This window comes from Pseudomonas sp. UBA5568 (assembly GCF_002425525.1).
Taxonomy (GTDB): Bacteria; Pseudomonadota; Gammaproteobacteria; order Pseudomonadales; family Pseudomonadaceae; genus Aquipseudomonas; species Aquipseudomonas fulva.
Genome location: NZ_DIMK01000052.1, coordinates 1 through 56,955 on the forward strand (window position 1 = coordinate 1; position 56,955 = coordinate 56,955).

The window sequence follows — 56,955 nt, forward strand, 5'->3', positions numbered from 1 at the left end:
GTCGCGATCTGCGGCGCCTGAACTACCGCGCGCTTAGAAGCAAGAGCAAGAGCAAGAGCAAGAGCAAGAGCAAGAGCAAGAGCAACTGCAACTGCAACTGCAACTGCAACTGCAACTGCAACTGCAACTGCAACTGCAACTGCAACTGCAACTGCAAGCCGCGCGCCCTGCAAGATGTATTGCAACTGAAATTAGTCTTGTAGGGCCATAGAATATCACCCTAGCCAAGGCTCATCCCCAACAACCCTGGTGAATCATCGTGCTCGTTCGTTCATATAAAAAAGCGGCGGAATAACCCGCGATCACGCCTAGGACGAACGGACACGCCATGACACTTCGCACCCAATCACTTTCACGTACCCAGATATTGCGCCTAACCTTGCTAGCCGTTGCCCTCTCACCGCTTGACCACCTACCCGCCCTGGCAGCTGATCAGGTAAAGACCATCAGCCACGATATCGCCCCAGGCCCCCTCGACAGCGTACTGAACGCATACGCCCAGCGCGCCGCCCTTTCGGTGTCGTTCGATCGTAACGCCCTCGCCGACCTGCGCTCGAGCGGCCTGCAAGGACGCTACGGCGCATGGGAGGGGCTTAATCACCTGTTGCAAGGCACTGGCCTGCGCCTCAGTCGCGACACCAATGGTGGCTACCTAGTGCTCCCCCCCGCCCCGAGCAACAGCGGGGCGATGGAACTGACCGCCCTGAGCATTTCCGGCAAGGCCCCCGGCGCACTCACCGAAGGTTCAGGCGCCTACACGACCGAATCGTCCAGCAGCTCCACGCGCCTGAACCTGTCACTCAAGCAAACCCCACAATCGATCACGGTCCTGACGCGCCAGCGCCTGGACGACCAGAAGCTCGATACCCTCACCGACGCACTGGACGCAACCACCGGCATCACCGTCATTCGCGAAAGTCTGGGCGCCGACAGTACGGCGTACCTGTCACGGGGCTTTGCCATCCGCAACTTCGAGATCGACGGCGTCCCCACGTCGGCGAACATGGACAACTACACCCAGAACACGGCCATGTACGACCGCGTGGAAATCGTGCGCGGCGCCACGGGCCTGATCAGTGGCATGGGCAACCCATCGGCCACCATCAACCTGATTCGCAAACGCCCCACCGTTGATCCTCACGTGCAACTGAGCGCCGAGGCTGGTAGCTGGGATCGCTATGGCCTGGGTGTTGATGTGAGCGGCGCGCTCGATGAAAGCGGCAGGCTGCGCGGCCGCCTGGTGGCCGATCACAAGGACCAGCACGCCTGGATCGACCGCTTTAGCCAAGCAATCTCGACCCTATATGGCATCACCGAACTGGACCTGAGCGACACGACCCTGCTGACGTTGGGCCTCAGCCATCAGGTCACCCACAGTACCGCCCCCATTCGCACCGGCTTCCCGCTGTTCACCACGGACGGGGCACGCACACATTTCTCCCGCTCGTTCAATACCGCGCCAAACTGGAGCTACTATGATCGGCAGCAAAGTACCCTCTTCACCTCGCTTGAACATCAGTTCGCCAACGGGTGGAGCGGCAAGGTGGAGTACACCCACGCGCGCAACGACTACGACACCGTGATCGCCTACGTCGATGGCGAAATCGACCCAGCAACCGGTGCCGGTGCAACGATCAACCCGACACGCTGGAAGGCAGCGCCCATCCAGGACAGCCTGGACGCCTATCTCACCGGCACCTTCGACGCCCTGGGGCGCGAGCACGAATTGATCGGCGGCGTGACCCTGTCGCGGACCGAGGAAAGAGGCACCTCCAACTTCGGCGGCTGGCAGAGCGCTCGAACAGGCTACGACGACACCATCGACAACATCTTCAACTGGAACGGGTCGTCCCCCAAGCCAGTGTTCACCCAAATCGGTACCACCGACATGACCGAAACCCAGTACGCCGGCTACTTGACCTCGCGGCTGCACCTGAGCGACGCCGCCAGGCTGATCCTCGGGGCGCGCGTGGTCGACTGGAACAGGGTGAACAAGAGCGCGCTCTATAATGGCTCGCGTCAACGCACCGAGCGCACCGAAAATGGTGTGGTCATCCCCTATGCTGGGCTGGTCTATGACCTGAACGATACTTGGGCTGCCTACGCCAGCTATACCCAAATCTTCAACCCGCAAGGTAACCAGATCCGCGACGTCAAGGGCTCGCCCCTCGACCCACAGGAAGGCACAGGCTACGAAGTAGGATTGAAAGCCGACCTGCTCGACGAACGCCTGACCGCGAGCCTGGCCCTGTTCCGAGTAGAGCAGGACAACCTGGCAATCGCCGATGGGCGCCTGCTCCAGCCCAACGGGTTTCAGGCGTATCGCGCCGAGAGCGGCACCACGAGCGAAGGTGTGGAGCTTGAGGTCAACGGTGAGCTGGCTGAAGGCTGGCAGGTCATGGCGGGCTATTCCTATAACGTCAGCTTCGATACCAACGACGAGCGCATCGTCACCGAGATTCCGCGCAACAGCGTGAAGCTGTTCACCACTTACCGCCTGCCGGGTGAGCTGGATAAATGGACTGTCGGCGGCGGGGTCAACTGGCAAAGTGAAACGGGCTACGCCTTGAGCTACGCCACCACCCAGAGCAGTTATGCGCTGGTCAACCTGATGACTCGCTACCAGGTCACTCCACAGCTTTCAGCCAGTGTGAACGTCAGTAACCTGTTCGACAGGCACTACCTGACGACCACGGCGGGTGGCATCTACGGCGCACCACGCAACGTCATGACAACGCTGCGCTACAACTTCTGAGGCCCACACCCGCCGACGGATAAGCGGGCCCATCAATGACGGGCCCGGTAGTTACGCCAGTTCTCCCTCCCAGGGATGCTCCAGCAGCAGCCGCAAGGTCAATGACAGGGTCAGCTGGCGCTCGGCCGCGCTGCGCTCATCGGCAAGGTTACCCACGGCCTCGATGATCTGCTGCTCGGTCATACCTTCCTGGCCCTGCAAAAGTGCCTCGAGCTGGACGTGGTAGGGCTGGTTCAATGTCTCGTATTCGTTTGCATACGAAGTGCGCACAAAATCCATCCAAAACGTGCGCTGCAGTAGCGAATCGGCAATCCGCGCGTTGCTTTCAGTCAGCAGAATACTGCGTGCGGCTTCACGCAGACGCACATCGTCGACGTCGGAAAATACCCGGTGATACATGTAGCGTGATTGAGCCGGCAGTCCCAACGGCCGGACCAAACCTGCCCGATATGCCAGGTGTATCTCCACTTCATCGATCAGGCCGTAGGGGTTGCTGGCCCGCTCGCTGGCAATATGCTGGGCTGCGACGCGATCCACCTCGTCCAGGCGATACAGCTCGCGGCCAATGCGCACGAGAGCAGGCGCCGTGTCTGCGGCGGCAAGCCCTGCGGTGCGGGTCGCGACCAGGGCACGCACCTCGAACAGGCTAAGCATCAGCAGCATCTGATCAGCACAGGTGCGCGGGCCCGCTGCCTGCTGGAAGACAGCTTCACGGACCTGCGAATGCTCGACACACACCTCGATCAACGCCCAGATACGCCTGCGCAGATCGATGCCTTGAAAGTCATAGTCGTTCGAGCGCCCAAGGTCGTTGAAGAACCGCATCAGGTCATCGCTGCCAGGCTCGTCGGTCAGCGCCGCCCAATGCTCGGAGCGAATCCCACGCTCCTCAGGGCTGGAGTCCGCCAACCAGCGCTCAAGGGATTCTTGCCCGCCAGGGCCATGACGGCGCACAGGCAAGGCCGTTGCCCCGCCTTCGCCCAGAGTGCTGCGTAGCGCGGTCTGCGTGGGTTCGGGCACAGGGTTATCGTGCAGGCTTAGCCCAGCCAGACGCCGGTGGGAGTGAGCAAGGGTCGGGCTCATGCCCGCGATATGGTTGTCGCGAAGGTCGATGTCTTCCAACGCGGGGTGCATGTATACCTCTATCGGCAACTCGTTCAAGCCCGTGCCACGCAAGTGCAGCCGTTGTAGATCCAGCAACCGTCCCAGCGGTGGCAGCCGATCGATAGGGTTATGCGACAGGTCAAGGATGCGCAACCTGGTCAATGCACTGAGCCTGGCCAGGCCTGCGTCGTCGATCACGATCTGGTTGCGCGTCAGGCGCAGCTCGGTGAGCTGGGTCAGTGCCTGCAAGCCTTCTGGAACACTGCTTAGCAAGTTGTGGCTCAAGTCCAGGGTGCGTACATTGGGGAATCGCTGGAGAAACCCCTCGGTGACGCTCGACAAGTAGGCGCGGCGAATTGTCAGGTGGGTGACATGATCGAACGACGCTTGCTCAGGCAACAGCGGAAGACTTTCGATGCGCTCGCTGTCGATGACCAGGCGGTACTCGCCATCGGCATCGGGTCGCTTACGCCGCCAGCATTGGCGGATGCGACGAGCAATCTGTCGACGGCGCTCAGGCAAAGGCGCAGTGGTTGCTTCTCGGCGCCAGGCTGCCAGGTTTTCACCCAGATCGACAAGGCACTGCTGCAATTGGCGCAGGTGATCCCACGGTTGCTCGCCCTGCAACCGCACCCGCTCTAGATACACTTCGATTTCCATCTCGTTCAGCGTCGGGAAGATCTGCTGGTAGCCGCGAAGCATGGCTTGCCGCGACCCTTCCGGACGGCCACTCAGCCTATAGCCGATACGTCCATCGCCAAGGCGCATCGCAGGCCTTGGCTTGCCCACCGGCACCATGCCCAAGAGCCGCGCAGCCTGTGTCCGGTCAGCAAAAGCACGGTCTGCCAGCGCGCTGGCAAGATCGGCCGGGGCCCCCGAGGCCGCCCCCATGGCAACGCGCTGCTCGGGGTCAAGGGTGCGCAGCAATGCCTGGAAAAAATCATCACTGGCCACAGCACCGTGCAGGGGACGTCCTGCATGATCGGTTATCAGGTACCCCTGTGCCTTATGAATCAGGCAGCGGGTCTCGGGTGCCGTGTCAGCGCCTACGCTGGCTCGCATGTCGCCCCCGAATTGCGCCTCGTGCACTTCTATCTTGACTGCCGCAGCCCAAGGCCAGTCGCGGTACAGCAATGCCAAAGCCAACCGCTCGGTATCCCTGTTAACGGCGTTGGCCTGCTCGAAACCAGCACACGCACGATCCAGGCGTGCGTCATGCAACGCCCATCGTGCCCGCTCGGCCAGCGCAAGCGGCACTTTGCGTTGCTCCAGCAACTGCCTGAGCTCGGTATCGCCCGCGGCCGTGAGCAACTCCCGGCCAGCGCGCGTGGAAAGTGCTGGAAAATCGCGGTGCAGCGGCTCGGCCGCCAGCGCGGGCACTTCCTGTGCCTCATGCCAATGCGCTTCGAAGGCTTGTCCACGCAGGCGGGGGAACGCTCGATGCAGCTCGTATCTGTGCACGGCATCACACAACCGCGCAGGTGCAGGTGCGTTTTCAAGATGCAAGCGACGCAACGCGGCTTCGTCCAGCCCTACACTGCGCAGCACCGCGCGCACCGCTGCTGGACTAACCGAACTCAGGTTCGAGCCCAGACGCGCCACCAGCATGCCGACGTCGGACCACTCCTGAGGGCGCTCCAGTGCATGGCGCATCCCGCCCGCCTCATTGTCTTCCAGGCTAACTGCAGGGGCTTGGACACGCTGCGGATGCTCAATCGTCGCGCGATACTCACTAGGCCCCAACCTGTAGGCACTGCCCTCTACGGCCACGTGTAAACGCCCATTGAGCAAACCCCGCTGCCCGGCCATCAGGTGCGAGTCGGGAACCGCATAACCTGGCAGGTCGACCCGGGCCAGGCGCTGCTCGCCCGCAGGCGTCAGCACAGGTGCCAGTTCATCGATGACGCCCTCTCGCGCCAGCATCCGGCCCGTGGCTGCACCGACAGCGGCGCCTACCCCAATCATGACGACGTTTTGCGCCACCGACATCAGATGACCGAGCGCTGCCTCTCGATCGCCAAGCGCCCACTCGTGGTAGCCATCGATCACGTCATCGGTAACCTGGCGCGCCGCCAGTGCGAGCAAGGGCAACCCGAGCTCGGGTACGAAGAAACTGGCCAAGCCCAGCAGGTCCAGCCCGAGACCCTTGAGTAAGTGGTTACGCCGGTCGCGCGCTTGACTGTCCACCGCCGTGCTGGGCACAGCCAGGGACTGCGCGTCCTCGAGCAGGGTGTCGACCTGGACGCTGCGCAGGTGCGCGATCAGTGCACCGTGGATGACTTGGTGGCGACCGTCCAGTTCGATGGGGTCCTCAGCCGCTGCGCTGCCCAGCGCATGCTGGAAGCGCTGGCTGAAATGCAGGCGATCATGCTCCTTGATGAAGCGCTGGAAGAACTGCCGGTACGCAGGGTCGCGCAAACGCGTGCCAAGGCTGCGAAACAACTGCGACCACGAAGGGTAAGCGCCAATGGCGCCATGGGGATCGTCAGGTATCCACACGATCAGATTCTGTGGCGCGGATGAGCCGTGCTCAGACGCAGGTTCGAACACCGTAACACCGGTCACCACTCGGCCAAACAGCCGAATTTCGCTGAACGCGCCTGGCAGTGGCTCGACAGCGCCGGCTACAGCACTGACCAGGCGATCAAGCTCCGCACCCTTCACGACGCCCTGTAGCCGCGCGAGCTCTACAGCGGCCAGTAGGCTGCGGCGCCACCCCTCTTCAAGGTCCGCGTTGACTCCGCGTCGGCGCTTGTCGTCGGCAAACAGCACCTGCTTGAGGTGCTGCTGGTAAGCAGCGCCCAGGTCCAAGGACCGACAGACCCCCGCGAAAGCCCGCGGACGCAAGGGGAGCACCGTCCCATCCGCATCCAGCACGTTCGACTGTGGCAACCAGGCTACCTCGGCGGTCTCTCGCCGATCAAAATTGTGCAACGCACAGGCCAGCAAGGGTTGCTCCAGCGTCTTGGGAACCACGCGATCAGGAATGGCGGTTACACCGGACGGGTAACGTACATGCACCACGCGATGAAGCCTGGCAGCTCGGACGTCCACCGGCCGGTGCAAGAGCCTTTGCAATGCCGCCTCAAGTAATGTGCTGGCGAAGTCGTCCAGAGGCTGCACTTGGGCGAAAACGGCCTGAACCTGCTCACGCGCCCGTTGCTGGTCAAGCAGCGCCTGATGCAGGACTTGGAGCTGCTCGACCGTGGCATCAGTCAACCAGGGCGGCAGTCGGTCGGCGATGAATGCATCCACGGAATCATCGGAGAACGGCGAGTTTGTCATGAAGCACCTGTGAGTCGCAAAAGCGTCACTCAGCCAGCTTCGAGACCTGTCTTTGAGGTAGTTGTCTAACGCCACCCACATGCAGCGCGGTGCTTAGCCCGGCGTCACCGACCTCAGTCTCCCCACACGTGGCCAGTTGCGCTACAATCGCGCCCGGGTGCTAGCTGCTTGGGGCAGTGAAGCAGGTTAAACAAGCTACGCAGGTCGGGCCGCCATGCGGGAGTTATTGCGCCTATGCAAAACACGATAGTCCCCAAAGCACAGCAACTGGCCGAGCGCGCGCTGGCCAGCCTCGAACGTTTCCTGCACATCGAAGCCGTCAGTGGTGTGGTACTGCTGATCGCCGCCATCGCCGCCCTGATCTGGGCCAACTCCCCGGCCGCCGCCAGTTACGACGCCCTCTGGCATACGCCAATCACGCTGGGCATCGGCTCGCTGGTCTATTCCCAGTCCCTGCATTTCTGGATCAACGACGGCCTGATGACGATCTTCTTCCTCGTGGTCGGCATGGAGATTCGCCGCGAGATTCATGAAGGCGCCCTTTCCAGCCTGCGCCAGGCGTCCTTGCCCATGGTGGCAGCCATGGGCGGCGTCGCCGTGCCTGCCATGGTCTACCTGGGCTTCGGCCATGCGCCCAGCGAACAGCAAGGCTGGGCCGTGCCGACAGCCACCGATATCGCCTTTGCGGTCGGCGTATTGGCGTTGCTGGGCAAGTCGATCCCGTCGAATATTCGCGTCTTTCTGCTGGCCCTGGCGATCATCGACGACATCATCGCCGTGCTGATCATCGCCGTGTTCTATTCCGGTGGCCTGGACTACCTAGGCTTCGCTGTCGCGGCAGTGGGCGTGCTGCTGGTCCTGCTCATGCAGCGCATTGGCGTCGGCTCGGCCTTCGCCTACGTCATCCCAGGCGCGATCACATGGGTGGGTGTGCTGATGACCGGCGCCCACCCTACCCTGGCAGGCGTCGTACTCGGCCTGATGACCCCTGTCACCAGCCGACCCATGTGGGAGCGCCCCGTAGAAGCCGTGTCGCGCCTGAGCGATGAGGTAGTCGGCCGCGCCAAAGCCGCGGCCCAAGACGCAAGCGAACTGCTGACGCCCCTCAAGCAGCTGCGCGTGGCCCAACGTGAAGTGCTGCCGCCGGTGGTGCGTGTGCAAAGCGCGCTGCACCCTTGGGTGGCATTCGGGATCATGCCGCTGTTTGCCTTGGCGAATGCCGGGGTGAGCCTGTCGGGCGTCAACCTGGACAGCGAGACGCCGCGCTGGGTGATGGAGTCGGTGATGGCGGCGCTGGTCATCGGCAAACCAGTGGGCATCGTCGGCATCAGCTGGCTGATGGTGCGCCTGGGCGTGTGCTCGCTGCCGCCAGGGGTCAACTGGAGCGGCATCACCTTGATCGGGCTGCTGGCCGGCATTGGCTTCACCATGTCCATCTTCATCGCCAACCTGGCGTTCGCCAGCCCAGCGGCGCTGGGTGCGGCCAAGTTGGGCGTGCTGGCAGGCTCGGTGGTTGCGGCCACGCTGGGCCTGGCATGGGGCGCGTGGCGCGTGCGCGGTAAACACAGGTAGCGCCGACGCTGTTTCCCCATGCTCACGCGCATGGGGAAACACGCTTAAGGCTTGCCAAGAGCCGCTCGTCGTCCCAATCATCGATCCGAGTCAACCCAGGGCAACGGGACCTTTCGAACAGGTACGAGCATTCTCAACTGCAGGAGCTTTTACCATGCGCGACTACCCTACCCCGCCCTTCCCCTCCCAACCCCAGACAGTGCCCGGCTCCCAGCCGAAAATGGACCCGGTACCGGACTGCGGCGAGCAGACCTACGTCGGCCATGGCCGGCTCGAGGGCAAGAAAGCGCTGATTACTGGCGGCGACAGCGGCATTGGCCGCGCAGTGGCCATCGCCTATGCCCGTGAAGGCGCCGATGTCGCTATCTCCTACCTGGACGAACACGAAGACGCCAAGGAGACCGCGCGCTGGGTCGAGGCAGCCGGGCGCAAGTGCCTACTGCTGCCAGGCGATCTGGCGCAGAAGCAGCAATGCCATGCGATCGTGGAAAAAACCGTGTCCGAATTCGGCCGCATCGACATCCTGGTCAACAACGCCGCCTTCCAGATGGCCCACGAAACGTTCGAGGAAATCGAAGACGACGAATGGGTGAAGACCTTCGACACCAACATCACGGCGATCTTCCGCATCTGCAAGGCCGCCTTGCCGTCCATGCCCAAAGGCAGCTCGATCATCAACACAAGCTCGGTCAACTCCGATGATCCGTCTTCCTCGCTGTTGGCCTATGCGGCGACCAAAGGCGCCATCGCCAACTTCTCCGCAGGGCTTGCGCAACTGCTGGCCAAAAAAGGGGTACGCGTCAACAGCGTAGCGCCAGGCCCGATCTGGACGCCGTTGATCCCCGCGACCATGCCCGACGAAGCAGTCAAGAATTTCGGCTCCAGCTACCCCATGGGCCGCCCGGGCCAACCGGTGGAAGTAGCCCCGATCTACGTGCTGCTGGGTTCGGACGAAGCGAGCTACATCAGCGGCTCGCGCTATGCAGTGACAGGCGGCAAGCCCATTCTCTGACTGACGCAGGGCTCTGCACCCGCAGAGCCCTCCACCACCTCACGGCATCAGAATCGCCTGAGCGTGGTCAATGCAAGGCACCGGCATGCTGTCCCTGCTCACCATGAGCCACTGGCGCATGCGAGCAGTGTCGAATATCTGGCCTTCTTCCATCATCGTCAGAATCAATGCCTGGGACATTCGGTAACACCCACACTGGGCGCACTGGCGCTGCTCCCACCCGCCGGCACATTCGACGGACTCTGCTTGTCCTGCGCATATCAGACAGCTCATGTAAGCCCCCTTGTTGTTCTTGTTCACCAACGCGTGGTCGCATGACCCACCCGACCCGGGCATGGCCAACTTCCATGAGATATCCGTGCCAACGCTTAAATTCCGTGAAATACGCTGTCCGATTGTCGGTCAGGTCAGCAGTTGACTGAGCACCGCGCGCAGTTTCCCGGGTTTTACCGGCTTGTTCAGTACCGGCATGCCCAGCGCCTGGAACGCCCGCCTGCCTTCGTCGCTGCGGTCGGCGGTAATGATGACCGCAGGGATCGTGCACCCGAATTGCTCACGCAACCGCTCAACCACGTCGCACCCCAAAACGCCATGATCCAGGTGATAGTCGGCCAAAATCAATTCTGGCGGCCGACCCTGCAGCGCGATACAGGCCGCGTGCTGATCCAAAGCCGTGACGACCTCGCACCCCCATTGGCTCAACAAGGCGCCCATGCTGTGCAAGATACTCGACTCGTTATCCAGCACCAGCAGCCGCCGCCCCGGCAGTGGGTCCCCCATGCTCGGCTGCAGGAGGACCACTGGGGTAGCAGCCGGCAGGCAGCTTGCCATTGGCACCTCAATCGTGAACACCGACCCTCGTCCGGGCCGCGACCGCACCCGTACCGGATGCTCGAGTATCTTGGCGATGCGCTCGACGATCGCCAGGCCCAGGCCAACCCCCTTGCGCTCGGCTGCACGGCCCACATCCAACTGGTTGAACTCGAGGAAGATCGACTCCAGGCGATCTTCCGGGATACCGCGCCCGGTATCCCATACCTGCAGCGCCAGGTAATGGCCACGCCGCTGCGCCGCCAACAGCACGCCGCCCGTTGACGTGTAGCGGCAGGCATTGCTGAGAAAATTGCGCAGGATACGGGTCATCAGCCGCAGATCGGTGCCCACGGCAACGTCGGGAATGCGCGCCCTGAGCTTGAGCCCTGCGGCGTCGGCCACTGACTCGAACTCCGACACCAGCGGCGCGAACACGGTGCTCAGGTGGTACACGCCCATGTCCGGCTTCACGGCGGCCTGATCAAGTCGCGAGATGTCCAGCAGGTCGGTCAGCAGGTCTTCGGCCCCTTCCAAGGCCTGGTGAGTGCGCTCCACCAGCAGTTGTTCGGCCTGCGCAAGCGGCCGCTCGCGCAGGGTCGAGATCAGCAAGCGGGCGGCATTGAGCGGCTGCAGCAGGTCATGGCTGGCCGCCGCCAGGTACTTGTCTTTGCTGCGATTGGCCAGTTGTGCGGCGTCCCGGGCGTCGCGCAGGGCCCGGGCGATCTGCTTGCGTTCGGTGATCTGCTGGTGCAGGTTGCGATTGGCTTCGAGCAGTTGGTCGGTCCGGTCGGCCACCCGCTGCTCAAGCTCATCGTTGAGTTGCTGCAAGTGCTGCTGCGCCAGCTTGCGCTCGGTAATATCGGCCACGAACCCTTCCACCAAGCCCTCATGCCCGGGTTTGCGCAACAGGTTCATGAGCACGTCGATGTGGCTGCCATCACGGCGCCGCAGGCGGGTTTCGTAACCGTGCAGGCTATGCTCGCGCGCCAAGGTCGTGGTGATGGCGTGCAGTTCCTGAGCACCCCCGACGAAGAGGTTGGCGCCAAGGTCGGTCAACGAGAACAGTACGGCCTGAGGGTCGTCGTAGCCCAGCATCCGCGCCAGGGCCGGGTTGGCAGCACGCATGCCGTCCTGCAGGCTGGCCTGGAAGATGCCGTGAACGGCATTTTCGAACAACCACTTGTAGCGGTTGCGCTCAGCTTCCAGTTCCTCCAGCCGCGCGGCCAGCTCCGGGTAATGACTCTTGCGCGCGGACTGGTCGCCCAGCCCGAGCAGCCCGGCCAGTGCTCGCTGCTGCGCTTCAGAGGGCTTCGCCATAAACGACCTCGACGTCTCGCTGACTGGAGGCACGTGGGTTGGTCAGGATGCACGGATCGTCCATTGCGTGCTGCGACAGGAATGGAATATCGCTGGTGCGCACACCGTGCAGCCCGAGTGTTTCATGGAAGCCCATGGCGTATTTCAAGGCGATCAGGTGGTCGACCAGACGCGCGCAGATCTGCCGGTGGTTCAGGCCCCGGCAATCGATGCCCATCACCTCGGCAATCACCTTGAAACGCTCTGGCGCCGAGCTGTAGTTGAACGCCACCACATGCTCGACCAGCACCGCGTTGCACAGCCCGTGGGGCAGATCCAGGAAGCCGCCCAGGCTGTGGGACATCGCGTGCACGGCGCCGAGGATGGCATTGGAAAAGGCAAGCCCCGCCTGCATGCTGCCCAGCATGACTTTTTCGCGCAGGCCGATGTCGGTCGGATTGGCGATCATCTGCACCAGGTTGCCGTTGATCAGCCGCATGGCTTCAAGGGCATGGGGGTCGGTCAAGGGGCCGTGGCCGGTGGAGACGAACGCCTCGATCGCATGCACCAGGGCATCGATCCCGGTACAGGCCGACAGAAACGGGTCCATGCTCAGGGTGGTCTGCGGATCGATCAACGACACGTCGGGCACCACCGCCTTGCTGACGATGGAGAACTTCATGCGCTCCTGTTGGTTGGAGATGATCACGAACTGCGACACATCCGCCGAGGTGCCGGCCGTGGTCGGGATCAGGATCAGCGGGGGGCTGGGCACGCGGATCATGTCCACACCCTCGAATTCGAGGATGCTGCGTCCGTGCGCCACCACGATGCCGATGGCCTTGCCGCAGTCCATCGGGCTGCCCCCGCCGACTGCGACGATGACATCGCAATGGTTTTGCCGGTAGATCTCGGCGCCGAGCATCACCTCCTCAACCCGGGGGTTGGGCGACACTGCGCTGTAGAGGCAATAGTCGATGCCCTGGGCTTGCAGGCTGGCCTCGACGTCGGCCACCCACCCGGCAGCGATCACCCCGGGGTCGCTGACCACCAGCACCTTGCGGGCCCCGAAGGTCTTGGCGTAGTTGGCCACGTTATGCCGGCAGCCGGCACCGAAGATGATTTCAGGCGAAACGAATTTGCGTAGCGGGCTGAAACTCTGGCTCATGGGCAAGCCTGATCTTATTGTTCTGGAAGGTGAGTGCCAGCGTAATGCATCCATCCACGAAAGCAACCAGACCTAGGTGGCATCGTCGCTCACTCGACCCAGGCCCTGACCCTGGCGAGCTCGAGAAAGCCCAGCACATCCTCCTCAAGGCCTCGCACGTCCCCATAGCGCTGACGCAAGTGCTCGATCACAACGGCCACGCTGCGCTGCCCGTCCAGCAGTTCCAGCACCCAACCGGCACTGCCGGTCAGTTCGATGACCATGCCCGGGCATTGGAGCACATGCATGCCGGTACTCGGCTCCCAGCGCAAGCGTGCCCGCCGGTGCACTTGCAAGGCCTGCTGACGGCTGATCGGCTCCACGGCTCAACATGTTCCTGGCGGGTAGAAAGACGCCGGCCACCGCGAGGGTGGCCGGCGTGCGGATCAACGGTTAGCGAAGTACATCGTCACTTCAAAGCCAATGCGCAAGTCGGTGAAGGTGGGTTTGGTCCACATGGCGTGTCCTCTTCTTGGGCCGGACGATTCCGGTACAGCCATTAATGCACGGGCAGCCGCGGGGCCAAATGCTACTTTGGAACGAACTCACGGCGCCCATGGACGAGGGTGCCTGAGCCTTAGAAGAAGCCCAGTGGATTGATGTCATAACTCACCAGCAGGTTCTTGGTCTGCTGGTAGTGGTCGAGCATCATCTTGTGGGTTTCGCGGCCCACGCCCGACTTCTTGTAGCCCCCGAACGCAGCGTGCGCCGGGTACAAGTGGTAGCAGTTGGTCCAGACGCGCCCGGCCTTGATGCCGCGGCCCATGCGGTAGGCACGGTTGATATCGCGGGTCCACACGCCAGCGCCCAGGCCGAATTCACTGTCGTTGGCGATGGCCAGCGCCTCGGCTTCGTCCTTGAAGGTGGTCACACCCACCACGGGCCCGAAGATTTCCTCCTGAAACACGCGCATCTTGTTGTCGCCCTTGAGCAGCGTGGGCTGGATGTAATAGCCGCTGGCAAGGTCGCCCTGCAGGCGCTCGGCAGCGCCGCCGGCCAGCAATTGCGCGCCTTCGTCCTGGGCGATCTGCAGGTAGGACAGGATCTTGTCGTACTGCTGCTCGGAGGCTTGCGCGCCGACCATGGTGTCGGTATCGAGCGGGTTGCCACGGCTGATCTTGGCGATCTTCTTCATCACCTCGGCCATGAACGGCTCGTAGATCGATTCCTGGATCAGCGCCCGCGACGGGCAGGTGCACACCTCTCCCTGGTTGAAGAAGGCCAGGACCAGCCCTTCTGCCGCCTTCTCGATGAAGGCGGGCTCGGCCTGCATGATGTCCTCGAAGAACACGTTCGGCGATTTACCGCCCAGCTCTACCGTCGAGGGGATGATGTTGTCCGCAGCGCATTTCATGATGTGCGCGCCCACCGGAGTGGAACCTGTAAAGGCGATCTTGGCAATGCGCTTGCTGGTGGCCAGGGCCTCTCCGGCTTCACGGCCAAAGCCCTGGACGATATTGAGCACGCCAGCGGGCAGCAGGTCGGCGATGAGTTCGGCAAACACGGTAATCGACAGCGGCGTCTGCTCGGCGGGCTTGAGCACCACGCAGTTGCCAGCGGCCAGTGCCGGGGCAAGCTTCCAGGCGGCCATCAGCAAAGGGAAGTTCCAAGGGATGATCTGCCCCACCACACCCAGCGGTTCATGGAAATGGTACGCGACGGTGCCCTCGTTGATCTCGGCGGCGCCGCCCTCCTGGGCTCGGATGCAGCCGGCGAAATAGCGGAAATGATCCGCCGCCAGCGGCACGTCGGCATTGAGCGTTTCACGCACGGCCTTGCCGTTGTCCCAGGTTTCGGTGATCGCCAGCACCTCCAGGTTCTGCTCGATGCGATCGGCGATGCGCAGCAGCATCAGCGCGCGGTCCTGCACCGAGGTTCTGCCCCAGGCATCGGCCGCGGCGTGGGCGGCGTCCAGGGCCTTGTCCACATCCTGGGCGGTGGACCGCGGAAATTCGGCGATCGGCTGGCCGTTGACCGGCGAGCTGTTGGTGAAATATTGCCCCGCCACTGGCGGTACGAACTGGCCGTTGATGAAGTTGCCATAGCGTGGCTTGAAGGACACGACGGCGCCTGGGGTTCCGGGTTGTGCGTAGATCATGCTGAGCCTCTGCGGGTCGATGCCTGCCTGCGACAGGCGATACGACGATGGTAAAAAGCCCCGCTTGCCAGGCGAATGCATCGTTGGCAGCGGGGCGCTCGTCATTTGGTAGTAGGGTTCAGCGCTGCGCGTTTGCGCTGGCGCTCTGCAATTGCTTGGGCAGCTTGAAGGTCCAGAGCATGCCGCCCTGGTTGAAGTCCTTGACCCGCTTGGCCACCTCCCCGCCCCACAGCGGTACAGCCCCGCCCCAGCCGGAGACCACCGACACGTACTGCTCGCCATCCATTTCCCAGGTCACCGGTGAGCCAAGGACACCGGAGCCTGTCTGGAACTCCCACACCTTCTCGCCGGTCTTGGCATCGAAGGCCTGGAGGAACCCCTCGGGGGTGCCGGTGAAGACCAGGTTGCCCTTGGTGGTCAGCACCCCACCCCACAGCGGGGCGTAGTTCTTGTGACGCCAGACTTCCTTGCCGCTGACCGGGTCGATGGCACGCAGTACGCCGATGTAGTCTTCGTTCAGGGGCTTGATGGTGAAGCCTGCGCCCAGAAACGCTGCGCCTTTCTTGTAGGCGATGCCCTCGTTCCAGATGTCCATGCCCCATTCGTTCGAAGGCACGTAGAACAGCCCGGTGTCACGGTTGTAGGCCATGGGCATCCAGTTCTTGGCGCCCAGGAAGGCCGGCGCGACGAACACCGAGCTGCCCTTGGCCTCGCTGCCCGGTGCGCCCGGGCGACTGGCGTCGTTGTAGAGCGGGCGACCGTCCTTGTCCAGGCCCGTGGCCCAGGTGATCTTGTCGACGAAGGGGAAGCCGCGGATGAACGTGCCGTTGGTGCGGTCTAGCACGTAGAAAAAGCCGTTGCGGTCAGCCGTGGCGGCGGCCTTCACCTCCTTGCCCCCGTCCTTGTAGTTGAACGCTATCAGCTCGTTGACGCCGTCGAAGTCCCAGCCGTCGTGGGGCGTGCTTTGGAAGTGCCACTTGATCGTTCCATCGTCCGGGTTCAGTGCCAGGCGCGAGGACGAATACAGGTTGTCGCCGGGACGCAGGTGCGAGTTCCAGGGGGCGGGGTTACCGGTGCCGAACAAGATCAGATTGGTTTCCGGGTCATAGTAGCCGCCCAGCCAGGGAGCCGCGCCGCCGGTCTTCCACAGATCGCCCGGCCAGGTCTTGCCGGCTTCACCGCCCGAGATGCCGTTCTCGATGGCTTTGCCGTCCTTGTAGACATAGCCCATGTGGCCCTCGACCGTGGGCCGCATCCAGAGCAACTCGCCATTCTCCGGATTGTAGGCCTGGATCTTGCCCACCACCCCGAATTCGCCCCCGGCAACGCCGGTGATGAGCTTGCCGTTAACGATCATGGGCGCCGCGCTGATGGAGTAGCCTTCCTTGTGGTCGGCCACTTTTTTGCTCCAGACCACTTTGCCGGTGTCCTTGTTCAGGGCCACCAGTTTGGCATCCAGGGTGCCGAAGAAGACCAGGTTGCCGTACAGCGCAACCCCTCGGTTGATGACATCGCAGCAAGGGCGGATATCGTCGGGCAAGCGGGCATCGTACTGCCACAGCTTCTTGCCGGTGCGTGCGTCGACGGCGAATACCCGTGAGTAGGAACCTGTGAGGTACATGACCCCATCCTTGATCAACGGCTGCGCCTGCTGGCCGCGCTGCTTCTCGCCGCCAAACGAGAATGCCCAAACCGGCCGCAACTCCTTGACGTTGCGGGTGTTGAGCATGTCCAGCGGACTGTAGCGCTGGCCCTGCACACCCAGCCCGTTGGTCACGATCTGCTGGGGGTTCTTGGGGTCTTGCAGGATCTCGGCATCGGTGACGCCGGCGTGGGCTGCGCCGGCAAGCAGCAAGGCGCTGAACACAAGGCTCAAGGCAAACACGGGACGGCATGGAGTACGGGTCATGGCAGCTACCTTTGGCTTTTTGTTATGCCGGGAAATTTTCCCGGTGTGGCGGGAATTCTTGTTCCCGCCCTGGCTGCCAGCAATTGACCGCAATGCGCAAAACCCTAGTTCCTTGGTACAAGGGAACAGGGCCTGGCCGTTATCAGGGCCTCACATCCACCCGTTGCATCACCTGCTTTTCATAGCGTGGGTACAGGTGACTGACACTTCGAATCAGCTCATAGCGCGTCAGGCTGATCGCGGCAAACCGCTCGGGCACAGGGCTGCGGATCATCTCGACCATGTCGGCGCCCTGCTCGGCGCCTTCGCGCATCAGGCCATCCAGCCAACGCAGGTAATCGTGCATCTGGGCAAAGGGCCTGCTATCGCTTGCGACAGGGCCATGGCCCGGTACCAGTTGCTGCCAGGGCAAGGCCTGCAACGTGTCCAGGTCACGTTGCCAGACGTCCAGCCCCGGGCTGTTGGGCGTGGTCAGGGCACGCTCGTAGAACACCAGGTCGCCCGCGAACAGCACGCCGGTCGTTTCATCGAAAATGGCCAGGTCAGCGCCGGTATGCCCTGCCAAGCCCAACAGGCGCAGTCGATGCCCGCCCACTTCACGCCTGCCGGGTTGTACCACCTCGGTCGGCAAGACCACTTCGGTGCCTCGCATCCAGTCACCGACCAGACGGTACATGTTCTCGGCCATGGCATCGCCCTGCTGGCGCAACAGCTCGGTCGTACCGGCCAGCGCAGCGATCGGCACCTCGGCGAATGCCTGGTTGCCCAGCACATGATCCGGGTGGTGATGGGTCAACAGGACTTCGATGACGGGCTTGTCCGTGACCCCGGCGATTGCCTGGCGCATGGCCTCCCCATAGCGCTTGGACGGCCCACTATCGATCACCACCACACCGGCGTCGGTCACGATGAACGCCGTGTTCACGACATTACCGCCGTTGGCCTTCTGGAAATTGTCGGTACTGCCTTCAAGTACCCAGGTGCCCTGGGCGATCTGTCGCGGCGCCAGCCGGTAGTCGAAGTCGGCCAGCGCCGGCAGGCCCACGCCCAGCAGCAAGAGCATCATCCATCGCATCAGGTACCTCCCATGGGCATGAAACCACGCCGGCCACGTTCAAGGCACGGCGGCTTCGAACCGATTGCCGCTGTTGTCCTGAAGCACCAGGCGGATAGGCCCCGGTGCGCGTACATCGAACCCAAGGCTTGGGTTTTCACTGACCGCCGGATAAAGCACCAAGGTCGCGATCTGCTGCCCGTGTTCATCCAGCAACTCAGCTTGGTTGATGAAGAACTCGGGAATCCCGCTGACCAGGCCATTGTCCATGGGGTGAGCGATCTGCAGGCGCAAGCGGCTGCCATCCTGGCGCCGATAGCGCCCCCCGAGCACTTCACCCAAGTGCTCCTCCCATCCAGGCTGGGTGCGCACCACGCTGGGTGCGGTGCACCCCCCACCCGCTGCGTCGACCAGGACCGATCCCACATGCCAAGTGCCGTCGCGGGTCAGCGCCGCTGCGCGTAACGGCGTAGCCTGCTCGACCCGGATGCGCACCGACAACCAGGGCATGACCTGTTCCCCAGGTTCGAAGTCGACGATGCGCGGCAACGGATTGAGCTCGGCCCAGGCCAGAATCCGCACCACGTCAGGCAAGGCCCGAGCATCGATCTCCAGCGGGACCTGGCGAGCATCCTCGGCAAAAGGCGGCGCCAGCACCTTGACCCGATCATCGAAGACGAACGGCGCCTGGTTCAAGATCTGCTTGTGGTAGAACGCCCACATCACCGAAGGGACAGGGTCGGCATTGCTGGCAGGTGTACCGCCCAGCCCATGAGCCGACCCGCTCAGGATGCACACCAGCCCCAATCCCGCTCGCCAGTTCATCGTCCGCTCCTATTGGTACATCTCCGGGACTTCGTAGCGCAGCCCGTAGTGCGCGTAGAGCGCCTGCATGCGCCCCTCGCGGATCATCGTTTCCAGGGTTTCTTCCAGGGCATAGGCCAGCTGCCGGTTGCTTTCGTGCACCGCCATTCCGATGTCCCAAACCTGCTTGCCCAGGCTGGGGTAGGCGTTTTCAGCCACCTGCAGGTGCCGATCGCGGGCCTGGTGCAGTTGCCAATCCACTTCACCGCGCATGGCCATCACCGCATCCACCTCGCCCTTGCCCATGGCCGCGAACGCTCGCTGCACGCTGGGGTAGTGGCGCGCGCTGGCACGCAGTAGCCCGTCGAACACCGATGTCAGGTAGAACGAAGGCACGCTGTCCACCTCGACCCCGACCGGGTGACCCTCTAGCGCCGCGATACTACTGACCGCAGGCAGGCGCCTGCGATCGAACGCCACCTGCCAGCGCTCCTGCTGGTAAGGGCCGAACATCACCACCTGGCCGTTTTCCAGCTCGCCCAATTCGTTGCGCTTCTGGGTATAGGCCTGGTCGTAGGGCACGCGCATCATCACATCGGCCAGCTGCTGGTGACGCAGCGGGCTTGCTCGCCAGATGTAATCGCGCAGGTCGTCGTCGAGCTTCTCGCCAGGCGGTGCCCAGATCAGTTGCAGGCGTACGCCCAACCCGTCGGCCAGCGCCTGCGCCAGCTCCACGTCCACCCCACGGGCCTGGCCATGGTCCTGGAAACTATAGGGGGCAAAGTCCTTGTAGACCGCCACCTTGAGCTCGCCTGCGGCGATGATCGAATCGTAGTTGCGCACCTGCGCCTGCACCGCCGCCCCCCCTAGCAGCAGGCCGGCAATGGCGCAGAACATGGCCGCCCAGTGGCGCACGACGTTCATTCCTCCACGTGCACGCTGTCCAGGTAAGTGCGCACTGCCCAGAGCGCTTCCTGGCTCAGGTAGTCCGCCATCTTGGGCATGTATACGCGGCCATCGCGTACGGCACCGTGACGCACACGTTCGACGAACCACTCATCACCCGCTTCACCGACGTCGAGCATGCGCAGGTCAGGCGCGATGCCGCCGGACTTGGCTTCAAGACCATGACACGCCGCGCAGTTCTGGTTGTACGCCGACGCCCCGATTTCGATCGCCTTGTCGTGCTCGGGCGACTCGCGGTAAGGGTTGACCGCCGCCCAGCCATCGGCATCCAGGCTCACGCCGGCCTCCTTGATCGGGGTCAGCCCCTGGGTCTCCACCGCCTGCGGCACCACGTTGCCATGGGCCCAGGCCGACCCGGTCAACACGGCACCGGCCAACAGGCCGGCAGCCAGCACGACGTTGCGTTTGATTGTCATTGTTATGCCCTCACGGTTGCACGCAAGGCCTCAACCACAGAGGCCGTGCCGCCATCTTAGAAACCGCGGCGCCGGGGCCGTATGCTGCTTTGGTGGTCGGGTGCTCGTTCCTTGGTAGTAGGGCTTGCGACGACGTGCGAAAAGAGGTTGGCGGTGGGAAGTTTTCCCGGCCTCGGCGGGATTTTCTCCCTGTTGCGCAGCGTCCGGACGGACCACGCTGTGCGGGCCAAACTCCACAGGGAATTGCAACCATGACAACAAGATCGCTACCCGCCCCGTCTCCCCTGGCCCTGAGCGTGAAGGCCCTGCTGCTGGCCGCAAGTCTGGCCACCGGGACAGTGGCCACGGCGGCAACCACAAGCCCGGCACCTGCCAGCAAGAACGTGACCTGGGAAGACATCGCCAACGACCACCTCACGACTGGGGACGTCCTGCAATACGGCATGGGCACCAACGCCCAGCGCTGGAGCCCGCTGGCCCAGGTCAACGACAAGAACGTGTTCAAGCTGACCCCGGCCTGGTCTTACTCCTTTGGTGACGAAAAGCAACGTGGCCAGGAGTCTCAGGCTATTGTCAGCGACGGCGTGGTGTACGTCACCGGCTCCTACTCGCGGGTATTCGCCCTCGATGCCAAGACCGGCAAACGCCTGTGGACCTACAATCACCGCCTGCCGGACAACATTCGCCCGTGCTGCGACGTGGTAAACCGTGGCGCTGCCATTTACGGCGACAAGGTCTACTTTGGCACGCTGGACGCCCGGGTCATCGCGCTGAACAAACACACCGGCAAGGTGGTGTGGAACAAGAAATTCGGCGACCACAGCGCCGGCTACACCATGACCGGGGCGCCTGTGCTGGTCAAAGACAAGACCAGCGGCAAGGTGCTGCTGATCCACGGCAGCTCGGGTGACGAATTCGGCGTGGTGGGCCAGCTGTTCGCCCGTGACCCGGAAACCGGCGAGGAAGTGTGGATGCGCCCCTTCGTCGAGGGCCACATGGGCCGCCTCAATGGCAAGGACAGCACCCCTACTGGCAACGTCAAGGCACCGTCCTGGCCGGATGACCCGACCACCGAAACCGGCAAGGTGGAAGCCTGGAGCCACGGCGGCGGCGCACCCTGGCAGAGTGCAAGCTTCGATGCCCAAAGCAATACCATCATCGTTGGTGCCGGCAACCCAGGCCCCTGGAACACCTGGGCACGCACCGCCAAGGACGGCAACCCGCACGATTACGACAGCCTCTATACCTCCGGCCAGGTGGGCGTGGACCCCAGCACTGGCGAGGTCAAATGGTTCTACCAGCACACCCCCAACGACGCCTGGGACTTCTCTGGCAACAACGAGCTGGTGCTGTTCGACTACAAGGACAAGCAAGGCAAGGTGATCAAGGCCACGGGGCATGCCGACCGCAACGGTTTCTTCTACGTGGTCGATCGCAACGACGGCAAGCTGCAGAACGCCTTCCCCTTCGTCGACAACATCACCTGGGCCAGTCACATCGACCTCAAGACCGGCCGTCCCGTGGAAAATCCAGGGCAACGGCCCGCCAAGCCGCTGCCGGGAGAAACCAAGGGCAAGCCGGTGGAAGTGTCGCCACCCTTCCTGGGCGGCAAGAACTGGAACCCCATGGCCTACAGCCAGGACACCGGTCTTTTCTACATCCCGGGCAACCAGTGGAAAGAGGAATACTGGACCGAGGAAGTGAACTACAAGAAAGGCTCCGCTTACCTGGGCATGGGCTTTCGCATCAAGCGCATGTACGACGACCACGTAGGCACCCTGCGCGCCATGGACCCGACCACCGGCAAGCTGGTGTGGGAACACAAGGAGCACCTGCCGCTATGGGCCGGGGTGCTGGCGACCAAGGGCAACCTGGTGTTCACCGGAACCGGTGACGGTTTCTTCAAGGCTTTCGACGCCAAGACCGGCAAAGAGCTTTGGAAATTCCAGACGGGCAGCGGCATCGTTTCCCCGCCCATTACCTGGGAGCAGGACGGGGAGCAATACATCGGTGTCACTGTCGGCTATGGCGGGGCGGTGCCGCTGTGGGGCGGCGACATGGCCGAACTGACCAAGCCAGTGGCCCAGGGCGGTTCTTTCTGGGTGTTCAAGATACCGAGTTGGGACACCACGACTGCTCAACGTTGACCGACAGCGGGGCGCGCTCCGGCTGCGCCCCGCCCTTTTGCGTCTGTCCAGGGAACTCGATCATGACCTTTCTACCACTGGCCTTGTTGCTGGCCATCACTCCCGCGTTGGCGCTGGCCACTGATAGCGATGACGGCGACACGCCGTTGAGCATCAACGGCTGCGTGATCGCCGAAGCCAGCCAATGCCCCGGCGCCAACCTGCGGGGCGCCAAGCTGGCCAATCAGGACCTGCGCAAGATGAACCTGGCCGGCGCCGACCTGCGCGATGCCGACCTGCGCCACGCCCGGCTGGACCTGGCCAATCTCGAAAAAGCCCGGTTGCAGGGCGCCAACCTGACCCGCGCCAGCCTGCAGCAAAGCAACCTGCGCCTGGCCGACCTGAGCAGTGCACGGCTGATGGCCATCCAGGGCTGGGGGCTGTTTGCCCAAGGCGCCCAGTTCACCAACGCCGACCTGAGCGCTGCCTACCTGCAATTCGCCCGGCTCTCGGGCGCCAGGATGCAGCAGGCCAACTTGCAGGCTGCCGACCTGGAAATGGCCTGGCTGAACAAGACCGACTTGCGCGGCGCGCATCTGAACGATGCCAACCTCCAGGAAGCCAAGCTTGGGCAGAGCAACCTCGAACAAGCCAAGCTGGAAGGCGCGCGCCTTCACTACGGCAACTTCCAGGACGCCAACATGCAAGGCTGCAGCGGCTGCCCAGCCACCTGGGAACATTGACTTCGAGCACTCGGCTAACCCGCTACACGTACCAGACCCAGGTCGATGCCCACGTGCACCAGTTCAGCATGGGAGCCGACCTGCAGTTTGCTCTTGAGCATGGTCAGGTGATTGGAGACGGTCTTTGCACTGATACACAGCTGCTCGGCGATCGACCGGGCCGGTATGCCGCGAACCAGCATCACGAAGATTTCCAGCTCCCGCTGGGTCAGGCGTTGCAGCCTGGGATCACAAGCATCATGCGTCGAGCTGCAGGCCAGTTGGGTAGCCAGCCCCTGCTCGATGTACGCGTATCCGGCAAGCACGCGCTGTACGGCCTCGACCAGAACCTGCGGGGCCGAGCTCTTGGTCAGATAGCCGGCCGCGCCGGCGTCCAGCGCCTGGCGTACCAGTGGCAGCTCGTCATGCATGCTGAAGAACAGCACCCGCAACTGCGGCAGGCGCTGGCGCAGGCGTCGGGTGGTTTCCAGCCCACTGATGCCGGGCAGGCCGAAGTCCATGATCACCAGATTCGGTACCTGCTCCTGCACGCGAGCCAGGGCTTCTTCACCGCTGGCAGCCTCACGCACCTGCATCGATGGCAACACGGCGCGCAGCAGGCTGGCGTAGCCTTGGCGAACCACGGCGTGGTCGTCGACCAGCACGATATTCATGACACCTCCAGGGGAATCGTCAGGGCCAGTGCCCACCCGGCACCGGGACGGGTGAGAATGCGCAGTTCACCGCCCAGGCTGCGGGCGCGCTCGGCCATTGAATGCAAACCTACCCCGGGCCGCCCAGGCTGGCTGGCGCCGCAGCCGTCGTCGCGAACCAGAAGGCGCAGCCCGTTGGCGCCCCGTTGCAGGCGTATCCGCACCTGACGGGCGTGGGCATGGCGAGCGACGTTGGTCAGCGCTTCCTGCAACAACCGGTACAGATGCGTGCGTTGGGTAGATGACAGCGCCGGCAACTGGGCCCCGACCCGCAAATGACACTCGATGGCCTGGCTGGCACTCCATTGGCTCACCAACTGGTCGAGGGCTTCGGCCATGGGCAGGTGCTGCAGCGCAACCGGGTACAAGTCCCGTATCAAGGCTCGGAAACCGAACTGCAAGCCTGCACAGTTGCGCTCCAGCGTCTGGGTGGTTTGTCGCACCTGCTCAGGTTGGTGGGCACACAATTGCAACAGACACACCTGGGCGCGGATGCCGGCCACGTACTGGCCCAGGTCGTCGTGCAGCGCCTGAGCCAGCCGCGTGCGTTCCTGCTCCTGGACCGCCAGCAAAGCGCCAGTCAGTTGCTGGTTGTCGGCCTGGGCCTGCTCGATCGCCGCGGCCATCTGGTTAAAGTGCCCGGCCAATTGGCGCGCTTGCGGGCCACCGGTCACTTGCAGACGCACGTCCAACTGCCCTTGCGACACCTGGCGCAATGCACGCAGCAGCGCAGCCAGCAGGCGCAGCCCGCGCTGCACGGCCCAACTGATGGACAGCAGGCTCATGGCCAACGCGACAGCACATACCGCCAGCAGCTGTTGCAGCGAGTCCCAGACTTCATCGACCTCATCGCGTGCGTCCACGCTCAACGCGACGCGGCGGCCATCATCGAGTACCAGCATACGGGTGCTGTCGTAATGCTCGCCTGCCAGCACCGTGCCCAACCAGCCATCGAGCCCGGCCTCGGACGGCACCGCCGTTTTTTCAGGCTCGCCAGGGTTCAGCCAATGCACGCGCACGTGGCGCAGGTGCTCGGTCAGCACAGGTTGCAGGCTCGCCGGGTCGTGGCTGGCGGCTTGGGCCATGTACGCCATCACCGCTTCGGCCGACTGCAACTCCCGCTTCACATCGGCTGATGCCTGGTGCAGCACGACCCCCGCGCAGGCCAGGGTCAACACCGCGAAACAGCCAGCGACCCACAGGTTGATACGCCAGAGGGCAGACAGATTGACAGCATGCATGACCGGGCTCCAGGGCAACTGCTGCCATCCTAGGGCGCCACGCCAGCGCACCCGCTACTACCTTGGTAGCGGCTGGGCGCTACTTTCTGCATATTCCCCGGCCCCGGCAGGCTTTCTATGCTGGCGCCATCTGCCGTGGAGTGCGATATGCGCCAGCCTGCCCACCTTGTCCTGACTTGCCTGCTGACCTTGCTTGCGCCGACGGCCTGGGCTCAGAACGAAAGGGCCGACACACAGGCCGTGAGCCCCTTGCAGATCCGTATCGGCTACCTGAGCTATCGCCCTGACAGCGGCCCGCTGTTGTCCACTATCTGGCCTGAACCGAACGATGCCGGCCTGCAAGGGGCACAGTTAGCCGTTGCCGACAGCAATACCACCGGGCGGTTTCTCAAGCAGCAGTTCGCGCTGGTCAGCGCACGTGCCGACTCCGCCGAGCAACTGCTGCATGCCGCCCAGGCCCAGCATGGGGACGGCGTGCGGTTGTTCGTCATCAACGCGCCGGTCGCCAGCCTGCGGGCCTTGTCTGCGGCCCTGCCCGACAGCCTGCTGTTCAATGCCGGCAGCCCGGATGACGCCATACGCAGCGTGCAGTGCCTGGGCAATGTGCTGCACGCCCTGCCTGGGCGGGCGATGCTGGCCGATGCGCTGGTGCAGTTTCTGGTGCTGCGCAAATGGCAGCGCGGGTTGCTGATCGTCGGGCAGACCCCGGACGATGAAGCCTACGCCGCCGCGCTGCGCCGCGCGGCCAAGCGCTTTGGCCTGCAACTGGTGGCCGAGAAGCGCTGGACGTTCGACAACGACCAGCGCCGCAGCGCCCAGGCCGACATGCCGCTGTTCACTCAGGCGCGCGAATACGACGTGGTACTGGTGGCTGATGAACGGGGCGACTTCGGCGAATACGTGCCCTACCAGACCTGGTTGCCACGCCCGGTCGCCGGCACTCAGGGCCTGACGCCCACCGGCTGGCACAAGACCGTAGAAACGTTTGGCGCCGCGCAATTGCAAAAACGCTTCGAAGCGCAGGCCGGCCGTTGGATGAACGACCGCGATTTCGCAGCGTGGATGGCCGTGCGCAGCATCGCCACGGCCGTCAGCAAGCTGCGCGAGGCCAAGCCCAGGGCCTTGCAGCAACTGCTTGTGAGCGAACAACTGCCACTCGACGGTTTCAAGGGGCGCAAGCTCAGCTACAGGCCCTGGAATGGCGAGCTGCGCCAACCCATCCCCCTGGTGCAGCCCAGAGCCCTGGTCAGCACCTCACCGCAGGAAGGCTTCCTGCACCCTTCCAACGAGATGGACAGCCTGGGATTCGACAAGGCCGATGTGACCTGCACTTACCCCTGACACGCCCACACAATAACAAGGAACCTGTCATGCGCCGCCGCCCCTCATCACGCTGCCTGCTGTGCGCCCGTCTTCTGCCGGTCGTGCTGGCCCTGGCCGGCGAGCCTGCTCTGGCCGCCACCGCCTGGGTGTCCAACGAGAAGGACAACACCCTGAGCCTGATCGACCTGCAGACCTTGACGGTGACCGACACCCTGCCCGTCGGCCAACGCCCGCGCGGCCTGCTGCTGTCGCACGACAACAAGCTGCTGTACATCTGCGCCAGCGATTCGGATCGGGTGCAGGTGATGGACGTGGCCAGCCGCACCCTCGTCAAGGAACTCCCGTCAGGCAAAGACCCCGAGCAATTCGCCCTGCATCCCAACGACCGTTGGTTGTACGTGTCAAACGAAGACGATGCCCTGGTCACGGTCATCGACACCGTTAGCGACACGGTGCTGGCCCAGGTGGATGTGGGCATCGAACCTGAGGGCATGGCCGTGAGCCCGGATGGAAAATGGGCGGTCAACACCAGCGAAACCACCAACATGCTGCACTGGATCGACACCCAGACCCAGACCTTGGCCGACAGCACCCCGGTGGACCAGCGCCCCCGTTTCGTGGAATTCAGCCAGGATGGCAAGCACCTGTGGGCGTCGGCAGAAATCGGCGGCACGGTCACCATCCTGGACGTGGCTTCGCGCCAGGTGCTCAAGACCCTGAACTTCGCCATCAAGGGCGTGCACCCTGACAAAGTCCAGCCAGTGGGCATCAAGCTCAGCGCCGATGGCAAGTACGCGTTCGTGGCACTGGGCCCGGCCAATCATGTGGCGGTGGTCGATGCCAGGACATTCGAAGTGCTGGACTACCTGCTGGTGGGGCGTCGCGTCTGGCAGCTGGCCTTCACCCCTGACCAGCAGCAACTGCTGGCCACCAATGGCGTGAGCGGCGACGTGTCGGTGATCGACGTGGCCAGCCTCAAGGTGCTCAAATCGATCAAGGTCGGCCGCTATCCATGGGGTGTGGTGGTCACGCCATGAACGCGCTGCGCATTGAGGGGGTCAGTTTCGCCTATGGTCAGCGCGCGGCACTCAGGGACGTGACCTTCAGCCTGACGCCCGGCCACTTCACCGCCTTGCTGGGGCCCAACGGCGCCGGCAAGTCGACCTTGATTGCCTTGATGACCTGCCTGTATGACGTGCAGCACGGCGATATCCAGGTCTTGGGTTATTCGCTGCGCCGTCAGCCTCGGGCAGCGCTAGGGCAGCTGGGCGTCGTGTTTCAGCAGAGCACGCTGGACCTGGACCTTAGCGTGGAACAGAACCTGCGCTATCACGCAGCGCTGCATGGGATGCCCCGGCGGGAGGCCCAGCGCCGCGTGGACGCCGAACTGGCCCGCCAAGGGCTGGGAGAGCGGCGCCGTGACCCCGTGCGCGAACTCAATGTTGGGCACAGGCGCCGCGTCGAAATCGCCCGGGCACTGCTGCACGGGCCCCGCCTGTTGCTACTCGACGAAGCCAGCGTTGGCCTGGATCCGCCCAGCCGGCAAGCACTCAACCAGCACGTGCGTAGCTTGTGCCACAGCGATCGGCGCTTGAGCGTGCTGTGGACCACTCACCTGCTCGATGAAGTGCAGGCGACCGATGACCTGGTCATCCTGCACCAGGGTCGGGTGGTGGTAAGTGGGACTGCCGAGGCCATGATGCAGCCCCACGGCGGCGATCTGGGCCGTACGTTCGCCTATCACACGTGTAACACGGCTGGAGCGCTCGCCTGATGAACGCCTACTGGTATTGCTTTAGCGGCATCCTCATGCGTGAAGCCCTGCGGTTCGTGCGCCAACGCACGCGTCTGATCAGCGCACTGGTGCGCCCCTTGTTGTGGCTGGTGGTGTTCGCTGCCGGGTTTCGTGCTGCACTGGGCATCGCCATCATCGAGCCATACGACAGCTACATTCCCTACGAGGTCTACATCGTGCCGGGCCTGGCCTGCATGATCCTGCTGTTCAATGGCATGCAAGGTTCGCTATCGATGGTCTACGACCGGGAGATGGGCAGCATGCGGGTGCTGCTGACCAGCCCGCTGCCCAGGGCCTTTCTGTTGTGCAGCAAGCTTTTGGCGACGTCGCTTATCTCTGTGCTACAGGTGTACATCTTCATCGCCATCGCTTGGCTTTACGGCATTCAGCCCCCGGTCGGCGGCCTGGGGCTGGCCCTGCCCGCGGTACTGCTCGTGGGGTTCATGCTCAGCGCACTGGGGCTGTTGCTGTCCAATGCCATCCGCCAACTGGAGAATTTTGCCGGGGTGATGAATTTCGTGATCTTCCCCTTGTTCTTTCTGTCGTCGGCGCTCTATCCGCTTTGGAAAATGCAGGAGGCCAGCCAGTGGCTTTACTGGCTGTGTGCGGTCAACCCGTTCACCCACGCCGTCGAGCTGGTGCGCTTTGCGCTCTACGAGCGGCTGAGCCTGCTGGCGCTGGCGGTATGCCTGACGCTGAGCATGCTGTTCACGCTGCTGGCTATCGTCACCTTCAACCCGCAGCACGCCGCCCTGCGCAAACCACGGTGAGGTGCCCCGGTGGACTGTGCGCTGCAGGGGAGGCTCGCCTCTACTACTTTGGTACTGCCCAGGGTGTCTATGGTCGCATTCACAAAGCCGTGGCACTGGCATGTAATGCGCCTATAACAAGAAGGAACAGACCATGCCACGTGCCCTCCAAAGGCTGCCCCTGTGCTTGCTGGCCGCCGCCTCGCTGAGCCTTTTGCTGGGCCATGCCCAGGCCGCCGCCCCACCGACGTTCACGCCAGATGGCTACCGCGCCACGCTGTACCGCAGCCCGACCCCGCCGCAGGTCGAAGGTGGCAAGGTGATAGACACTGCCGCGCTGCAATCGATGATGCGGGGGCATCCGGCCCCTGTCCTGATCGACGTCTACCGCCGCCAGTGGCTGCATGAACGCTTCATCGAAGACGAGCCCCACGCCAACCTGCCTGGCAGCCTGTGGCTGCCCAACACCGGCGACGGCGTGCTCAGCCCTGCCTGGCAAGGTTACTTCGAGCATCACCTGCGTCAGGCCACAGGGGGGCAGCCTCATTACCCTGTCGTCTTCTATTGCCGGTCCGATTGCTGGTTGAGCTGGAACGCGGTAAAACGCGCAGCACAACTGGGCTACACCAACCTCTACTGGTACCGCGACGGGCTAGACGCCTGGCAGCAGGCCGACCTGCCCGTGCAGACGGCCCAGCCAGCAGCGTTTCCCTGACAGCTTGCTTGCCCCTGCGCGCTTAATTATTCAAACAAGAACAAGGTGAAAAGGCCATGTACAAAATCTTGATTGCCGACGATCACCCGCTGTTTCGCGAAGCGATCCACAACGTCATCAGTGACGGGTTTCAGGGCAGTGAAATCATGGAAACCGCCGACCTGGACAGTGCGCTGACGCTGACCCAGGACCATGACGACCTCGACCTGATCCTGCTCGACCTGAACATGCCGGGCATGCATGGCCTGAACGGGCTGATCACCTTGCGCAACGAGGCACCTACCACCCCGGTGGTGATCGTCTCGGCCGAGCAAGAGAAGCAGGTGGTGCTGCAAGCCATCACCTACGGTGCGGTGGGCTTCATCACCAAGTCCTCGCCGCGCGCGCAGATGATCGAGGCGATCGAGCAGATCCTCAACGGCAACGTGTACCTGCCGCCGGATATCATCCGCGCGCAGAAAAGCAGCAGCCGCCGCCTGAGCGATGCCCCAAGCTTCCCGCCGGAAATGCTCCAGGCCCTGACGCGCAAGCAGTTGCTGGTGCTCGAACGCATGACCAAGGGCGAATCGAACAAACAGATCGCCTATGCCTTGGACATCGCCGAAACCACCGTCAAGGCCCACGTCTCGGCCATCCTGCGCAAGCTGAACGTGCACAACCGGGTGCAGGCCATCCTCAGCGCCGGCGACATCGACTTCGCTGACTATCTACGGCGCTGACCCCCAAGGGGCCCGGGAGGCCAGCAAGTGGCTCATGGCGGTCTTGAGTTTCATGGGCCGTACGGGCTTGTGCATCAGCGTATGGCCTCGCTCACGGATCTGTTGCTTGAGTTCATTGCTGTAGTTGGCGGTGATCATCAGCGCAGGCAGCGGCCGGGCACGGCGGGCATTGATACGTGCCACGGCGTCGACGCCAGTGCAGTCGTCATCGAGGTGATAGTCGGCAATCAGCAGGTCGGCATCGGCGTGGTAGTTCTCCACCTGACGGGCCAGGTCCTGCTCCGACAGTGCCGTGATCACGCAACAGCCCCAGCCTTCGAGCAGTGTGCGCATGCCGGCACAGATGGCAGCGTCGTTGTCCAGCACCCACACCCGGGCCCCACGCAGGCACTCGAGCATCGGCTGGCATACGGCATGCTCGGGCCGTGCAATCGGGACGGCGGTGCTCAGCGGCACTTCCACGGCGAATACTGACCCCTTGCCGGGCCAGGAGCGCACGGCAATACGGTGACCGAGGATGCCGGCAATCTTCTCGACGATGGCAAGCCCCAGGCCCAGGCCGCGATCCTGATCCGGCCGCTGCACGGCGCCACGCTTGAATTCCTGGAACATTTCCTCAAGATGCTCCTCGGCAATGCCGATACCGGTGTCCCACACCTCGATGCGCACGCAACCTGCCTGGCGGCGACAGCCCAGCGCCACGCGCCCGCTGGGGGTATAGCGGATGGCGTTGCTGAGCAAGTTGCGCAGGATCCGCGCCAGCAGCTGAATATCGCTGCGCACCACGACCGAGCAGCTTACGAAGTGCAGGGCCAGCCCCTCGCTGCGGGCGACGTGGGCATACTCTGCCGCCAGGTTGTCCATCAGTTCCGCCAGGGCGAAGGGTGCCACGTCGGCTGTGATGACGCCGGCATCGAGCTTGGAGATGTCCACCAGCGTTCCCAGCAGGTTCTCGACGTCTTCCAGGGAGTTGCTGACATTACGCACCAGCTGTGCACTGGCCAGCGGATCGCGGCGCTCGAGCAAGGCGCTGGTGAACAAGCGCGCCGCGTTCAGTGGCTGCAGCAGGTCATGGCTGACCGCGGCAAGGAACTTGGTCTTGGACAGGTTGGCCTGGTCAGCCTCGTGCTTGGCCTCGCGCAAACGCGCCTCGGCACGTCGCCGTTCTTCGATCTCCCGTAACAACTGTTCGTTGAGGCTGGTCAACTCGGCCGTACGCTCACGGACCCGCAGCTCCAGGTGCTGATAAGCCTGGTGCAGCGCCTGGGCGGTGTTGCGCCGTTCGGTGATGTCACGGATCAACACGAAGATACCGACCACCTCGCCAGAGGCCAGCCGATTGGGCACATAGGAGCGCAGCATGTGGCGCTCCTGGCCGTTGATGTTGGTTTCCGGAAATTCGAACGTGACGCTCTCCCCTGCCAGCGCCCGCGCCACATAGGCTTCAAGGCGCTGATAATGCTGCTCGCTATGGGCCTGGCGCAGGCTCTGGCCCAGCATCAGCCCACTGGGCCAGCAATACCATTGCTCATAGACCTTGTTGGTGAACTCATACACCAGGTCGGCGTTGAGGTAGGCGATCAGTGCCGGCACATGGTCAGTGATCAGCCGGATCCAGCGCTCGCTTTCGCTGAGGGCCTCGGCATGCAGGTAGCGTTCGGTGATATCGGTAAACGTGTTGACGAATCCGCCAGTGGGCAGTGGATGCGTGCGGATCTCCAGCATGCGCCCGTCGAACAGGCGTTGCTCGCACTCGTGCACGATACGCCCGTTGTCGTCGCGGCTTTCGGGCGTGAGCAAACGCAGCTCGCTGTCGGCAATCACGTCGGCGAAGGGACGGTGCGCAGCGACCGGGGCCAGCCCGCTCAGCTCCAGGAACCGGCGGTTCCACAACTCCAGGACACCGTCCGCGTTGACCATGGCCACGCCTTGGGACAGGTTGTCCACCGCCCGCTGCAACAGGTGCGATTTCTGCGCCACCGCCTGTTCCCTGCGCAGGGTTTCGCTGAGTTTGACCTCGGTGATGTCGGTGAACAGGATCACCCGGCCACCCTCGCAGGTGGGGCGCTCGTTGACCTGCAGCCAGCGGCCATTGTGCTGTCGGTACAACAGATGTTCGTCGGCAGGGCCGCGCGGATCCTCGCTGAACAGGCCGCTGCTGGTCATCAGCCTGCGCACGTCGACCAGGCGCATGCCGGGAATGATGCGCACGCGGCGGTTCTCCCAGAAAGCCTTGAAGCGGCTGTTGCACAGCACCATGCGCAGGTTTCGGTCGAACAGGATGAACGCGTCGGAAATGCTTTCGATGGCATCGATCAGGTGCTGGTGCGCGGTTTCAGCGCGCAGACGTGCTTCGCTGAGCAGTTGGTTGCCCGCCTTGAGTTCGGCCATGGCCTGGTTCAACGCATCAGTGCGCTCGCGCACCTGCTCGGCCAGCACCACCGAATGCTGGAAGGCCGCATAGGGATCGCTGCCGCGCGTGACACCCGACTCGATGCGCTCGATCAGCGCGGCGTTGATCCGTTGCAGCTTGCGGTTTTCATAGCGAAGCTGCGCCAGTTCGGCCTGCACGTCATTGCCCGGGGCGGGTTCGGTTGCGGGCAATGGCAACCCCGGTGAAGGTCTGGTTGATGTGCATACCATTGAACTGTTCTCCATAGGTGTTGAAGCCCATCACCCGCTGCTCGCGCAGAAAATCACCCACCGCCGCCAGGCCTTGCTGGGTCTCCAGCTCCAAGCGGCGCAAAAAACAGTCGCAGCCGATGGTGAGCATCAGCGGACCCAGGCGTTGCTGCAGGCCATCGAACAGCTGCTGCAGGTTCGGCAGCAACGGGCCGGGTGTCATGGGCGTGAGCACAATGCCGTTCTCTACCGCACAGTAGAAGCTCAGGCTCAGATCGGCATGCACCTGCTGGATGGCCCGCACGTAGTACCGGTTGTGCATGCGCACGGCCAGCGGGTGTGCGGCAAACAGCCTGTGGTCCAGGGCGCTGACGGGCACCCCGATATGGCGTGCATATTCTTCGGCAGCAGGCTCGGCATTGAGCTCATACACCCGTCGCTGGGCGCTGTCGGCGCCGGTGACCACCAGTTTTTCCTGCCGTGGCTCAAGGTGGTGGGTGGTGAACACTTCGAAGTCCAGCCAGGTATTGACCAGCACCACCACGGCAGCACCGTGGTGAAACGCCCCGCCATAGAAGACGTGGGTCCGTGTCAGGTAGTTGTCGTCCCCGGCCGAGCCGCCAAAATGCGGGATATCGCCCAACGCTGCGCTCAGGGCCGCCAGCACCGTCTCTTCACGGCTGGACAAGCCATCGAGCAAGGTCAAGGCGAAGCTGTGCCCTTTGATCTGGGCCAAGGCGTTGCCGCGACAGCTGCCGACCAACCGCTCGACCATCTGCTGGGCGTCGATCAGGCTGAAACGCTCCATTTCGTCGATCAGTTCGGTGGCGATGGAAAAATGCCGGTGATCAAAACCTACGGCCGTCACGCAACTGCGCCCATAACCCAGCGGCGTGATTTCCCCCGCACTGGTGCACCCGACCAGCGGGATGCCGCCAAAGCCTTGTTCAAGGGCCTGGCCCAAGGCCTGCAGGTCGTACTCGGCGGTGCAGAAGAACAGCACGAAGCCCAAGTGCGGATGCAGCAGTTGCCGCGCCAGTTCCTGAGCCGCCACGCGTGCATCGCTGGCCTGGGACATGGCGCTGACCACGCCCTCGTTATGTGCCTGCTGCATCGGGGTCTCCGGCAAGGGCTGGCTGAGCGGTGAGTGTACGAAGCATGGGCCAGGGTTCGAATGCTACTTGCGTAGCAGGTGCACGCGTCGATGGGCGTAGTGGTGAGCTACTGACGCACGCTATTGCTGGAGGAGGCGAATGCCCTGGGTGGCCCAGAACGTCCGGTAGCAGCACTGCCCGAGCCTCCATGCACTGGCGAAACGATCCCCGCACCATCGCAAGATCATCCAGGCAGTCGTCAGAGCGCCTCTCGCACGCTCAGCTACCGCCCTTTCACTGTCCGTCGTCGCGTGACGGAAATTTGGGCGTTTCCTGCTTGGATCCTCCCCGTTTTGCCTTAGCTGCCGCAGGGCTTCTTCCTCGTTTCGGTTCAGCCTGTGCGGGTGTATCGGTCAACGACACCGGGTTAATTCCCCCCCGGGGATTGAGCACAATACCCATCCGCAGCCCAAAAAGACGCAGCACAGCCTCCAGGGTGCCGAGTTTGGGGTTGGATTTCCCACTTTCGAGTTCATACAAGCTTTTCGTGGACATCTTGCACATCGTTGCAAAGGTCTCTTGATCCAGACCGGTGACTTCGAGCCGCAAGCGGCGGATGGATGCGCCGATCGAATCAAGCCCCAAGGCGTTGCGCTGGGCGATCTCCTCCACAAGCTGAGCACGCTGTTCGGGCTGTAATTTTTTCATCTCAACCCCCACTGTGCGAGTCGCTTGTCCAGGTCATTGACCGGCAAAGAGGCTGCATTGCGTACCGACTCGGGGACACCCGTCAGCAGATCGGGCAACGCCCTGAAGCCATCAGCCGCATTCATCAACCGTTGCAGCAGCACATCGGGATCGGTGTAACCGGCCAGTTCAGCGCAATTGTCCCTCCAGTTGGAGGAACCCTTGCGCTCGGCCACCCACTTCGTCGTCCGTGTGACGCCCTCTTCGTCAAGGATCATTGGCGCAAGGTCATAGATCGGGGCCAAACGAAACTTTCCATTTTCACGGATGATGGAGATGTTTCGTCCGTGGTTATCGGTATTGCCCAGAATGCGATTGAGCAGATCGCGCCGTACGTACTCGAACACCAAGTCCTCTATCTCATCCTGCTGGCCGTTGTGGGTCCACAGCTCCACCAATCGGTGAACGACTTCAGCATGGGTCATCACCTGCCCATAACCGGTAATGCCGCAGATTGAATACACCGACTCCAGTGGCACCCGCTCCACTACGCCATTCACGACTCGGCGATCAAAGCGCGGCATCCACAGGCTGGGCTTGACTGCCTCCTCGAGCATCAAGCCCTCAGTGGGAACCGTATCAAGTCCCAGGGCCGCCACCGCGTTGTAGTAATGGAACTCGGTGCGCAGGATATCGTTATCGCGCTCACTCCCTTTATTGCGCGCGAACTTGATCAGCCAGTGTTGACGCGCTTGGTTATCGGCAAGCATTGCATCAGCGTATAGCGCACCGTCGTGGGCTTGGGTCATAAGCAGTTTGGGGGCTTGCCCGTTGGCACCGGTAGCGCCACCCAACGCCGCACCGGTTTCAAAGGCGTACTCCAGAAACTCATTCGTCCTGTTCACGACTTCAAGGCGCGCGAATGCCTCTTGTCGACCCGGCTGCAGATCCTCTACCGACTCCTTGATCCGCAAATGCCCGACGGGGGCCGGTGTGAAACGCTTCAAAAGGTACAGCCCCATTTCCATACCTTCGGGTTTGGATCGCGCGTAACGCGATTCAAGGGACTCTTTGGCAGCGCCAGAAGGAATGAGGTCGTATAGAAATGCCGGATAGCCTTTCCCGCGGTGGTGATCCCAATTCAAGGGCAGGCCAACGCTCAGCGCCCGTTCGCAACGATCTTCCATGCAATCAAAGTTTGCGATGATGTAGTCGTCGTCATAGGCCACCAGGCACGCACCCTCAGCAACACGCTCAGGGTTCTCAAACGTAAGCGTGGCCGCGTCGGCCCATGTGCCCTCAAAAAAAGCTTGAATGACGAGCTTGAGCGGCATGTCAATCTCCTAATCAGTACTGCAATGCTGATTAGAATAGTCCCCGGGTCAATAACCGGCAATAAAATGCTGACTAACAGCCTGAACTTTGAAAAACCGGCACTAAACTGCTGGTTTTAATTGCTTGCCGCATGCATTGGGTGCTGTCCTGACGGCTGGGAAGCGTCCGGCGGGCAAGTGAGCGTCAACAGCGTTGTGCGTGCATGCATCATTCGGGCTGCAGCGCTGCACCGCCATCAGGCGCCTGACCCTGAAGGTCTGGAATACCACGCAAGCCCCGTTGAACACTGCGCCTGCGCCACATCGTTACCACGTCAGCACCGCACCCACGGCAAACGTATCGGTGTCTTCGTTCTGCTCGCGAGTCTCATGGCCCTCAATGGAAAACTGGTTGTACTCGGCCACCAGCTTGAGGTTGTCGTTGATGTCATGGAACAGCGCCACCCCGCGGGTTTGATAATCGGCACCGCTGCCTACCGCGCCGTTGCCGTCGTCCTTGGTCTTGCCGTAGGAAAGCGCAACCCGGTTCTTGCCGACCTTGTAAGAGGCTTGCAGCAGGTAGCCGTCGCTGTCCACGTTGCGCAACACCGGTTCGCCGGCATTGTTGGTGAAGAACGGGTTGATGCCCTTGGCCTGGAAGCCGGACCCGGTCAGGGACAGCCCGCCCAGCTTGGCCTGCACGCCATAGCCAAGCCCTTTTGAGGTGACAGACCGCACCGCGTCGTCAGTGTTGTCGGAGGTCTGGTAGCTGCCGTTTAGCCAGCTGTAGATGTGTGCGCCTGCCAGGTCGAACTGGTACGTGATCTCGGACTCGGTGCGGGGGTTCTTCTGGTAGGCCTTGCCCGTGGGGCTGCTGTCATTGGTGTCGACCGGGTCCATGATCCCCACGGCGATACGCAGGCCCTCCATGACCGGGGTACGGTAGGTGATTTGCGAGGTCGGGAACGGGTACGGGTAGCCGCTGCCGATGTTGCCGAACGATACCCCACCGCCATCGACAAGACCCAGCGTGTCACTGACCTGGCCGTAACCGGCGAGCAACTCGTCGAGCAGGATGTTCGAGCGGGCGAACAGCCCGAAGTCCTTGCCGATGAGCACCTCGCCCCATTCAGGGTTGGCCACAGTACCGTAGAACTGCCGGACATCGATGGCCGTGTCGGTACCCGTGCTTTCGCTGTCGTTGATGGTGACCCAGAACGAGGCACGGGCACCGAGCTTCAGGTCATTGACCTGCTTGCCCATGTTGAACCCCAGGTAATTGGGCAGAAAGCCCATCTTCACCCGAGACTGGCGGCGGTCGAACTGCTCACCTTCACGGTCGACCTTGCTGTTGACGTAGAACGCGTTGATATAGCCGTCGGTGGAAAAGGTGGTCTGGTTCTGGTCGTACAACATGATCTCGGCTTGCGCCAGGGAACTCAGGCTGACAGCCGCAAGGCTGGCGATGGCAACTGCCAGGTAACGAGGCCGCAGAGACTTGTTTTTATTGTTGTGCATGGCGCGCTCCAAACGGGGGACAGAGGGTCGGAGGCGATTATCGAAAGGTGGGTAGCGGTCAGAAACGCTGCTTTGGCGCAGCATCGAGCCTGCTTGCGAAGGGCGTGCAAGGCCCGGTGGTTTGGGACCACTACGGGCTAGGCCGGGTCGTGCGACCTAGGGCTTACGCATCAATGATGGACACCGAAGATCGGCACGAAAGTGGCCGAGCGTATGAACGGGACAGCTGACCAGACAGGGCCTGCCTGGCCTCTGGCGGGTCAGGAAGCGAGCATCGATCCCCGCTGCGCACGTGCTGTGGTAAAGCGATGAGGTTGCTGCCAGGCCAGCGTGGCCTGAACATCGGTAGCCGCCTGCTTGACCTTCTGCGTCCATTGGTCGTCTTTGGGGCAGACCACTACCACGCGAAAACCATGCTCGAGCCCCTCGAGCCGTACACCTTCGGAGTCGTCCACATGCAGGTCGATGTCAAACGCCGAGGGCAGCTTGGAGGGCGAGTTGACCAGCCCCCGCTGGCCCAGCATGTGCTGGTGGCGGTCGCTGTTGACCACGCCATCGACGCGGATACCGTACAGCAGCAACCATCGGCGGATGTAGGCCGGCGTGCGTCCGGACGATGTGTAGATCCACACGCTGCAACCCTGGCGGCGCAGGTCGCTGATCAATTCGCGGGTACCGCTGCGCAGTGGCTCGCCCAACCAGCGGTGGACGAAGCTCGGCAGCCGGTCCGGCTCGGCTTCGGCGTGCTCGGGCAGGCAGGCCAAGGTATCGTCGATGTCGAACGAGATGCGCACTCGCGCTTGACGTACAGTGCTTTCGAGCACCGCTCGGCAGCGCTGCCAGGCTAATCCGCGACTCATCGAAGGCTCCTCTCGCGCAGGGGGGTTGGCAGGAAAAACGTCTCGGGCGCCGGGGCATGGGCTTCCAGGAAGGCGGCGTACTTTTTCTTGATCTTGGGCAGCTCGTACAGCGCCTTGACGCCGTGCTTGGCCGAGTTGCGGATGACTGACGAGGGATTGAAGTAGCCTTCGGCGTTCTCGAGCGACAGCACGAATGGCGGCAAGCCTGCGCGCATCAGCAGATAACTGACGATCAGCGAGCCGGTACGGTTGTTGCCTTCGATGAACAGCTGTGGCTTGCTGAGGATGCGCACGTACACGCCAGCTGCGCGCTTCCATATCGAATCGCTGCCATAACCGCAGTACCAGTTGTACAAGTCCTTGATGCCGCCTTCGACGTTGTTGAAAAAATGGGTTTCGGTAGCCGCCAGGTGCGCAGCGAACTCCTGGCGGCGGGCGGCGTCGGTGCCACAGAGCACCGTGGCGTTGATTTCCAGCATCAGGTTCACCTGCTGCAGGTGAAACAGGTCGATACCGCGCGCCACGTAGTGATCGACCAACGCGTAGCCCTCCAGCACGTTGCACAGCACCTCGTCGGTGAACGGGTCGCGAGGTTCGGTGAAGTGGCGGCTGAGCTCGGCGAAATGCGCCTGCACTTGGCGCAGGGCGTGCTCGACGGCGTTGAGATCCAGGCGGGGCGTCGCTGGCATCGGTTATCCCTGATTGCGGTATTGGGGTAAAGACCACCGCGGGCCTTGGCCGTCCTGGCACTGGCGCGCGGGCGTTCTCAAGCGAGGCTCAGCTGAACTTGCCACTGATGTAGTCGGCAGTCAGCTGTTCACGAGGGTCTTGGAATATCTGGGTGGTGGGCCCCATCTCTACCAGGTAGCCCGTGCGCGTGCCTTGGGAAATGTCGACCGAAAAGAACGCCGTGGTGTCAGCCACGCGAATGGCCTGCTGCATGTTGTGGGTCACCAGCGCAATGGTGTAGTCCTTTTTCAACTCCACCATCAGCTCCTCCACCCGCCGGGTCGCAATCGGGTCCAGCGCCGAACAGGGTTCATCGAGCAACAGCACCTCGGGTTCGGTGGCGATGGCCCGGGCAATACACAAGCGCTGCTGCTGGCCACCGGACAGGGACAGGCCACTGACCTTGAGCTTGTCTTTCACTTCATCCCACAACGCAGCGCCTTGCAAGGCATGCTTGACCCGGTCACCGATATCGCCCTTGTAGCGGTTCAGCCGAAGGCCGAAGGCCACGTTGTCGAAAATGCTCATCGAGAACGGGTTGGGCTGCTGGAACACCATGCCGATGTAGCGGCGCACCACGACTGGATCGACCCCCTTGCCGTAGACGTCCTGCCCCAGAAAGTGCACATGCCCTTCGAAGCGAAAGCCCTTGACCAGGTCGTTCATGCGGTTGAGGCTGCGCAGCACGGTGCTTTTGCCACAACCGGACGGGCCGATGAAACCGGTGATCTCGTTCTTGCGGATCGGCACGTGGCTGTCGCGCACGGCCATGAAGTTGCCGTAGAAGATCTTGTCCAGCTTGCAATCCATGACGATGGGGGTTTCGCTGGCCAGGGGAGCGACTCTTTGGGCGGTGGATACGTTCACGTCGAATGCTCCCTTATCAGTACTTGGGCTTGCCGAATACACGGCTCAGGATGTTGATGACCAGCACGATCATTACCAGAACCAGCGACGCCGCCCAGGCGAGCTCCAACTGGTTGTCGAACGGCATGCCGGAGAAGTTGTAGATCAGCACCGCCAGCGAAGCGGTGGGGTTCATCACCGCCAGGCTGCCATCGTGGTAGATCCAGTAGTTGCTGAACAACGCGGTGAACAGCAGCGGCGCCGTTTCACCCGCCGCCCGGGCCACGGCCAGCATGACGCCGGTCAGGATGGCGGGCAGGCCGGTGGGCAGCACGATCTTCCAGATCACCTGGGCCTGGGTGCAGCCCATGCCGTAGGCGGCGTCCTTCATGATCTTGGGCACCATCTTCATGGCTTCCTCGGCGGTCAGGACCACGATTGGTAGCATCAAAACGGCCAGCGCCACGCCGCCCGCCGGCGCCGAGTAGGTCCCAGTGGTCATCACCACCAGCGCATAGGCAAACACGCCAGCCAGGATGGACGGCAAGCCGGTCAGCATCCTGGCGGCGAAGCGTGCGGCGTTGGCCAGCTTGCTGTCAGGCCCGAGCTCGGCCAAAAACACGGCCGCCAGGATGCCCACCGGCACAGCGATGGCCGCTGCAATGCCGACCATGACCAGGGTACCGACCATGGCGTTGCCGAAGCCGCCGCCCATTTCGAAGCCGGTTGGCGGCAGCTCGGTGAACACTTCCATGTTCAGCCGTGCGCCACCCCGGGTGATGAGCATGTACAGCACCGAAATCAGCGGCACGCTGGCCACCAGGGCGGCGAGCCAGGCCAGTGTGGTCAGCAGTACGCTGCGCAGCGCCCGGCCCTCGAGCTTGCGCTGCAGGCTTGGCAGCGCGGCCACTGGTGTAGAGAGATCGGTCATCAGCGGTTACCTCGTTGCGCGTAGAGCATGATCATCGAGCCCAGCACGTTCACCAGCAGCGTGATGAACATCAGCACCAGGGCGGCGTACATCAGCACTTCCACCTCGTTTGGTCCGGCTTCGGGGAAGTTCAGGGCCAGCAACGCTGCCAGGGTATTGGCCGGCGCGAACAGTGACACAGAGAGGGTGTTGGCGTTGCCCACCAGCATGGCCAGTGCCATGGTCTCGCCCAGGGCGCGGCCCAGGCCCAGCACCAGCGAGCCAAAGATGCCGGTCGCAGCCGAGGGCACCATGACTTTGAGAATCGCCTCCCAGTGCGTCGTGCCCATGCCATAGGCGGCTTGCTTGGTTTTCATCGGCACACTGGTCAACGCGTCCTGGGAGACCGCGGCGATGGTCGGCAGAATCATGATCGCCAGCACCAAGGCTGCAGGCAGCAACCCCGGCCCGCTCAGGGACGTGCCGAAGAACGGGATCCAGCCCAGCTCGCTGTTGAGCCAGGTGGTCAGTGGCCGTATGGCCGGAATCACCACATAGATGCCCCACAGCCCGTACACCACGCTGGGGATGGCGGCCAGCAGCTCGACGATGGTGCGAAACACCGCCGCGAGTCTGGCCGGCAGAAAATCCTGGGTCAGGAAGATGGCCATGCTGACGCCGAAGAAACCGGCGATCAGCAAGGCGATGAATGCGCTGTACAGCGTGCCCCAGATGGCAGGAAGAATGCCGTACTGGCCTTGGTTGACGTCCCAGACACTGCCCAGCAGCACGTCGAAGCCATGCTTCTCGATGCCGGGCAAAGCCTTGCGGCCGACCTCGTAAACCAGTGCGAAGACCAGTGCCAGGACCAGCACAACCCCAATGCGGGCCAGCGCCCGGAAGGTGCGGTCCACCAGCACGTCCCTGGCAGACGGCGGCCGGCAGGCGGAGTCGGGGTTATCCGGTAGGTCGAAGGGTGTGTTCATTGGCAGGTTCCGGGACAGGGTGCTGACACCCCGGCGTATCAGGCGCACGCCGGGGACGCCGGTATCACTTGATGTTGGCGGAGGCTTTGCGCACTTGCTCGACCACCGAAGGCGGCAGCGGGATGTAGCCCATCGAGTCGGCGATCTTCTGCCCTTCGGTCAGGCTGTACTCGACCATGTCGCGCATGGCCTTGGCCTTGGCGGGGTTGCCATTGTCCTTGCGGAAGATCATCCAGGTGTAGGAGGTAATGGGATAGGACTTGGCGCCGTCCGGATCAGGCAGCCAGGCCACCAGGTTTTCCGGCATGTTCACGGCGGCCAGGGCCTCGGCGCCACTTTCGGCATTGGGCACCACGTACTGCCCGGCCTTGTTCTGCAGTTGGGCGAAGTCCACCTTGGCCAACTTGGCAAAACCGTACTCAATGTAGCCAATGGCGCCTGGGGTCTGGCGTACGGTGGCGGTCACACCATCGTTTTTAGGTGACTTGATGAACTTGTCGGTAGCCGGCCAGTTGACCGTGTTGCCCTCACCCAGCTTTTGCTTGAAGTCGGCATTGATAGCCGAGAGGTGCTTGGTGAACACCGCTGTCGTGCCACTGGAGTCGGCACGCACCACGACGGTGATGGGGGTATCGGGCAGCTTGAGCTCCGGGTTGGCGGCCGCGATCTGCGGGTCGTTCCAGCGGGTGATGTTGCCAAGGAAAATATTGGAGTACACCTCGCGCGGCAGCTTGAGCCCTTTCGGGTTGCCAGGCAGGTTGTAGGCCAGCACGATCTCGCCGGCGGTCATGGGCAGCAGTTGTACGCCCTCGCCCACCTTGGCCATGTCAGCTTCGCTCATGGCCGAGTCGCTGGCGGCAAAGTCCACGGTCCTGTTCAGAAAATCCTGCACCCCGGCGCCGCTGCCCTTGGACTGGTAGTCGACGGTCACGCCGTCGGACTTCTTGCTGAAGTCCTTGAACCAGGTCAGGTAGATGGGTGCGGGGAAGCTGGCCCCGGAACCGGTCAGGCGAATGTTTTCTGCGGCGATCGAAGCCGATGTGGCGCAAAGGGAGACCGCAACGGCGAGTGCAGCAGACTTCATCAGGCGTATCATTGAAAGCGCTCCGTGTGATGGCCGGCACACTTTGCATCAGCTGTGTTACAGCTTTGTGACCACCGCGTGGCACCGCGCTCCTCTCCACGCCACGCCCTGCCCTGCGCCCCATTGAGCTGCGGCATTTTTTCAATGCCTTACGCTCACGTCCATGGAACACTCACCGTTTACCGCACTCCCACCCTTATCAGGGCAGCGGCCCTGCACAACCTGAGCTGGAGGACAAACCTGCATGAAGAAGATCCTGATGGTGTTGACGTCCCACGACCAACTGGGTGACACCGGCAAGAAAACCGGGTTCTGGCTGGAAGAGTTCGCGGCACCTTATTACGCATTCGTGGATGCCGGCGCCGACGTCACGCTCGCTTCGCCCAAGGGCGGGCAGCCGCCGCTGGACCCGAAAAGTGACGAAGACGATGCACATACCGAGGCCACTCAACGCTTCGCCAAAGACACCGAGGGCCAGGCTGCCCTGGCCGATACCGTCCCCCTTGGCGAAGTCGACCCTTATGATTTCGACGCCGTTTTTTATCCAGGCGGCCACGGCCCACTGTGGGATCTGGCCGAAAGCCAGGACTCGATCGTTCTGCTGCAGGCCTTTTATGCCGCCAACAAGCCCATCGCAGCGGTATGCCATGCACCGGGCGTGTTGAAAAACGTCAAGGCGCCTGACGGTCACCCTGTCGTCAAGGGCAAAAAAGTCACGGGCTTCACCAACAGTGAAGAGCAAGCCGTGGGTCTGACCGACGTCGTCCCGTTTCTGGTGGAGGACATGCTGCGGGGCCATGGCGCACACTATGCCAAGGCCGAAGACTGGGCGAGCCATGTGGTCGAGGATGGGCATCTGATTACAGGTCAGAACCCGGCATCCTCAGCAGCAACTGCCAAGGCATTGCTTAAACGGTTAGCCCAGGAACCCGGCGCCTGAGCATTGGTTTGTGCATCGCAAAGCAGCAAACGCTACGCAAAGGAATTTTTTGCTACAGCCCGAGGTCACAACGGTAGCGCACAGCTATCGCTTGCACCTCTGGCTGCAAGTCTACATCGGATGTTCCCTTTATTCAGCGTGCGCAGAGCCAGAGTATTGCCATGAAAACGTGCGAATTCCCAAGCTGTCCGACCGTTCTGCTGGTTGAGGACGAACCTATCATCCGTGAGCTGATCGCCATTGCCCTTGAGGACCTGGGCGCAGCGGTAACCAGCGTGGAAACAGCACAGGAAGGCCTGGAAATAACCTCGCGCTCGGCATTTTCGATGCTCCTCACCGATGTCCGCACCCCTGGTGCGGTGAACGGACTGGAGCTGGCCTACCAGGTGGGCCAGTCGCAGCCTGACACTCGCATCGTGGTCATGAGTGGTTATCACGACCCGTCAAGCTGTGCCCTCCCCTCTGGCGCTATATTCCTGCCCAAGCCCTGGACCCTGGATCATTTCATCGGCGTGATCAGTGATCAGCTCGCGCGTTCAGCTTCGCTTCGCGCTCAGCCTGCGGCTTGATCCAGGTTCAGCCAGTTCGGATCGACCGCATGCTGCCGATCCTTGGAAGTGAGTCTGCATCGATGCGGCCGAGCCGTTTCAGCGGGCGCCTTCCAGTGCCTGCTGCAACGACCGGTCAGCCAGTTGTCGAAGGTCCCGCCACTGCTGCCTAGCGATCACCCCGAGCCGCTTCATCTCGTCCGCCTGACGCAGCAGTTCCTGGTGGGAGGCACGGGGGCAGGCGCAGCGTGCCACGTGATCATCGAAGGTAGAAAACCAACGGTTGATTGCCTCCAAGTACATCAGGTCAATAGAAGGCTGCTCAATGAATGCCGTCATGCCGGTCTCCCTGGTGCTCGCTTTTTCAATCGAACCCAAGGAGTGACCGATGGTTCACTCCGGTTGGTAATCGAGCGAGCCGGCCTCACACGATACCCGTATGACCATCCAGTACCTGTCGCACGCGCCGTGCCAGATCATGGGGCTGGCAGGGCTTGGAGATCACATCGAATTCAGAGCCACCGATGTCGGTGCGTTCGATCGAGTTCTCCGCGTAGCCGGTGGTGAGCAGCACCTTGATCTGCGGCTGCAGGCGACGCACCTCGCGCGCCAGCATCACCCCATTCATGCCGCCAGGCATGATCAGGTCGGTGAACAACAAGTCATAGCGCTCACCCGCTTCGATAAGCTTCAGCGCTTCGCGTGCGTTGAGCACCATGTCGGCGTCGTAGCCATAGTTTTCCAGCACCATCTTGGCCAGCTCCGCAACGTCTGGACGGTCTTCGACGATAAGAATCCTCTCGGTACCGGAACTGCGCTCGACCAGCTTCACGGGCTTTTCCTGAATCGGGCTGGCTTCGTCCACCGGGAAATACAAGCGCAGCGTGGTCCCCTCACCCTCTTCGGTATAGATCCTGGCAGCGCCGCCGGACTGACGCGCGAAGCCATACACCATGGACAGACCCAGCCCCGAGCCCTTGCCCTCCTCCTTGGTCGTGAAGAAAGGGTCCATGACGCGATCACGAATGCTCGCAGGCATGCCGATGCCGTTGTCGGTAATGGAAATGCTCACGTAACTGCCCGGCAATAGGCCGTCGAAGGACAGATTGATGTCGCTTACGTGCACGTTTCGCGTTTCGATGAATACGTGGGGGCGCTTGCGACCGATCAGAGCGTCGCGAGCGTTCATGAAGATGTTCAGCAGTGCCACTTCGGCCTGGGTCGGGTCGATGCGACAGTTGCGCAAGTGCTCTTCCAAGTCGTATTCGACCGTCACCTGGGCGCCGAAGGTGCGCTCGATGATAGGGCTCACGTCATCGAGCAGATGATTGAGGTTGAGCACGCGGCCGTGCAGTTTCTGCTTGCGGGCAAAGGCCAGCAACTGCTTGGTGAGGGTACTGGCACGATCGACCGCCGTTTGCGCATGCCCGACGCTTCGGCGAATGCGGCTCAGGTCCGGCTGCGCCTTGTCGGTCTCGCTGGCCACCAGCCCCATGTAACCGCCCATCACTTGCAGCAAGTTGTTGAAGTCGTGAGCAATGCCGCCCGTCAACTGACCCAGAGCTTCCATCTTCTGCGCCTGACGCAATGCATCCTCGGCATCGCGCCGACGGCTGACGTCCAACTGCGAGGCGAAGAAGTAGATCAGGTCGCCACGCTCGTTGAAAATCGGCGAGATGAACAGCGCATTCCAGAAACTGGAGCCGTCCTTGCGGTAATTGAGCACTTCGGTGGCGATATCCACGCGCTTCTCGATCGCCTCACGGATAGCGTCGACCACCGACCGCTCAGTCTCGGGGCCCTGCAGGAAGCGGCAATTTCGCCCCATGATCTCACCGGATTCATAACCGGTCATTTCCAGAAACGCGCGGTTGGCAAAGATGATAGGATTGTCGTCGCGGCTGGGATCGGTCACGATCATGGGCATGCGCGTCGTTTGCACGGCAGCGAAGAACATGTCGTGCGGCAGGTTGGATATGTCTCCGGTCGCCTGATTGCTGACGCGGGCCTTCTTTTCCGTCACGTGACTCTCCTGGTTGGGCAATGGTGCAACTCGTCACTTCTTGACAACGCCAAGCGGTAAATTGCTCCGCCAATAGCGGCTGCTTACGAAACTATTGTTCGATGGCCAATGTCGATTCGTCATCTCCGGCCTACGCTTGCTTGTAAGCGGTAGATTCAACAGCCAACGTTGCCCAAGCCATGCCCCACCCACCCTGCCACGGATGCTGCACACCCTCTTGGAAAGCCATGACCTTATCTACGCGTAACCACGTGCGCATCACCGGTGCAGGCCCTGTCACGTTGATCTTTTCCCACGGTTTTGGCTGCGATCAATCGATGTGGAAGTACCTGTTGCCGCATTTTCAAGCGCGCTTTCGCATCGTGACCTACGACTTGGTTGGTGCTGGGCAATCGGACTTATCGGCGTACGATCGCGTCCGGTACGACTCCTTGGCGGGTTATGCAGCGGATCTGAACGAGATAATCACAGAATACGGCCAAGGCGCCGTGATTCTGGTCGGTCATTCGGTCAGCGCCATGATTGGTGTACTGGCGGATCGACAGCAACCTGGTCGCATTGCAGCTCATGTGATGGTCGGCCCATCGCCATGCTATATCGACGACGGCGACTACATCGGCGGTTTCAAGCAGGAGGATATCCACGAACTGCTCGAAACACTGGACAGCAACTACCTGGGCTGGTCGAGTACCATGGCGCCGGTGATCATGGGCGCGCCGGGCCAGCCTATGCTGAGCGAGGAGCTGACCAACAGTTTCTGCCGCACCGATCCAGACATCGCTCGGCAGTTCGCGCGTGTCACGTTCCTGTCTGACAACCGGCTGGATGTGCAGGGCCTGCCTACGCCCGTGTTGATTCTTCAGTCCATCGACGATCTTATCGCGCCAGTTTCCGTGGGCCAGTACCTCCATGCCGTGCTGCCCAACAGCACGCTGTGCCTGATCGACAACATCGGCCATTGCCCGCACATGAGTGCCCCTACAGCCTGCTCCCAGGCCATGGACGCCTTCCTGCAACCCTGGGCACCGGGGCCATGACCGGCGCGGGTGAGATACCGGCTGTCGACGCGTTGTTCGAAGGGGCACCCTGCGGCCTGGTGGTCACCACCGAGACGGGCGTGATCGTGAGGGCAAACCAGACCTTCTGCAAGTGGTTGGGCTACGCGCCCGAGGACCTGACGCAGTGCAGGTTTCAGGAGCTGTTGACCATGGGCGGACGAATTTTCCACCAGACCCATTGGGCGCCGCTGATGAGAATGCAGGGTTCGGTCGCCGAGGTTAAGCTCGAAGTACGGCACCGCACCGGTCACGTCATCACCATGTTGCTCAATGGCGTGCGCCGTCAATATGCCCACGGCGTGTTCCACGAGCTGGCGCTGTTCGGCACCATCGAGCGGGATCGCTACGAGCGTGAATTGCTCACCGCCCGGCGCCGCGCCGAGCAATTGCTGGCGCAGACCACTGAGGCCGAGGCTGCGTTGCAGCAGGCCAAGGCCGAGCTGGCCGACGCCTACCAGAGCGCCCAGCGACGCGCAGCCTTTGCCGAACAGATGGTCGCCATCGCCAGTCATGACCTGAAAAACCCGCTGACTGCGATCAAGATGGCGACGCAGTTGCTCGAACGCGGTGAGCACAGGGACAAGGAACGGCGTCTGCTGGGCAGTATCAGCCATTCTTCGGAGCGCGCCAGGCGCATGATCGCTGATCTGCTCGACTTTGCCTCGGTCAGGATTGGCCAAGGCATCACCATCTGCCGTCAACCGATAGACCTGTGCTCGACGGTCGATCAAAGCGTCAACGAATTGAGAGTCGCCTTCGCCCAGGCGCGCATTCGTCACCTGTGCAAAGGCAAGGGTCAACGTGCGCTGGACCCAGACCGCGTGCAACAAATGATTGGCAATCTGGTGGCCAACAGTGTGGCCTATGGTGACCTCACCCATCCCGTCACCGTTACCACTGATCTTCATGAGCATGGCGCCGTCATCAGCGTGCACAACCATGGCCCCTGCATTCCTGATACCTTGCTTACATCCTTGTTTGCACCTATGACTCGGGGCACGGACCGTGCCGACTCGGTGCGCTCTGTCGGGTTAGGGCTGTTCATCGTCAGCGAAATCACTTTGGCCCATGGCGGCGATGTCACCGTCGCTTCGGATGCGGCGCTCGGTACCACTTTCACGATACGCCTACCGTTACTGGCAGACTGAGCACGACGGCACGGGTATGCGCGTGTCCGCATGCCCGCCGAGCTTTTGACCTGAACTTTTGTTTGTCCTGTGGTTTCCCCTGCATAACACACTCGCCTTCGCAGGAGTTGAACCATGAGAGCATTGACGTACCACGGCGCACAGGATGTAAGAGTCGACACGGTTCCGGACCCTATCCTGCAAGACGCTGACGACATCATTCTGAGGGTTACCGCCACTGCCATCTGCGGGTCTGACCTGCACCTGTATCACGGCAAGATTCCACAAACCGAACAGGGTGATATTTTTGGCCACGAGTTCATGGGCGTCGTCGAGGATGTCGGCCGCGGGGTGACCAATGTGCAAGTTGGTGACCGCGTCGTGATTCCCTTCGTGATCGCTTGCGGCAGCTGCTTCTTCTGCCAGCACGACTTGTTTGCCGCCTGCGAGACGACTAACACAGGCCGCGGCGCCATCATCAACAAGAAAATCATTCCACCAGGTGCAGCGCTGTTCGGCTACAGCCATTTGTATGGTGGGATCCCGGGCGGTCAGGCGGACTATGTACGGGTACCCAAGGCCAACGTAGGCCCCTTCAAGGTGCCCACTTCGCTGTCAGACGACAAGGTGCTGTTCCTGTCGGATATTCTGCCCACCGCTTGGCAGGCAGTGACCAACGCGCAAGTGGGCCAGGGTTCGACAGTAGCCATCTACGGTGCGGGCCCCGTCGGCTTGTTGAGCGCAGCCTGCGCTCGCATGCTGGGCGCTCACACCATTTTCCTGGTCGACGACAACGACTACCGCCTGACGTTTGCCCGCGACGCTTATGGGGTAGTACCGATCAATTTCGAGCAGGACGATGACCCTGCCGACAGCATCATTCGGCTAACCCCGGGCATGCGCGGCGTTGATGCCGTCATCGATGCAGTAGGCTTCGAGGCCAAGGGCAGCACCACCGAAACCGTCATGACAGCCCTGAAGATCGAAGGCAGCAGCGGCAAGGCGCTGCGTCAATGCATTGCTGCCGTACGGCGCGGCGGCGTGGTAAGCGTCCCTGGTGTGTACGCCGGGTTCATCCATGGCTTCCTGTTCGGCGACGCGTTCGACAAGGGCCTGACGTTCAAGATGGGTCAGACCCACGTCCAGAAGTTCTTGCCAGAATTACTCGAGCATATCGAGGCTGGCCGGCTGCAACCTGAATTGATCGTGACGCATCGATTGGCGCTTGAGGAAGCGGCGATGGGCTACAAGATGTTCGACCAGAAAAAAGATGACTGCCGCAAGGTCATTCTGGTGCCTGGTGCGGCGGCGGGTACGCTGGCTCCCGAGGTGCCGATTTAAGGGAATTCCACGCTGTCTGTGGCCTGGCCCGCGGTTAGCGGGCCGAGCCCGGCTTCACGCGTGCATCAGGGTGCTCAAGGCCCCGACCAACGTGTCATGATCGAATGGCTTGCTCAGTACCATCCCGCCATGGGTGGGCCAGGTCTGCTGCTCAGGGGTGGGCGGTGCATAGCCAGTGATGAACAGCACTGGCAGCCGCGGCCTGATCCCCCTTGCAACGTCGACCATCTTTCTGCCATCCAACCCGCCAGGCAGTCCGACATCGGTGATCAGCAGGTGGATACGCGTGTCCGAGCGCAGCAATTGCAAACCTGCCAGGCTGTCGGCTGCTTCGATGACGACGTAGCCCATTCCACTGAGCGTTTCACTGACATACAGGCGCACCGACGCTTCATCGTCCACCACCAATACCGTTTCACCCGGCCGCGCCCGGTGATTCACTGCAGGGGCAACGCTGTCGCTGACCACACGGGCAGGCCCACCGTGACTCGGTAATTGCACAAACACCCGAGTGCCTTGCCCTGGCGCCGACTCGATGTGCACATGTCCGCCGGTCTGGCGGGCAAAACCGTACACCATCGACAGACCCAGCCCCGTACCTGCACCTAGCGGCTTGGTGGTGAAAAATGGCTCGAACGCCCGCGAGAGGGTTGCGGCGTCCATACCAATGCCCTCATCCGTGACGCAGATGCTCAGGTAATCGCCCGAAGCGATCTCGGGGTCTGCATCCCCATCGATGCGCTTGTCTGCCGTGCGAATGCAAATCCGGCCGTTACCGTCCATGGCATCGCGCGCATTGATGCAAAGGTTCAGCAATGCGTTCTCAAGCTGGACGGGATCGACCAGACACGTGTGCAACGAAGCGGACAACTGGACCTCCAGCTTCACGGAAGGGCCTACCGTGCGGCGCACGAGCTCAGCCATACCATCGATCAGCGCATGGACATCCGTCTGCACGGGCACCAGGGTCTGGCGCCTGGCGAACGCCAACAGTCGGTGCGTCAGCGCGGCGGCCTTGCGTGTAGCACCGTAAGCCACGGTCATGTAGCGTTCAACGTCCTCATGACGGCCCTGGGCCAGGCGAGACCTGATCAGGTCAAGACTGCCCGAAATGCCCGCCAACAAGTTGTTGAAGTCATGGGCAATGCCCCCAGTCAATTGTCCAACCGCTTCCATTTTCTGGGCCTGACGCAAAGCGGCTTCGGCCTCCTCCCGCTCGGCTACCGCCTGGGCAACACGCGCCTCGAGCGTTCGGTTGAGCTCAAGAAGTTGCTCCTCTACCTGCCTGCGGGCCGTGACGTCGATGGAGGATCCTACCAAGCCGATCACCTCCCCGTCGTCACTGAGCAGCGGTGCCTTGACCGAGAGCCAATACGTGGCCGACCCGTCTGGCATGTCCACCCGCTCTTCGACCTGCACGGCCGTCCCGCCAGCCATCACACGCTGATCGGTTTCCATCACCTGCCTGGCCTGCTCCTTATCCTCGAGGAACTCAAGGTCGGTCTTGCCCAGGTAGAATTCCGGCGGCTTGCCAATCAGCTGCGTGGCGCCATGATTGGCCACCAGCATGCGCCCCTCCAGGTCCTTGGCGTACACCACGCCGGGAACCGCGGCAGTGAAGGTACGCAGCAACGTGGACATGCGGTCGCGCTCGGCCTGGGCCTTGCGACGTGACTCGATGTTCATCAGCACACCAGGAAAGCGCACCGCAATGCCCTGCTCATCGAGCTCGACTCGACCGTTGGCTTCAACCCACCGATAACAGCCATCGTCCTGGCGGACCCGGTATTCACAGCGAAACGGGCCGCCCAGGGCCGTGGCCGCCTGAATGGCTTGCGCGACGCGTTCGCGGTCATCGGGATAGATGGAGGCAAACGCTTCTGCCAGAGGCATCCCTGTCAGGCATTTGGACAGCGGCAAGCCAAACGAATGCGAAAAACGCTCATCGGCCGTAACCCTGTCATTGGGTATATCCCATACCCACGTGCCGATGATCGCGCCCGCGTCCAGCGCAAGCTGCAACCGTTCTGCGGTTAACGCGGCATCATCCTGGCCACTGGCATCGATACCAGCGGTACGTTGATTCATCGATCGACCTCGAACTTCCTGAGTACAAGCACGGGCACCGGGCACCGGGCACGTCGCGCTGCGCAAAAGGCGCCTATCATGGGCCCCGCGGCCAAGAGTTGAAAGGCCTGGTCTTTATGCCAACTGAATAAAGATGGCGTATGACCCCAGCAAGACCCAGCACACGAGGAAAATCCAGGGTGTACGCAGCGAGAACAGCAAGGACTTGCGATGACCGGCCTGGGAGGTTTCGGTCTCGCTGAACAAGGGCGACTCGTCATAAGCCAGGCCCATCATGGGTTCGCTTCGCAGCAGATGGCTCTGTTTGAGCTGCCAATGCTCGATGATCTTGTAGGCGGCGTGAATACCTGGCCAGGCGTTCAGTGAACTGAGCACGCCAAGCAGCGCCAGAAACGGCGGCACCACCAACGTGAACATTTCACCCCAACTCTGATTGGTGTTGCCCATGGCAGATGCGTAGGCAATCACTAGAAATGACTGGGCAGCCAGATAAGCATCCGTACGATTGGCAAGGATGCTGGTCTCGTACTGGATTTCCTGTCGGTAGAAGTCCAGCCGCTCCTTGGGCGAGCCGAACATGCGGGCATTATGCTCCTGGATTTCGTGCTCCGGGGTGGCTGGGGTGATGATACGTGGCACAGTACGGCTCCTAGAAAGTATTCACGGGCAGGGACAATGCCCACGCGCCAGTCAACAGCGCTTGACTGCCGTTGACGTCGCGCGATGTAGCGAAGCTGGCTGAACACTGCTTTACGGCTTGTGCGCAGGCACATCCCTGGCGGTCTTCTGCGCCGTAGTGTCCTGTTCGGTGCCCGTAGACCCGTCTGGACGGTGAGCGTCATTGTCTCGCTCTTCTTCACCTGTGGTACGCGCTTGCTCAACGCGGTTGGCGTCCTGCTCATTCGATGTGCTCATGAAGACACCTCAGCCTTTGCTATGTTCAGGGGAAGAAGGTCCAGTGCCGCGCTTGATGCCACGCGGCCCCCAAATACCCCAGATCGCCAGACCCACAACAGGCAGCGCCAGGAGCAACAGCGCCCAGGCCGCCTTTGTGGCATCGGTCTTGTCACTACGAAACACGCTGACGATCGCCCACAAGTCCACCAGTAGAATGAGGACCGCCACGGCAATCCAGAAGTACGTCACAGGCTCGTTCATAACCGCTCTCCAGGTTTGATCGGTTTTTCAACCTCTTTAAAGAGGAAGCATGAAAGTCCTGCTAAGTTCAGCTCGATTATTGCGCGATGGACGGGCGGGCACACGTGCACTGAACCAAAAGCCTTGCGCTCGCGTCCACTGCAAAATGCTGCGCGAGTTACAGGTATGGTCACTGACCCGATTGAGTCCGTTTTCGAGTATTTGAAAAAACATGACCTTGTTCTGACCACTGCCGAGTCCTGCACTGCAGGCGCCATGGTAGCGGCACTGGCCGCCCTGCCAGGAACAGCCGAGGTGCTCGAGAGCGGCTACGTCGTCTACTCCCCCGCTGCCAAGCAGCGTCTGCTAGGCGTTAGCCCCACGACCATCGAGCGCTATGGCCTGACCAGCGAAGCGGTGGCCTGGGAAATGGCATTGGGCGCATTGAAAGACAGCAACGCTACCGTCGCCATCGCCACCACGGGCGTAGCGGGGCCTGCCGCGCAAGGCAAAATTCCGCCAGGTACGCTGTGTTTTGCCTGGGCATTCGCGGGTGAGCCGCTTGCCGTTTTTACCGGCACCCAACGTTTTTTTGCCGAGCGTGAAGAGGTGATGCGCCAGGGGGCAGTCTATGGGTTGTCGCAACTTGCGCATTATCACCAACGCTGGCTACGCGGCGAACGAGCCTGATCACATCTCGATGAATGAGCACCCGATGATTTCCAAGCATTATCCAGCGCCCGAAAGCGCTAATGCGCACCACCCTTTTTGGCCCGCCGGACGCATTAAGTGGTGTGCACTTTTGCTGCCCCTGGGTGTGGTAATGGCCGCAATGCCGGCCAGTACCTGGCTGATCGATACCCAGGCGAGCAGCGCCGATGGCAAGGTGCAGGTGCAATACAAACGACTCACTCGCAGCGCAAGCCCTGCCGATCTTACGATTGAAGTAAGGGGAGCGCCGAGCAAGCCGCTTTGGGTTCAGCTCGGCGGCAGCATGCTTCAGGAGGCGAGCATCGAAACCGTGCAACCGCAACCGCTGCGCATTCAAACCCAAGGGAAGGCAATGCTCGTTGAAGTGGCGACAGACGAAGCAGGGCTGGCCACGTTGCACCTCACCGTGCGCCATGAAGCACTTGGTCAGGTCACAGGTCACGTACGGGCCGGCGCCAACAGCGCCGTGCGACTATCGACACTCCTGTACCCGTAGCCCTGAACGGCTGAACACACACGCCTGAACACGAACACGCCGGGGCCCGTGCCACCGGCGTGTCGCCAATCTAATTCAGGACTTCTCAGTGGCAACCGCGAATTTCGTCATGTCCACCGCCGGCGCGACGAACTCCGGGCCTTTGCCCGAGACCCGCCACCGCACGTTGGTCAACCCATAGCGCTCAGCCATGGGTCGGCTGACTTTCTTGATCTTGTGCTGACCGAACCGCGGGATGATACCGACGCCTGCATCGCAACTCGCCCAGTGCCAGGCCTCGGCGTTGTCCATGCGTTCCAGTCGAATGATGAAAGTCCTGAATTCTCCGTGTAGCTCGTACTCGATTACATACAGTTGTTGTCCTGCCATTGGACTCTCCTCCATCAAACTCAGCCTAATGGAGCCAAAGGCGTAACAAAAAATTCCATTTATTTTGACCCGACAGTCATCGTCTTGCCGTTGCCCATTTGTGCCGAACTGTTGTCGCTTCGCTTCAGTCACACCTGTACAAAAGGTGCAGGAGCTGCAATGTGGAAGACGTATCTGAAAGCCCGCGGCAATGTGCCGAGCCCCAACGAGATACCGGTGGCTGGCTGGCGCTGGAGCAGTATGCGGCCCTTGGGGATGGGCGCTCGGTAGCACTGGTGGGCCTGGACGGTTCCATCGACTGGTGGTGCATGCCCCACATGGACTCCCCCCCTCTGTTCGATCGACTGCTCTCGCCCAGGACCGGCGGTTACTTTGCCATCACCCCAACCCAGCCCTATCAGGCAAAGCGTCGCTATCGCCCCGGCAGCAATGTGATGGAAACCGAGTACATCACCTCTACCGGCAGCGTGCGATTGACCGAATCGCTAAACAGCGGGCCTGCCGGGCGCTTACCCTGGGCGGAACTGGCTCGCCGTATCGAGGGCATCGAAGGGTCGGTCACGCTTGAGATCGCCATCGATTTTGGTACCCAGGCCGACACGGTTAGCCCGTACCTCACGCCCAACGACAACGGCTGCGTTTTTCACGCAGGCCATATTCTCGGGATGTTCCTGCATGATCAACAGATCAGCGTGCGGCGCAAGGACGACATAGGCGTGCGCGCCACACTCGACACCTCGCCGGGGCAACGCACCGTGGTGGCCCTGATCGCGGGGCGTGACGAGCCCTTGGTGGTGCCGCCACTGAGCCTGATCGATGAACGCATCGACGGCTCTGATCGTGAATGGCGGCAGTGGTCGAAAAGCCTCATCTATAAAGGCCCCTATCAGTCAGTGGTGATACGCAACGCGCTGGCGCTCAAGTTGTTGCTGTCATCACCCAGCGGTTCGATCATGGCGGCTGCCACCACGTCGTTGCCAGAGCGCATAGGCGGCACCAAGAACTATGACTATCGGTTCGCATGGATACGCGATGCCGGGTATACCATCGAAGCCTTCCTCGGCATTGGCGCTCAGCCTGAAGCCAAGGCTGCGTTTACCTGGTTGCTGCGCAGGCTGGCCGAGCACGGCGCGCAGGTCTTCTACACCCTGGACGGGGCCATCGGTGACTGCACACGCACCATCGACCTGCCGGGCTACAAGCAATCCCCGCCCGTAGTGGGCAACGACGCCCGCGACCAGTTGCAGCACGGCGTGTTCGGCGACATTTTCGAAACTGCCCGTTGTTTCATCGACACCGGCAACATCCTGGACGGCAGCAGTGCAGTGCTGCTGTCACGGCTGGCCGATCAATGCGCAGACCAGTGGCGCCAGCCCGATGCCGGTATCTGGGAGTTACCAGAAACGCGGCACTACACCCTGTCGAAGATCAGCTGCTGGCAGGCCCTGAGCCGGGCCATCGAACTGGCCGACGGCGGCCATCTACCCACAACCTGCCGGCAGCGCTGGGCGCGCGAGCGTGACCGTGTTTTCGAGTGGATCGAAACCCATTGCTGGCATGAGGGCCGCCAGGCGTATGTGTTCTACCCAGGCAGCGATCGGCTGGACGCAGGTATCGCCCTGGCGGTGCGCTTCGGCTATCCGGCGCCTGAGAGGCTGCAAAGCACCCTGGAGGCTGTGCAGCAAAGCTTGTCGGCAGGCCCCTTCCACTACCGCTACAGCGGTGCGGTCGAGGAGGAAGGCTGCTTCCTGGCGTGCACGTTCTGGCTGGTAGAGGCTTGGGTACTGCTCGGCCAACACGAACGCGCGCAGCACGCCTATGAAGCTGCCTTGCAAGGCCTTGCCCATGGCGCAGGCATCTATTCGGAGATGGTCGACCCTGGCACGGGAGAGTACCTGGGCAACCTGCCGCAAGGCCTCACGCACCTGGCGGCGCTGCGCGCAGCGTTGGCACTGGGTGGCCGCGCACCGTGTAGATGAGGGTACACGCCAGGCACGTCATCTGCGCAGCGGAACTGATGGCCTGGCGCTCGACTCAACCCATGGCAACCGTGATTACAACAACCTGCAGAGGT

General features: G+C 62.3%; 52 protein-coding genes. 19 read left to right on the forward strand and 33 right to left on the reverse strand.

The window, feature by feature from the left end:
• On the reverse strand, window positions 1-185 hold a 185-nt coding region (locus B2S33_RS16545), incomplete at its 3' end, for a hypothetical protein (protein ID WP_288650681.1).
• A gap of 143 nt (window positions 186-328) precedes the next feature.
• On the opposite strand from B2S33_RS16545, the gene B2S33_RS16550 reads away from it, so the two are divergent.
• Complete coding sequence (locus B2S33_RS16550) at window positions 329-2,755, forward strand: TonB-dependent siderophore receptor (RefSeq protein ID WP_288650683.1); 2,427 nt, start codon at window positions 329-331, stop codon at window positions 2,753-2,755.
• Window positions 2,756-2,806: 51 nt separating this feature from the next.
• Here the strand turns inward: B2S33_RS16550 and B2S33_RS16555 are convergent, their stop codons facing one another.
• Window positions 2,807-7,144: an NEL-type E3 ubiquitin ligase domain-containing protein gene (locus tag B2S33_RS16555; protein WP_197874703.1), complete on the reverse strand. Its 4,338-nt coding sequence runs from the start codon at window positions 7,142-7,144 to the stop codon at window positions 2,807-2,809.
• 234 nt (window positions 7,145-7,378) lie between these two features.
• On the opposite strand from B2S33_RS16555, the gene nhaA reads away from it, so the two are divergent.
• Together nhaA and B2S33_RS16565 are read left to right on the forward strand one after the other, a co-directional pair.
• Entirely contained in the window at window positions 7,379-8,716 is a 1,338-nt protein-coding gene (nhaA, locus tag B2S33_RS16560) for a Na+/H+ antiporter NhaA (RefSeq protein WP_027914788.1), read from the forward strand.
• 154 nt (window positions 8,717-8,870) lie between these two features.
• Window positions 8,871-9,728 (forward strand): SDR family oxidoreductase, encoded by an 858-nt coding sequence (locus B2S33_RS16565; protein ID WP_027914787.1) that lies wholly within the window; start codon window positions 8,871-8,873, stop codon window positions 9,726-9,728.
• Between the two features lie 39 nt (window positions 9,729-9,767).
• Here B2S33_RS16565 and B2S33_RS16570 read toward each other — a convergent pair whose 3' ends face one another.
• The 11 genes from B2S33_RS16570 to pedF all read right to left on the reverse strand — a co-directional run bounded on the left by B2S33_RS16570 (window position 9,768) and on the right by pedF (window position 20,291).
• Complete coding sequence (locus tag B2S33_RS16570) at window positions 9,768-9,908, reverse strand: hypothetical protein (protein ID WP_165919249.1); 141 nt, start codon at window positions 9,906-9,908, stop codon at window positions 9,768-9,770.
• A 222-nt stretch (window positions 9,909-10,130) separates the two neighbouring features.
• On the reverse strand, window positions 10,131-11,858 hold the full coding sequence (locus tag B2S33_RS16575) for a PAS domain-containing hybrid sensor histidine kinase/response regulator (protein ID WP_059183103.1): 1,728 nt from the start codon (window positions 11,856-11,858) through the stop codon (window positions 10,131-10,133).
• The gene (gene ercA, locus B2S33_RS16580) at window positions 11,842-13,005 is read right to left on the reverse strand and encodes an alcohol dehydrogenase-like regulatory protein ErcA (protein WP_027914785.1); all 1,164 of its coding nucleotides are present in this window, start codon (window positions 13,003-13,005) and stop codon (window positions 11,842-11,844) included. Before ercA ends, B2S33_RS16575 begins: the two co-directional genes overlap by 17 nt.
• A gap of 89 nt (window positions 13,006-13,094) precedes the next feature.
• Window positions 13,095-13,367, reverse strand: a complete 273-nt coding sequence (pqqD, locus tag B2S33_RS16585) for a pyrroloquinoline quinone biosynthesis peptide chaperone PqqD (RefSeq protein ID WP_027914784.1) — start codon at window positions 13,365-13,367, stop codon at window positions 13,095-13,097.
• 63 nt (window positions 13,368-13,430) lie between these two features.
• Window positions 13,431-13,502: a pyrroloquinoline quinone precursor peptide PqqA gene (gene pqqA, locus B2S33_RS16590; RefSeq protein ID WP_080672057.1), complete on the reverse strand. Its 72-nt coding sequence runs from the start codon at window positions 13,500-13,502 to the stop codon at window positions 13,431-13,433.
• Between the two features lie 119 nt (window positions 13,503-13,621).
• Complete coding sequence (locus B2S33_RS16595; RefSeq protein ID WP_027914783.1) at window positions 13,622-15,142, reverse strand: aldehyde dehydrogenase family protein; 1,521 nt, start codon at window positions 15,140-15,142, stop codon at window positions 13,622-13,624.
• Window positions 15,143-15,260: 118 nt separating this feature from the next.
• On the reverse strand, window positions 15,261-17,051 hold the full coding sequence (gene pedH, locus B2S33_RS16600; protein WP_206405261.1) for a PQQ-dependent alcohol dehydrogenase PedH: 1,791 nt from the start codon (window positions 17,049-17,051) through the stop codon (window positions 15,261-15,263).
• A 142-nt stretch (window positions 17,052-17,193) separates the two neighbouring features.
• Complete coding sequence (locus B2S33_RS16605) at window positions 17,194-18,126, reverse strand: quinoprotein relay system zinc metallohydrolase 1 (RefSeq protein ID WP_128610561.1); 933 nt, start codon at window positions 18,124-18,126, stop codon at window positions 17,194-17,196.
• Between the two features lie 39 nt (window positions 18,127-18,165).
• Window positions 18,166-18,930 carry a quinoprotein dehydrogenase-associated SoxYZ-like carrier gene (locus tag B2S33_RS16610; protein ID WP_288650686.1) on the reverse strand — a complete coding sequence of 255 codons (765 nt, stop codon included), beginning with the start codon at window positions 18,928-18,930 and terminating at the stop codon, window positions 18,166-18,168.
• Window positions 18,931-18,939: 9 nt separating this feature from the next.
• Window positions 18,940-19,833 carry a substrate-binding periplasmic protein gene (locus tag B2S33_RS16615; RefSeq protein WP_110606773.1) on the reverse strand — a complete coding sequence of 298 codons (894 nt, stop codon included), beginning with the start codon at window positions 19,831-19,833 and terminating at the stop codon, window positions 18,940-18,942.
• Window positions 19,830-20,291, reverse strand: coding sequence for a cytochrome c-550 PedF (gene pedF / locus B2S33_RS16620; RefSeq protein WP_110606774.1), 462 nt, complete (start codon window positions 20,289-20,291; stop codon window positions 19,830-19,832). Before pedF ends, B2S33_RS16615 begins: the two co-directional genes overlap by 4 nt.
• Window positions 20,292-20,542: 251 nt before the next feature.
• Here pedF and exaA point away from each other — a divergent pair, with 251 nt between their 5' ends.
• Both exaA and B2S33_RS16630 read left to right on the forward strand, forming a co-directional pair.
• The gene (exaA, locus tag B2S33_RS16625) at window positions 20,543-22,438 is read left to right on the forward strand and encodes a quinoprotein ethanol dehydrogenase (RefSeq protein WP_027914777.1); all 1,896 of its coding nucleotides are present in this window, start codon (window positions 20,543-20,545) and stop codon (window positions 22,436-22,438) included.
• Between the two features lie 62 nt (window positions 22,439-22,500).
• A complete protein-coding gene (locus tag B2S33_RS16630; RefSeq protein WP_027914776.1) occupies window positions 22,501-23,160 on the forward strand; it encodes a pentapeptide repeat-containing protein in 660 nt (219 codons plus the stop codon).
• Window positions 23,161-23,174: 14 nt separating this feature from the next.
• On the opposite strand, the gene B2S33_RS16635 is transcribed toward B2S33_RS16630, so the two are convergent.
• Window positions 23,175-23,813 (reverse strand): response regulator, encoded by a 639-nt coding sequence (locus B2S33_RS16635; RefSeq protein WP_059183104.1) that lies wholly within the window; start codon window positions 23,811-23,813, stop codon window positions 23,175-23,177.
• Window positions 23,810-25,093: a HAMP domain-containing sensor histidine kinase gene (locus tag B2S33_RS16640; protein ID WP_288650688.1), complete on the reverse strand. Its 1,284-nt coding sequence runs from the start codon at window positions 25,091-25,093 to the stop codon at window positions 23,810-23,812. The genes B2S33_RS16635 and B2S33_RS16640 overlap by 4 nt, the downstream gene beginning before the upstream one ends.
• Window positions 25,094-25,240: 147 nt before the next feature.
• On the opposite strand from B2S33_RS16640, the gene B2S33_RS16645 reads away from it, so the two are divergent.
• From B2S33_RS16645 to B2S33_RS16670, 6 genes are all read left to right on the forward strand, one after another.
• Window positions 25,241-26,434 carry an ABC transporter substrate-binding protein gene (locus B2S33_RS16645; RefSeq protein WP_027914773.1) on the forward strand — a complete coding sequence of 398 codons (1,194 nt, stop codon included), beginning with the start codon at window positions 25,241-25,243 and terminating at the stop codon, window positions 26,432-26,434.
• Between the two features lie 29 nt (window positions 26,435-26,463).
• Entirely contained in the window at window positions 26,464-27,453 is a 990-nt protein-coding gene (locus tag B2S33_RS16650; RefSeq protein WP_232097777.1) for a YVTN family beta-propeller repeat protein, read from the forward strand.
• The gene (locus B2S33_RS16655) at window positions 27,450-28,190 is read left to right on the forward strand and encodes an ABC transporter ATP-binding protein (RefSeq protein WP_288650689.1); all 741 of its coding nucleotides are present in this window, start codon (window positions 27,450-27,452) and stop codon (window positions 28,188-28,190) included. The genes B2S33_RS16650 and B2S33_RS16655 overlap by 4 nt, the downstream gene beginning before the upstream one ends.
• Window positions 28,190-28,981 carry an ABC transporter permease gene (locus B2S33_RS16660; protein ID WP_027914770.1) on the forward strand — a complete coding sequence of 264 codons (792 nt, stop codon included), beginning with the start codon at window positions 28,190-28,192 and terminating at the stop codon, window positions 28,979-28,981. Before B2S33_RS16655 ends, B2S33_RS16660 begins: the two co-directional genes overlap by 1 nt.
• Window positions 28,982-29,114: 133 nt before the next feature.
• On the forward strand, window positions 29,115-29,675 hold the full coding sequence (locus tag B2S33_RS16665; RefSeq protein ID WP_288650690.1) for a PQQ-dependent catabolism-associated CXXCW motif protein: 561 nt from the start codon (window positions 29,115-29,117) through the stop codon (window positions 29,673-29,675).
• Between the two features lie 56 nt (window positions 29,676-29,731).
• Complete coding sequence (locus tag B2S33_RS16670) at window positions 29,732-30,394, forward strand: response regulator transcription factor (RefSeq protein WP_027914768.1); 663 nt, start codon at window positions 29,732-29,734, stop codon at window positions 30,392-30,394.
• On the opposite strand, the gene nahK is transcribed toward B2S33_RS16670, so the two are convergent.
• The 11 genes from nahK to pstS all read right to left on the reverse strand — a co-directional run bounded on the left by nahK (window position 30,383) and on the right by pstS (window position 43,055).
• The gene (gene nahK, locus B2S33_RS16675) at window positions 30,383-33,037 is read right to left on the reverse strand and encodes a hybrid sensor histidine kinase/response regulator NahK/ErcS' (protein WP_081783937.1); all 2,655 of its coding nucleotides are present in this window, start codon (window positions 33,035-33,037) and stop codon (window positions 30,383-30,385) included. The genes B2S33_RS16670 and nahK overlap by 12 nt on opposite strands.
• Window positions 32,967-34,130: a nitric oxide-sensing protein NosP gene (gene nosP / locus B2S33_RS16680; RefSeq protein WP_028687015.1), complete on the reverse strand. Its 1,164-nt coding sequence runs from the start codon at window positions 34,128-34,130 to the stop codon at window positions 32,967-32,969. The genes nahK and nosP overlap by 71 nt, the downstream gene beginning before the upstream one ends.
• A gap of 274 nt (window positions 34,131-34,404) precedes the next feature.
• Window positions 34,405-34,818 carry a helix-turn-helix domain-containing protein gene (locus B2S33_RS16685; protein WP_028687014.1) on the reverse strand — a complete coding sequence of 138 codons (414 nt, stop codon included), beginning with the start codon at window positions 34,816-34,818 and terminating at the stop codon, window positions 34,405-34,407.
• Window positions 34,815-36,131, reverse strand: coding sequence for a type II toxin-antitoxin system HipA family toxin (locus tag B2S33_RS16690; RefSeq protein ID WP_028687013.1), 1,317 nt, complete (start codon window positions 36,129-36,131; stop codon window positions 34,815-34,817). Before B2S33_RS16690 ends, B2S33_RS16685 begins: the two co-directional genes overlap by 4 nt.
• Window positions 36,132-36,437: 306 nt before the next feature.
• On the reverse strand, window positions 36,438-37,628 hold the full coding sequence (locus B2S33_RS16695) for a porin (protein ID WP_027914764.1): 1,191 nt from the start codon (window positions 37,626-37,628) through the stop codon (window positions 36,438-36,440).
• Window positions 37,629-37,888: 260 nt separating this feature from the next.
• Complete coding sequence (locus B2S33_RS16700) at window positions 37,889-38,488, reverse strand: hypothetical protein (protein ID WP_042139284.1); 600 nt, start codon at window positions 38,486-38,488, stop codon at window positions 37,889-37,891.
• Window positions 38,485-39,177, reverse strand: a complete 693-nt coding sequence (locus B2S33_RS16705) for a hypothetical protein (RefSeq protein WP_027914763.1) — start codon at window positions 39,175-39,177, stop codon at window positions 38,485-38,487. The genes B2S33_RS16700 and B2S33_RS16705 overlap by 4 nt, the downstream gene beginning before the upstream one ends.
• Before the next feature lie 88 nt (window positions 39,178-39,265).
• Entirely contained in the window at window positions 39,266-40,027 is a 762-nt protein-coding gene (gene pstB / locus B2S33_RS16710; RefSeq protein ID WP_042139286.1) for a phosphate ABC transporter ATP-binding protein PstB, read from the reverse strand.
• A gap of 73 nt (window positions 40,028-40,100) precedes the next feature.
• Window positions 40,101-40,994: a phosphate ABC transporter permease PstA gene (gene pstA / locus B2S33_RS16715; protein ID WP_288650693.1), complete on the reverse strand. Its 894-nt coding sequence runs from the start codon at window positions 40,992-40,994 to the stop codon at window positions 40,101-40,103.
• Complete coding sequence (gene pstC, locus B2S33_RS16720) at window positions 40,994-41,959, reverse strand: phosphate ABC transporter permease subunit PstC (protein WP_028687012.1); 966 nt, start codon at window positions 41,957-41,959, stop codon at window positions 40,994-40,996. The genes pstA and pstC overlap by 1 nt, the downstream gene beginning before the upstream one ends.
• A gap of 64 nt (window positions 41,960-42,023) precedes the next feature.
• The gene (gene pstS, locus B2S33_RS16725; protein ID WP_027914759.1) at window positions 42,024-43,055 is read right to left on the reverse strand and encodes a phosphate ABC transporter substrate-binding protein PstS; all 1,032 of its coding nucleotides are present in this window, start codon (window positions 43,053-43,055) and stop codon (window positions 42,024-42,026) included.
• A 232-nt stretch (window positions 43,056-43,287) separates the two neighbouring features.
• Between pstS and B2S33_RS16730 the strand changes: the two genes are divergently transcribed.
• Window positions 43,288-43,983: a type 1 glutamine amidotransferase domain-containing protein gene (locus tag B2S33_RS16730; RefSeq protein WP_027914758.1), complete on the forward strand. Its 696-nt coding sequence runs from the start codon at window positions 43,288-43,290 to the stop codon at window positions 43,981-43,983.
• A 161-nt stretch (window positions 43,984-44,144) separates the two neighbouring features.
• A complete protein-coding gene (locus B2S33_RS16735; protein WP_027914757.1) occupies window positions 44,145-44,552 on the forward strand; it encodes a response regulator in 408 nt (135 codons plus the stop codon).
• A gap of 78 nt (window positions 44,553-44,630) precedes the next feature.
• Here the strand turns inward: B2S33_RS16735 and B2S33_RS16740 are convergent, their stop codons facing one another.
• Window positions 44,631-44,870 (reverse strand): hypothetical protein, encoded by a 240-nt coding sequence (locus tag B2S33_RS16740; protein ID WP_288650694.1) that lies wholly within the window; start codon window positions 44,868-44,870, stop codon window positions 44,631-44,633.
• An 85-nt stretch (window positions 44,871-44,955) separates the two neighbouring features.
• Complete coding sequence (locus B2S33_RS16745) at window positions 44,956-46,554, reverse strand: histidine kinase famiy protein (protein WP_028687009.1); 1,599 nt, start codon at window positions 46,552-46,554, stop codon at window positions 44,956-44,958.
• Window positions 46,555-46,781: 227 nt separating this feature from the next.
• Between B2S33_RS16745 and B2S33_RS16750 the strand changes: the two genes are divergently transcribed.
• The 3 genes from B2S33_RS16750 (at window position 46,782) to B2S33_RS16760 (ending at window position 50,080) form a co-directional block, all read left to right on the forward strand.
• The gene (locus tag B2S33_RS16750; RefSeq protein WP_288650695.1) at window positions 46,782-47,591 is read left to right on the forward strand and encodes an alpha/beta fold hydrolase; all 810 of its coding nucleotides are present in this window, start codon (window positions 46,782-46,784) and stop codon (window positions 47,589-47,591) included.
• On the forward strand, window positions 47,588-48,760 hold the full coding sequence (locus B2S33_RS16755; protein WP_110606778.1) for a PAS domain-containing sensor histidine kinase: 1,173 nt from the start codon (window positions 47,588-47,590) through the stop codon (window positions 48,758-48,760). The genes B2S33_RS16750 and B2S33_RS16755 overlap by 4 nt, the downstream gene beginning before the upstream one ends.
• Before the next feature lie 114 nt (window positions 48,761-48,874).
• Window positions 48,875-50,080, forward strand: a complete 1,206-nt coding sequence (locus B2S33_RS16760; RefSeq protein ID WP_027914752.1) for a zinc-dependent alcohol dehydrogenase — start codon at window positions 48,875-48,877, stop codon at window positions 50,078-50,080.
• A gap of 54 nt (window positions 50,081-50,134) precedes the next feature.
• Here the strand turns inward: B2S33_RS16760 and B2S33_RS16765 are convergent, their stop codons facing one another.
• From B2S33_RS16765 to B2S33_RS16780, 4 genes are all read right to left on the reverse strand, one after another.
• A complete protein-coding gene (locus tag B2S33_RS16765) occupies window positions 50,135-52,168 on the reverse strand; it encodes a hybrid sensor histidine kinase/response regulator (protein ID WP_288650697.1) in 2,034 nt (677 codons plus the stop codon).
• 114 nt (window positions 52,169-52,282) lie between these two features.
• Window positions 52,283-52,807: a hypothetical protein gene (locus B2S33_RS16770; protein ID WP_023536033.1), complete on the reverse strand. Its 525-nt coding sequence runs from the start codon at window positions 52,805-52,807 to the stop codon at window positions 52,283-52,285.
• A 111-nt stretch (window positions 52,808-52,918) separates the two neighbouring features.
• Window positions 52,919-53,083: a hypothetical protein gene (locus tag B2S33_RS16775; RefSeq protein WP_165919250.1), complete on the reverse strand. Its 165-nt coding sequence runs from the start codon at window positions 53,081-53,083 to the stop codon at window positions 52,919-52,921.
• 9 nt (window positions 53,084-53,092) lie between these two features.
• Complete coding sequence (locus B2S33_RS16780; protein WP_197874696.1) at window positions 53,093-53,326, reverse strand: PLDc N-terminal domain-containing protein; 234 nt, start codon at window positions 53,324-53,326, stop codon at window positions 53,093-53,095.
• Between the two features lie 165 nt (window positions 53,327-53,491).
• Here B2S33_RS16780 and B2S33_RS16785 point away from each other — a divergent pair, with 165 nt between their 5' ends.
• Window positions 53,492-53,995, forward strand: coding sequence for a CinA family protein (locus tag B2S33_RS16785; RefSeq protein WP_028687005.1), 504 nt, complete (start codon window positions 53,492-53,494; stop codon window positions 53,993-53,995).
• Window positions 53,952-54,512, forward strand: a complete 561-nt coding sequence (locus tag B2S33_RS16790; RefSeq protein WP_128610570.1) for a hypothetical protein — start codon at window positions 53,952-53,954, stop codon at window positions 54,510-54,512. The genes B2S33_RS16785 and B2S33_RS16790 overlap by 44 nt, the downstream gene beginning before the upstream one ends.
• Window positions 54,513-54,587: 75 nt before the next feature.
• Here B2S33_RS16790 and B2S33_RS16795 read toward each other — a convergent pair whose 3' ends face one another.
• Window positions 54,588-54,881, reverse strand: coding sequence for a DUF6555 family protein (locus B2S33_RS16795; protein WP_027914747.1), 294 nt, complete (start codon window positions 54,879-54,881; stop codon window positions 54,588-54,590).
• A gap of 224 nt (window positions 54,882-55,105) precedes the next feature.
• Between B2S33_RS16795 and B2S33_RS16800 the strand changes: the two genes are divergently transcribed.
• Entirely contained in the window at window positions 55,106-56,860 is a 1,755-nt protein-coding gene (locus B2S33_RS16800; protein ID WP_288650702.1) for a glycoside hydrolase family 15 protein, read from the forward strand.
• Window positions 56,861-56,955 lie beyond the last annotated feature (95 nt).

What these genes read in the sequence shown, in the direction of transcription:
- B2S33_RS16550 (WP_288650683.1), top strand. Translation starts at nt 329, where the DNA reads ATGACACTTCGCACCCAATCACTTTCACGTACCCAGATATTGCGCCTA.
- B2S33_RS16555 (WP_197874703.1), bottom strand. Translation starts at nt 7,144, where the DNA reads ATGACAAACTCGCCGTTCTCCGATGATTCCGTGGATGCATTCATCGCC.
- nhaA (WP_027914788.1), top strand. Translation starts at nt 7,379, where the DNA reads ATGCAAAACACGATAGTCCCCAAAGCACAGCAACTGGCCGAGCGCGCG.
- B2S33_RS16565 (WP_027914787.1), top strand. Translation starts at nt 8,871, where the DNA reads ATGCGCGACTACCCTACCCCGCCCTTCCCCTCCCAACCCCAGACAGTG.
- B2S33_RS16570 (WP_165919249.1), bottom strand. Translation starts at nt 9,908, where the DNA reads ATGTCCCAGGCATTGATTCTGACGATGATGGAAGAAGGCCAGATATTC.
- B2S33_RS16575 (WP_059183103.1), bottom strand. Translation starts at nt 11,858, where the DNA reads ATGGCGAAGCCCTCTGAAGCGCAGCAGCGAGCACTGGCCGGGCTGCTC.
- ercA (WP_027914785.1), bottom strand. Translation starts at nt 13,005, where the DNA reads ATGAGCCAGAGTTTCAGCCCGCTACGCAAATTCGTTTCGCCTGAAATC.
- B2S33_RS16595 (WP_027914783.1), bottom strand. Translation starts at nt 15,142, where the DNA reads ATGATCTACGCACAACCCGGAACCCCAGGCGCCGTCGTGTCCTTCAAG.
- pedH (WP_206405261.1), bottom strand. Translation starts at nt 17,051, where the DNA reads ATGACCCGTACTCCATGCCGTCCCGTGTTTGCCTTGAGCCTTGTGTTC.
- B2S33_RS16605 (WP_128610561.1), bottom strand. Translation starts at nt 18,126, where the DNA reads ATGCGATGGATGATGCTCTTGCTGCTGGGCGTGGGCCTGCCGGCGCTG.
- B2S33_RS16610 (WP_288650686.1), bottom strand. Translation starts at nt 18,930, where the DNA reads ATGAACTGGCGAGCGGGATTGGGGCTGGTGTGCATCCTGAGCGGGTCG.
- B2S33_RS16615 (WP_110606773.1), bottom strand. Translation starts at nt 19,833, where the DNA reads ATGAACGTCGTGCGCCACTGGGCGGCCATGTTCTGCGCCATTGCCGGC.
- pedF (WP_110606774.1), bottom strand. Translation starts at nt 20,291, where the DNA reads ATGACAATCAAACGCAACGTCGTGCTGGCTGCCGGCCTGTTGGCCGGT.
- exaA (WP_027914777.1), top strand. Translation starts at nt 20,543, where the DNA reads ATGACAACAAGATCGCTACCCGCCCCGTCTCCCCTGGCCCTGAGCGTG.
- B2S33_RS16630 (WP_027914776.1), top strand. Translation starts at nt 22,501, where the DNA reads ATGACCTTTCTACCACTGGCCTTGTTGCTGGCCATCACTCCCGCGTTG.
- B2S33_RS16635 (WP_059183104.1), bottom strand. Translation starts at nt 23,813, where the DNA reads ATGAATATCGTGCTGGTCGACGACCACGCCGTGGTTCGCCAAGGCTAC.
- B2S33_RS16640 (WP_288650688.1), bottom strand. Translation starts at nt 25,093, where the DNA reads ATGCATGCTGTCAATCTGTCTGCCCTCTGGCGTATCAACCTGTGGGTC.
- B2S33_RS16645 (WP_027914773.1), top strand. Translation starts at nt 25,241, where the DNA reads ATGCGCCAGCCTGCCCACCTTGTCCTGACTTGCCTGCTGACCTTGCTT.
- B2S33_RS16650 (WP_232097777.1), top strand. Translation starts at nt 26,464, where the DNA reads ATGCGCCGCCGCCCCTCATCACGCTGCCTGCTGTGCGCCCGTCTTCTG.
- B2S33_RS16655 (WP_288650689.1), top strand. Translation starts at nt 27,450, where the DNA reads ATGAACGCGCTGCGCATTGAGGGGGTCAGTTTCGCCTATGGTCAGCGC.
- B2S33_RS16660 (WP_027914770.1), top strand. Translation starts at nt 28,190, where the DNA reads ATGAACGCCTACTGGTATTGCTTTAGCGGCATCCTCATGCGTGAAGCC.
- B2S33_RS16665 (WP_288650690.1), top strand. Translation starts at nt 29,115, where the DNA reads ATGCCACGTGCCCTCCAAAGGCTGCCCCTGTGCTTGCTGGCCGCCGCC.
- B2S33_RS16670 (WP_027914768.1), top strand. Translation starts at nt 29,732, where the DNA reads ATGTACAAAATCTTGATTGCCGACGATCACCCGCTGTTTCGCGAAGCG.
- nahK (WP_081783937.1), bottom strand. Translation starts at nt 33,037, where the DNA reads ATGGTATGCACATCAACCAGACCTTCACCGGGGTTGCCATTGCCCGCA.
- nosP (WP_028687015.1), bottom strand. Translation starts at nt 34,130, where the DNA reads ATGCAGCAGGCACATAACGAGGGCGTGGTCAGCGCCATGTCCCAGGCC.
- B2S33_RS16685 (WP_028687014.1), bottom strand. Translation starts at nt 34,818, where the DNA reads ATGAAAAAATTACAGCCCGAACAGCGTGCTCAGCTTGTGGAGGAGATC.
- B2S33_RS16690 (WP_028687013.1), bottom strand. Translation starts at nt 36,131, where the DNA reads ATGCCGCTCAAGCTCGTCATTCAAGCTTTTTTTGAGGGCACATGGGCC.
- B2S33_RS16695 (WP_027914764.1), bottom strand. Translation starts at nt 37,628, where the DNA reads ATGCACAACAATAAAAACAAGTCTCTGCGGCCTCGTTACCTGGCAGTT.
- B2S33_RS16700 (WP_042139284.1), bottom strand. Translation starts at nt 38,488, where the DNA reads ATGAGTCGCGGATTAGCCTGGCAGCGCTGCCGAGCGGTGCTCGAAAGC.
- B2S33_RS16705 (WP_027914763.1), bottom strand. Translation starts at nt 39,177, where the DNA reads ATGCCAGCGACGCCCCGCCTGGATCTCAACGCCGTCGAGCACGCCCTG.
- pstB (WP_042139286.1), bottom strand. Translation starts at nt 40,027, where the DNA reads ATGGATTGCAAGCTGGACAAGATCTTCTACGGCAACTTCATGGCCGTG.
- pstA (WP_288650693.1), bottom strand. Translation starts at nt 40,994, where the DNA reads ATGACCGATCTCTCTACACCAGTGGCCGCGCTGCCAAGCCTGCAGCGC.
- pstC (WP_028687012.1), bottom strand. Translation starts at nt 41,959, where the DNA reads ATGAACACACCCTTCGACCTACCGGATAACCCCGACTCCGCCTGCCGG.
- pstS (WP_027914759.1), bottom strand. Translation starts at nt 43,055, where the DNA reads ATGATACGCCTGATGAAGTCTGCTGCACTCGCCGTTGCGGTCTCCCTT.
- B2S33_RS16730 (WP_027914758.1), top strand. Translation starts at nt 43,288, where the DNA reads ATGAAGAAGATCCTGATGGTGTTGACGTCCCACGACCAACTGGGTGAC.
- B2S33_RS16735 (WP_027914757.1), top strand. Translation starts at nt 44,145, where the DNA reads ATGAAAACGTGCGAATTCCCAAGCTGTCCGACCGTTCTGCTGGTTGAG.
- B2S33_RS16740 (WP_288650694.1), bottom strand. Translation starts at nt 44,870, where the DNA reads ATGACGGCATTCATTGAGCAGCCTTCTATTGACCTGATGTACTTGGAG.
- B2S33_RS16750 (WP_288650695.1), top strand. Translation starts at nt 46,782, where the DNA reads ATGACCTTATCTACGCGTAACCACGTGCGCATCACCGGTGCAGGCCCT.
- B2S33_RS16755 (WP_110606778.1), top strand. Translation starts at nt 47,588, where the DNA reads ATGACCGGCGCGGGTGAGATACCGGCTGTCGACGCGTTGTTCGAAGGG.
- B2S33_RS16760 (WP_027914752.1), top strand. Translation starts at nt 48,875, where the DNA reads ATGAGAGCATTGACGTACCACGGCGCACAGGATGTAAGAGTCGACACG.
- B2S33_RS16765 (WP_288650697.1), bottom strand. Translation starts at nt 52,168, where the DNA reads ATGAATCAACGTACCGCTGGTATCGATGCCAGTGGCCAGGATGATGCC.
- B2S33_RS16775 (WP_165919250.1), bottom strand. Translation starts at nt 53,083, where the DNA reads ATGAGCACATCGAATGAGCAGGACGCCAACCGCGTTGAGCAAGCGCGT.
- B2S33_RS16780 (WP_197874696.1), bottom strand. Translation starts at nt 53,326, where the DNA reads ATGAACGAGCCTGTGACGTACTTCTGGATTGCCGTGGCGGTCCTCATT.
- B2S33_RS16785 (WP_028687005.1), top strand. Translation starts at nt 53,492, where the DNA reads ATGGTCACTGACCCGATTGAGTCCGTTTTCGAGTATTTGAAAAAACAT.
- B2S33_RS16795 (WP_027914747.1), bottom strand. Translation starts at nt 54,881, where the DNA reads ATGGCAGGACAACAACTGTATGTAATCGAGTACGAGCTACACGGAGAA.